The sequence below is a fragment of the Synechocystis sp. PCC 7509 genome, from assembly GCF_000332075.2.
Taxonomy (GTDB): Bacteria; Cyanobacteriota; Cyanobacteriia; order Cyanobacteriales; family Chroococcidiopsidaceae; genus Aliterella.
In genome coordinates, this window is the sequence record NZ_KI966369.1 from 206,016 (window position 1) to 262,382 (window position 56,367).

61 protein-coding genes and 2 pseudogenes (1 of these 63 cut by a window edge) are annotated in these 56,367 nt (G+C 43.3%); 20 read left to right on the forward strand and 43 right to left on the reverse strand.

The genetic code is table 11. The features are described from left to right. Positions 1–79: 79 nt before the first annotated feature. The 6 genes from mobF to SYN7509_RS27980 form a co-directional block, all read right to left on the reverse strand. Positions 80–2,581, reverse strand: a complete 2,502-nt coding sequence (gene mobF, locus SYN7509_RS27240; RefSeq protein WP_051482692.1) for a MobF family relaxase — start codon at positions 2,579–2,581, stop codon at positions 80–82. After that, positions 2,559–2,732 carry a hypothetical protein gene (locus SYN7509_RS30550; protein WP_009631105.1) on the reverse strand — a complete coding sequence of 58 codons (174 nt, stop codon included), beginning with the start codon at positions 2,730–2,732 and terminating at the stop codon, positions 2,559–2,561. Before SYN7509_RS30550 ends, mobF begins: the two co-directional genes overlap by 23 nt. 747 nt (positions 2,733–3,479) lie before the next feature. Continuing rightward, a complete protein-coding gene (locus tag SYN7509_RS0223945) occupies positions 3,480–4,043 on the reverse strand; it encodes an IS630 family transposase (RefSeq protein ID WP_038022430.1) in 564 nt (187 codons plus the stop codon). Next, positions 4,021–4,434 carry a helix-turn-helix domain-containing protein gene (locus tag SYN7509_RS27245; protein ID WP_051482582.1) on the reverse strand — a complete coding sequence of 138 codons (414 nt, stop codon included), beginning with the start codon at positions 4,432–4,434 and terminating at the stop codon, positions 4,021–4,023. Before SYN7509_RS27245 ends, SYN7509_RS0223945 begins: the two co-directional genes overlap by 23 nt. 381 nt (positions 4,435–4,815) lie before the next feature. Further along, a complete protein-coding gene (locus SYN7509_RS0223955; protein WP_009630171.1) occupies positions 4,816–5,163 on the reverse strand; it encodes a hypothetical protein in 348 nt (115 codons plus the stop codon). A gap of 666 nt (positions 5,164–5,829) precedes the next feature. Beyond that, on the reverse strand, positions 5,830–6,738 hold the full coding sequence (locus SYN7509_RS27980) for a DUF3102 domain-containing protein (RefSeq protein WP_009630170.1): 909 nt from the start codon (positions 6,736–6,738) through the stop codon (positions 5,830–5,832). Between the two features lie 421 nt (positions 6,739–7,159). Between SYN7509_RS27980 and SYN7509_RS27985 the strand changes: the two genes are divergently transcribed. Continuing rightward, entirely contained in the window at positions 7,160–8,374 is a 1,215-nt protein-coding gene (locus SYN7509_RS27985; RefSeq protein WP_009630169.1) for a tetratricopeptide repeat protein, read from the forward strand. Next, entirely contained in the window at positions 8,371–8,622 is a 252-nt protein-coding gene (locus SYN7509_RS0223970) for a hypothetical protein (RefSeq protein WP_009630168.1), read from the forward strand. Before SYN7509_RS27985 ends, SYN7509_RS0223970 begins: the two co-directional genes overlap by 4 nt. Here SYN7509_RS0223970 and SYN7509_RS0223975 read toward each other — a convergent pair. Continuing rightward, positions 8,619–9,899 carry an ISNCY family transposase gene (locus tag SYN7509_RS0223975; RefSeq protein WP_084610829.1) on the reverse strand — a complete coding sequence of 427 codons (1,281 nt, stop codon included), beginning with the start codon at positions 9,897–9,899 and terminating at the stop codon, positions 8,619–8,621. The genes SYN7509_RS0223970 and SYN7509_RS0223975 overlap by 4 nt on opposite strands. Positions 9,900–10,078: 179 nt before the next feature. Here SYN7509_RS0223975 and SYN7509_RS27260 point away from each other — a divergent pair, with 179 nt between their 5' ends. Beyond that, positions 10,079–10,846: a tetratricopeptide repeat protein gene (locus SYN7509_RS27260; RefSeq protein WP_051482693.1), complete on the forward strand. Its 768-nt coding sequence runs from the start codon at positions 10,079–10,081 to the stop codon at positions 10,844–10,846. A gap of 3 nt (positions 10,847–10,849) precedes the next feature. On the opposite strand, the gene SYN7509_RS0223985 is transcribed toward SYN7509_RS27260, so the two are convergent. The 3 genes from SYN7509_RS0223985 to SYN7509_RS27990 all read right to left on the reverse strand — a co-directional run bounded on the left by SYN7509_RS0223985 (position 10,850) and on the right by SYN7509_RS27990 (position 16,808). Next, positions 10,850–13,423 carry a CHAT domain-containing protein gene (locus SYN7509_RS0223985; RefSeq protein ID WP_028954582.1) on the reverse strand — a complete coding sequence of 858 codons (2,574 nt, stop codon included), beginning with the start codon at positions 13,421–13,423 and terminating at the stop codon, positions 10,850–10,852. Continuing rightward, positions 13,413–16,013: a two-partner secretion domain-containing protein gene (locus SYN7509_RS0223990; RefSeq protein ID WP_051482694.1), complete on the reverse strand. Its 2,601-nt coding sequence runs from the start codon at positions 16,011–16,013 to the stop codon at positions 13,413–13,415. The genes SYN7509_RS0223985 and SYN7509_RS0223990 overlap by 11 nt, the downstream gene beginning before the upstream one ends. A gap of 87 nt (positions 16,014–16,100) precedes the next feature. Then, positions 16,101–16,808, reverse strand: coding sequence for a class I SAM-dependent methyltransferase (locus SYN7509_RS27990; RefSeq protein WP_009630346.1), 708 nt, complete (start codon positions 16,806–16,808; stop codon positions 16,101–16,103). 387 nt (positions 16,809–17,195) lie between these two features. On the opposite strand from SYN7509_RS27990, the gene tnpC reads away from it, so the two are divergent. Together tnpC and SYN7509_RS0224010 are read left to right on the forward strand one after the other, a co-directional pair. Continuing rightward, on the forward strand, positions 17,196–18,653 hold the full coding sequence (gene tnpC, locus SYN7509_RS0224000; protein ID WP_084610831.1) for an IS66 family transposase: 1,458 nt from the start codon (positions 17,196–17,198) through the stop codon (positions 18,651–18,653). A gap of 351 nt (positions 18,654–19,004) precedes the next feature. Next, positions 19,005–20,456, forward strand: coding sequence for a ShlB/FhaC/HecB family hemolysin secretion/activation protein (locus tag SYN7509_RS0224010; RefSeq protein ID WP_028954585.1), 1,452 nt, complete (start codon positions 19,005–19,007; stop codon positions 20,454–20,456). Here the strand turns inward: SYN7509_RS0224010 and SYN7509_RS0224015 are convergent. The 6 genes from SYN7509_RS0224015 to SYN7509_RS0224035 form a co-directional block, all read right to left on the reverse strand. Then, positions 20,453–21,667 (reverse strand): ParB/RepB/Spo0J family partition protein, encoded by a 1,215-nt coding sequence (locus SYN7509_RS0224015; protein ID WP_009630352.1) that lies wholly within the window; start codon positions 21,665–21,667, stop codon positions 20,453–20,455. The genes SYN7509_RS0224010 and SYN7509_RS0224015 overlap by 4 nt on opposite strands. A 1-nt stretch (position 21,668) precedes the next feature. Then, positions 21,669–22,493: a ParA family protein gene (locus SYN7509_RS0224020; RefSeq protein ID WP_009630351.1), complete on the reverse strand. Its 825-nt coding sequence runs from the start codon at positions 22,491–22,493 to the stop codon at positions 21,669–21,671. Between the two features lie 213 nt (positions 22,494–22,706). Beyond that, complete coding sequence (locus SYN7509_RS31870) at positions 22,707–22,823, reverse strand: excalibur calcium-binding domain-containing protein (protein ID WP_227501592.1); 117 nt, start codon at positions 22,821–22,823, stop codon at positions 22,707–22,709. Between the two features lie 112 nt (positions 22,824–22,935). Further along, positions 22,936–23,058: a thermonuclease family protein gene (locus SYN7509_RS31140; protein ID WP_255327345.1), complete on the reverse strand. Its 123-nt coding sequence runs from the start codon at positions 23,056–23,058 to the stop codon at positions 22,936–22,938. Between the two features lie 251 nt (positions 23,059–23,309). After that, complete coding sequence (locus SYN7509_RS0224030; RefSeq protein ID WP_009630350.1) at positions 23,310–23,630, reverse strand: hypothetical protein; 321 nt, start codon at positions 23,628–23,630, stop codon at positions 23,310–23,312. Between the two features lie 79 nt (positions 23,631–23,709). Then, on the reverse strand, positions 23,710–24,924 hold the full coding sequence (locus SYN7509_RS0224035) for a competence protein CoiA family protein (protein ID WP_009630349.1): 1,215 nt from the start codon (positions 24,922–24,924) through the stop codon (positions 23,710–23,712). A gap of 132 nt (positions 24,925–25,056) precedes the next feature. On the opposite strand from SYN7509_RS0224035, the gene SYN7509_RS0224040 reads away from it, so the two are divergent. Then, the gene (locus SYN7509_RS0224040; RefSeq protein WP_028954586.1) at positions 25,057–25,851 is read left to right on the forward strand and encodes a RecB family exonuclease; all 795 of its coding nucleotides are present in this window, start codon (positions 25,057–25,059) and stop codon (positions 25,849–25,851) included. Positions 25,852–25,901: 50 nt separating this feature from the next. Here the strand turns inward: SYN7509_RS0224040 and SYN7509_RS28920 are convergent, their stop codons facing one another. The 4 genes and pseudogenes from SYN7509_RS28920 to SYN7509_RS0224060 all read right to left on the reverse strand — a co-directional run bounded on the left by SYN7509_RS28920 (position 25,902) and on the right by SYN7509_RS0224060 (position 27,831). Further along, positions 25,902–26,108: a Lar family restriction alleviation protein gene (locus tag SYN7509_RS28920; RefSeq protein WP_009629885.1), complete on the reverse strand. Its 207-nt coding sequence runs from the start codon at positions 26,106–26,108 to the stop codon at positions 25,902–25,904. A 49-nt stretch (positions 26,109–26,157) separates the two neighbouring features. After that, positions 26,158–26,430, reverse strand: a complete 273-nt coding sequence (locus SYN7509_RS0224050) for a hypothetical protein (RefSeq protein ID WP_009629886.1) — start codon at positions 26,428–26,430, stop codon at positions 26,158–26,160. Further along, positions 26,427–26,828, reverse strand: a pseudogene (locus SYN7509_RS0224055) (FAD-binding domain-containing protein); the annotation flags it as partial. The pseudogene SYN7509_RS0224055 and the gene SYN7509_RS0224050, both read right to left, overlap by 4 nt. 448 nt (positions 26,829–27,276) lie before the next feature. Further along, the gene (locus SYN7509_RS0224060) at positions 27,277–27,831 is read right to left on the reverse strand and encodes a hypothetical protein (protein ID WP_009629888.1); all 555 of its coding nucleotides are present in this window, start codon (positions 27,829–27,831) and stop codon (positions 27,277–27,279) included. 167 nt (positions 27,832–27,998) lie between these two features. Here SYN7509_RS0224060 and SYN7509_RS0224065 point away from each other — a divergent pair, with 167 nt between their 5' ends. Beyond that, positions 27,999–29,654: an ISL3 family transposase gene (locus SYN7509_RS0224065; RefSeq protein ID WP_028954587.1), complete on the forward strand. Its 1,656-nt coding sequence runs from the start codon at positions 27,999–28,001 to the stop codon at positions 29,652–29,654. A gap of 25 nt (positions 29,655–29,679) precedes the next feature. Here SYN7509_RS0224065 and SYN7509_RS27275 read toward each other — a convergent pair whose 3' ends face one another. Both SYN7509_RS27275 and SYN7509_RS27280 read right to left on the reverse strand, forming a co-directional pair. Beyond that, complete coding sequence (locus tag SYN7509_RS27275) at positions 29,680–30,540, reverse strand: tyrosine-type recombinase/integrase (protein ID WP_084610819.1); 861 nt, start codon at positions 30,538–30,540, stop codon at positions 29,680–29,682. Positions 30,541–30,604: 64 nt separating this feature from the next. Then, positions 30,605–31,810, reverse strand: coding sequence for an FAD-binding domain-containing protein (locus SYN7509_RS27280; protein ID WP_051482696.1), 1,206 nt, complete (start codon positions 31,808–31,810; stop codon positions 30,605–30,607). Positions 31,811–31,942: 132 nt separating this feature from the next. Here SYN7509_RS27280 and SYN7509_RS0224080 point away from each other — a divergent pair, with 132 nt between their 5' ends. After that, positions 31,943–32,185 carry a hypothetical protein gene (locus tag SYN7509_RS0224080; protein ID WP_009630173.1) on the forward strand — a complete coding sequence of 81 codons (243 nt, stop codon included), beginning with the start codon at positions 31,943–31,945 and terminating at the stop codon, positions 32,183–32,185. 169 nt (positions 32,186–32,354) lie between these two features. Here the strand turns inward: SYN7509_RS0224080 and SYN7509_RS0224085 are convergent, their stop codons facing one another. Beyond that, on the reverse strand, positions 32,355–33,176 hold the full coding sequence (locus SYN7509_RS0224085) for a DNA N-6-adenine-methyltransferase (Dam) (RefSeq protein WP_009630175.1): 822 nt from the start codon (positions 33,174–33,176) through the stop codon (positions 32,355–32,357). Between the two features lie 140 nt (positions 33,177–33,316). Here SYN7509_RS0224085 and SYN7509_RS0224090 point away from each other — a divergent pair, with 140 nt between their 5' ends. Further along, positions 33,317–33,568 carry a DUF7219 family protein gene (locus tag SYN7509_RS0224090; protein ID WP_009630176.1) on the forward strand — a complete coding sequence of 84 codons (252 nt, stop codon included), beginning with the start codon at positions 33,317–33,319 and terminating at the stop codon, positions 33,566–33,568. Continuing rightward, positions 33,565–33,936 carry a hypothetical protein gene (locus tag SYN7509_RS0224095; RefSeq protein WP_148298188.1) on the forward strand — a complete coding sequence of 124 codons (372 nt, stop codon included), beginning with the start codon at positions 33,565–33,567 and terminating at the stop codon, positions 33,934–33,936. Before SYN7509_RS0224090 ends, SYN7509_RS0224095 begins: the two co-directional genes overlap by 4 nt. Positions 33,937–34,227: 291 nt before the next feature. On the opposite strand, the gene SYN7509_RS0224100 is transcribed toward SYN7509_RS0224095, so the two are convergent. From SYN7509_RS0224100 to SYN7509_RS0224160, 12 genes are all read right to left on the reverse strand, one after another. Further along, the gene (locus SYN7509_RS0224100) at positions 34,228–35,265 is read right to left on the reverse strand and encodes an NAD(P)H-dependent flavin oxidoreductase (protein WP_028954588.1); all 1,038 of its coding nucleotides are present in this window, start codon (positions 35,263–35,265) and stop codon (positions 34,228–34,230) included. A gap of 7 nt (positions 35,266–35,272) precedes the next feature. Beyond that, positions 35,273–35,992, reverse strand: coding sequence for an SDR family NAD(P)-dependent oxidoreductase (locus SYN7509_RS0224105; RefSeq protein ID WP_009630179.1), 720 nt, complete (start codon positions 35,990–35,992; stop codon positions 35,273–35,275). A 95-nt stretch (positions 35,993–36,087) separates the two neighbouring features. Then, complete coding sequence (locus tag SYN7509_RS0224110; protein ID WP_009630180.1) at positions 36,088–36,894, reverse strand: glucose 1-dehydrogenase; 807 nt, start codon at positions 36,892–36,894, stop codon at positions 36,088–36,090. Between the two features lie 27 nt (positions 36,895–36,921). After that, positions 36,922–37,443: a nuclear transport factor 2 family protein gene (locus SYN7509_RS27285; RefSeq protein WP_009630181.1), complete on the reverse strand. Its 522-nt coding sequence runs from the start codon at positions 37,441–37,443 to the stop codon at positions 36,922–36,924. 44 nt (positions 37,444–37,487) lie between these two features. Then, complete coding sequence (locus tag SYN7509_RS27290; RefSeq protein WP_009630182.1) at positions 37,488–38,396, reverse strand: alpha/beta fold hydrolase; 909 nt, start codon at positions 38,394–38,396, stop codon at positions 37,488–37,490. A gap of 180 nt (positions 38,397–38,576) precedes the next feature. Further along, entirely contained in the window at positions 38,577–39,197 is a 621-nt protein-coding gene (locus tag SYN7509_RS0224125) for a TMEM175 family protein (protein ID WP_009630183.1), read from the reverse strand. 67 nt (positions 39,198–39,264) lie between these two features. Next, a protein-coding gene (locus tag SYN7509_RS29475; RefSeq protein WP_148297905.1) for an IS630 family transposase occupies positions 39,265–40,148 on the reverse strand; the annotation gives its coding sequence in 2 pieces (ribosomal slippage) (positions 39,265–39,819 and positions 39,822–40,148; 882 coding nt in all). A gap of 57 nt (positions 40,149–40,205) precedes the next feature. After that, positions 40,206–40,835, reverse strand: coding sequence for a hypothetical protein (locus SYN7509_RS0224140; protein ID WP_009629853.1), 630 nt, complete (start codon positions 40,833–40,835; stop codon positions 40,206–40,208). Between the two features lie 254 nt (positions 40,836–41,089). Further along, positions 41,090–41,335 carry a GMC oxidoreductase gene (locus SYN7509_RS0224145; protein ID WP_028954590.1) on the reverse strand — a complete coding sequence of 82 codons (246 nt, stop codon included), beginning with the start codon at positions 41,333–41,335 and terminating at the stop codon, positions 41,090–41,092. A 9-nt stretch (positions 41,336–41,344) separates the two neighbouring features. Continuing rightward, positions 41,345–42,625: a hypothetical protein gene (locus tag SYN7509_RS0224150; RefSeq protein WP_028954569.1), complete on the reverse strand. Its 1,281-nt coding sequence runs from the start codon at positions 42,623–42,625 to the stop codon at positions 41,345–41,347. A gap of 206 nt (positions 42,626–42,831) precedes the next feature. Continuing rightward, a complete protein-coding gene (locus SYN7509_RS0224155) occupies positions 42,832–43,494 on the reverse strand; it encodes an S-layer homology domain-containing protein (protein ID WP_148298189.1) in 663 nt (220 codons plus the stop codon). A gap of 425 nt (positions 43,495–43,919) precedes the next feature. Next, positions 43,920–45,296 (reverse strand): serine hydrolase domain-containing protein, encoded by a 1,377-nt coding sequence (locus SYN7509_RS0224160; protein WP_009630078.1) that lies wholly within the window; start codon positions 45,294–45,296, stop codon positions 43,920–43,922. Positions 45,297–45,788: 492 nt separating this feature from the next. Here SYN7509_RS0224160 and SYN7509_RS0224165 point away from each other — a divergent pair, with 492 nt between their 5' ends. After that, complete coding sequence (locus SYN7509_RS0224165) at positions 45,789–46,013, forward strand: FitA-like ribbon-helix-helix domain-containing protein (RefSeq protein WP_009630077.1); 225 nt, start codon at positions 45,789–45,791, stop codon at positions 46,011–46,013. Next, entirely contained in the window at positions 46,013–46,405 is a 393-nt protein-coding gene (locus tag SYN7509_RS0224170; protein WP_009630076.1) for a type II toxin-antitoxin system VapC family toxin, read from the forward strand. The genes SYN7509_RS0224165 and SYN7509_RS0224170 overlap by 1 nt, the downstream gene beginning before the upstream one ends. 20 nt (positions 46,406–46,425) lie before the next feature. Here SYN7509_RS0224170 and SYN7509_RS0224175 read toward each other — a convergent pair whose 3' ends face one another. Then, on the reverse strand, positions 46,426–46,815 hold the full coding sequence (locus tag SYN7509_RS0224175; RefSeq protein WP_028954592.1) for a hypothetical protein: 390 nt from the start codon (positions 46,813–46,815) through the stop codon (positions 46,426–46,428). 344 nt (positions 46,816–47,159) lie between these two features. On the opposite strand from SYN7509_RS0224175, the gene SYN7509_RS0224180 reads away from it, so the two are divergent. From SYN7509_RS0224180 to SYN7509_RS27300, 3 genes and pseudogenes are all read left to right on the forward strand, one after another. Continuing rightward, positions 47,160–47,555: a thermonuclease family protein gene (locus SYN7509_RS0224180; protein WP_009630074.1), complete on the forward strand. Its 396-nt coding sequence runs from the start codon at positions 47,160–47,162 to the stop codon at positions 47,553–47,555. A 176-nt stretch (positions 47,556–47,731) separates the two neighbouring features. After that, positions 47,732–48,247 carry a hypothetical protein gene (locus SYN7509_RS27295; RefSeq protein WP_009630073.1) on the forward strand — a complete coding sequence of 172 codons (516 nt, stop codon included), beginning with the start codon at positions 47,732–47,734 and terminating at the stop codon, positions 48,245–48,247. A 102-nt stretch (positions 48,248–48,349) separates the two neighbouring features. Then, positions 48,350–49,736, forward strand: a pseudogene (locus SYN7509_RS27300) (IS4 family transposase). On the opposite strand, the gene SYN7509_RS31965 reads toward SYN7509_RS27300, so the two are convergent. After that, positions 49,654–49,929 carry a hypothetical protein gene (locus SYN7509_RS31965; protein WP_432205692.1) on the reverse strand — a complete coding sequence of 92 codons (276 nt, stop codon included), beginning with the start codon at positions 49,927–49,929 and terminating at the stop codon, positions 49,654–49,656. The pseudogene SYN7509_RS27300 and the gene SYN7509_RS31965 overlap by 83 nt on opposite strands. On the opposite strand from SYN7509_RS31965, the gene SYN7509_RS0224200 reads away from it, so the two are divergent. After that, positions 49,928–50,413: a Y-family DNA polymerase gene (locus tag SYN7509_RS0224200; RefSeq protein ID WP_227501593.1), complete on the forward strand. Its 486-nt coding sequence runs from the start codon at positions 49,928–49,930 to the stop codon at positions 50,411–50,413. The genes SYN7509_RS31965 and SYN7509_RS0224200 overlap by 2 nt on opposite strands. On the opposite strand, the gene SYN7509_RS0224205 is transcribed toward SYN7509_RS0224200, so the two are convergent. Together SYN7509_RS0224205 and SYN7509_RS29480 are read right to left on the reverse strand one after the other, a co-directional pair. Next, the gene (locus SYN7509_RS0224205; RefSeq protein WP_028954076.1) at positions 50,377–50,883 is read right to left on the reverse strand and encodes a transposase; all 507 of its coding nucleotides are present in this window, start codon (positions 50,881–50,883) and stop codon (positions 50,377–50,379) included. The genes SYN7509_RS0224200 and SYN7509_RS0224205 overlap by 37 nt on opposite strands. A 20-nt stretch (positions 50,884–50,903) precedes the next feature. Further along, positions 50,904–51,200, reverse strand: a complete 297-nt coding sequence (locus SYN7509_RS29480) for a hypothetical protein (protein ID WP_202807209.1) — start codon at positions 51,198–51,200, stop codon at positions 50,904–50,906. 99 nt (positions 51,201–51,299) lie between these two features. Here SYN7509_RS29480 and SYN7509_RS27310 point away from each other — a divergent pair, with 99 nt between their 5' ends. Continuing rightward, the gene (locus tag SYN7509_RS27310) at positions 51,300–51,905 is read left to right on the forward strand and encodes a DinB/UmuC family translesion DNA polymerase (RefSeq protein ID WP_051482698.1); all 606 of its coding nucleotides are present in this window, start codon (positions 51,300–51,302) and stop codon (positions 51,903–51,905) included. Between the two features lie 18 nt (positions 51,906–51,923). On the opposite strand, the gene SYN7509_RS0224220 is transcribed toward SYN7509_RS27310, so the two are convergent. After that, positions 51,924–52,241 (reverse strand): hypothetical protein, encoded by a 318-nt coding sequence (locus SYN7509_RS0224220; RefSeq protein WP_028954594.1) that lies wholly within the window; start codon positions 52,239–52,241, stop codon positions 51,924–51,926. 223 nt (positions 52,242–52,464) lie between these two features. Between SYN7509_RS0224220 and SYN7509_RS0224225 the strand changes: the two genes are divergently transcribed. Then, on the forward strand, positions 52,465–53,040 hold the full coding sequence (locus SYN7509_RS0224225; protein WP_009629917.1) for a DUF4126 domain-containing protein: 576 nt from the start codon (positions 52,465–52,467) through the stop codon (positions 53,038–53,040). Positions 53,041–53,179: 139 nt separating this feature from the next. Beyond that, positions 53,180–53,527 carry a hypothetical protein gene (locus SYN7509_RS0224230; RefSeq protein WP_009629916.1) on the forward strand — a complete coding sequence of 116 codons (348 nt, stop codon included), beginning with the start codon at positions 53,180–53,182 and terminating at the stop codon, positions 53,525–53,527. A gap of 202 nt (positions 53,528–53,729) precedes the next feature. On the opposite strand, the gene SYN7509_RS0224235 is transcribed toward SYN7509_RS0224230, so the two are convergent. Then, on the reverse strand, positions 53,730–54,704 hold the full coding sequence (locus SYN7509_RS0224235; RefSeq protein ID WP_009629915.1) for an ExeA family protein: 975 nt from the start codon (positions 54,702–54,704) through the stop codon (positions 53,730–53,732). A gap of 203 nt (positions 54,705–54,907) precedes the next feature. Here SYN7509_RS0224235 and SYN7509_RS0224245 point away from each other — a divergent pair, with 203 nt between their 5' ends. Then, a complete protein-coding gene (locus SYN7509_RS0224245) occupies positions 54,908–55,618 on the forward strand; it encodes an IS6 family transposase (protein ID WP_028954596.1) in 711 nt (236 codons plus the stop codon). 2 nt (positions 55,619–55,620) lie between these two features. Here SYN7509_RS0224245 and SYN7509_RS0224250 read toward each other — a convergent pair whose 3' ends face one another. Together SYN7509_RS0224250 and SYN7509_RS0224255 are read right to left on the reverse strand one after the other, a co-directional pair. Continuing rightward, the gene (locus tag SYN7509_RS0224250) at positions 55,621–56,115 is read right to left on the reverse strand and encodes a hypothetical protein (RefSeq protein WP_009629856.1); all 495 of its coding nucleotides are present in this window, start codon (positions 56,113–56,115) and stop codon (positions 55,621–55,623) included. Position 56,116: 1 nt separating this feature from the next. Then, positions 56,117–56,367 carry the end of a hypothetical protein gene (locus SYN7509_RS0224255; RefSeq protein ID WP_148298191.1) on the reverse strand. 283 nt of this gene lie beyond the right edge of the window, so the window shows 251 of its 534 coding nt (coding positions 284–534); its start codon lies beyond the right edge, outside the window; it ends in the stop codon at positions 56,117–56,119.

Genomic DNA, 56,367 nt, shown 5'->3' on the forward strand with positions numbered 1-56,367 from the left:
TATTTTCTGACGCAGGTCTGTAGAGTATGCTTTCATTTGTCTTCCATTCCAGTTTCATCTTTAACTGTATCTTGCTCAATCAAGAACTGCTGTAAACGCTTTCGGAGCTTACTGTCGCATCAACTGTGGAGGAAACTAATACTCTATCGGCAGTTTTGCCTTGGCTGCTATAGGTTGTCGATGCGATCGCATAATCAAGAGGTAGAGGCTCGTCTAAATACAGCGATTCCTCTCTGCCATTAGGGTAGCGAATCGTTGCCGTCCTCCCCTCAATCGCTAGGACTGTAAATTCATCTCGATTGCTACGTCTACTTTGTTTGTCCTCTCTTGTCCATCTCAGTTGTTCTCCAACACAGACCTCAATGTTTTGTTGGGTGTAGACAGTTTTGCGAAACTTCATTGGGTCAACAGCCACTTGGTTGCCTGACCAATCACTCAAAACTAGCTTGTCAGACTCGTAACCACATACAGCATAAGCTCGGTCTTTATGTAGTCCTGCTCGTTTGTACTCCCGTAAAGGTATGACTACATCACCGATGTTGTAGTGATGGCGATATCGAGCTTGCACGGTCGTCAGGTCTTTTTGTTTAAGCCTGGTTACAACAGCATCCTCGCCTACAAGTGTTCCCTCCTGCTTTAGCCCGATCCGAAGATCCTGCATAATCTGGGCTTTTTCTTTATGAGTTCCAGCTAAAACTAAAGTAGTTCGCCGTTGCTCTGGGCTTAGTTGTAAGTAGTCTTGAGCAATCAGCGTACTCCTTTGCTCAAGCTCGGAGATTTCTTGTACCCTACCTACCTCTAAAAGGTGTTGCACGGCATCAAAATGATTTCCCGCCGCCGCTAAGGAGGCTGCCTGTTGCAAATCCGGGACTTTTTGCCGTAGTGATTGGTTAAGGTGTGCTGTACTAATTCCAGCTTGTTGCAGGCTTTTAAAGGGATTTCCAGCTTCAACGGCACTTAATTGTCGCGTATCGCCTACGAGTATGACTCTTGCTCCTACTGCTGTTGCTCTTTGCAGCAAGGCATAGCCGTCTTTGGCACTGAGCATCCCAGCTTCATCTACAATCCAAAGTTGGTTGGGTTGAGGTTCTTCTGGCTGCTTGGAGAGCAGTAAACTTGCAACAGTATTAGTTTCAATTCCTACCTCCTTTCCCAGTACCTTAGTTGCTTCCTTACTTGGGGCATATCCAGCTAGTAGAGTTATTTCGCCTGATTCGGTAACTTCTTGCAGCACTTGGATTAGCTGTTTTAACTCATTTAAAACGTAAGTCTTACCTGCCCCTGCTACTCCTTGCCATGCAATAAATTGGTCAGTGCTTGTTGCTGTAAGGGCGATCGCTTCTCTTTGCCCTGAAGTTAAGCTTTTATCTGCCAAGTAACTATCTATAGTTTCTGAAGTAGCGATCGCACTGCATAGCCCTTTACCCTGCTGCATCAGCTTGATGGTAGCGAGTTCTCTAGCTAAAGCTGTTTGGGTTGTGTACCGTCGTCGTCCGTCGTAAGTTTTAATTAGTTCGGGATGCGTGGCGATCGCACCCTCTAACTGATGGATGCTAAATGGCTTGACTTCGGCGATGACAAACTTTTCAATATCCTCACCTGTAAATGCAACTTGACGTTCGCTGCAATGCTCAATTGCTACATCTACTGCTAACTTGATTTCCGCCGCGATTTGTTCATCTTGCTCCTTTGAGGTAGGTTCAACAACCTGCGCTTTATCAGGGTGAATGATGCCATATAAATCAGCTTCCTCGTGCCAGTAAGGTAGTTTCTCCTCTCGCCTAATCTCGTGATTCTTTTTGGCTCTAGTCTTGCGCCACGCCCACGCTTTGTTTTCTGTGGTTAACTCTGCCCCCATCTCTATCAGCTTGCCAATGATCTGCTCGTGCCGTTTGGAGAATCCCTCGATTTGCTCCCTGGTATAACCTTTAATCTCAAATAGCTCTTTGGGATGGGGTTCAATCTCATACCCCAACTTACGACACTCTAGTGCCAGTTCGTTCCGGTAGATTTGCCCTAAAAGGATTTTATTTTGGTAAAAAGGTTTATTGTTCAAACTGCGCCATTTGCCATCTGGTCCTTGGGTGCAGTTCATAATCAAGCAATGAGTATGCAGGTGTGGGTCTAGTTCCCTACTTGTGTCGTGATGCCATTTCGCCACTATCAAATTATCTGTTTTAACTACTTGCCCATTTATCCGCGTCTGGGCGTACCGCGACTCAATCAGGTCAATGGTTTGACTTACTGCTATGCGGTGCGCTTCCTCTAATCGTGTATCTCCACCAACCAAACAAGCTATACTTACGCTCTTAGGAGCCGAGAACGTTAAATCGATGCCAGCACGTTCTTTCTTGCCCTTATGGTTTTGTTTTTGTCTTAGCTGCGTCTTACCATCAGGACTTAAACCATTAACGATGTTGTCGTAGGCTTCTAAATCGGTAATTGCCCCTGATAATTGATATCCCGATGCCCCCTGTCCTTGCCACTGCGAGTTAACTTCAGCCTCCTCTTGGCTGTAGTAGTTCTCTTTTTTGTAGTAGGTCTTAGCTTGAGTTGTATTACTGTTGGCGAGAGTCAACATCTCTAATTGCCTCAAGAGTTTTATTAACTAGGCGGCGATATGCTTGTTCTATTTGGCTGTTTTGTGCCATTAAAATTTTTGCACCCGTATTCCCGGCACTGATAAATTTTAAATCCGCCCTGCAATTTTTATTGAGCTTGTTTGTTGCCATTTAAAAATTTCCCTCAACTTGAATAAGCAAGTTGCTGGTTCTCAAAAAAATCAAAAGGTAATTTTACTGCGAATTTTCCCGCTTTCCAAAAGCAGGAGAAATTAATTATTTTTGGTCACCCAAAGTTGCTACTAAAAATATAGCTTATAATCTGTTTATTGCAACTATTTGAATTGTATTTTTGCACAAAAAGGTGCGTCAGGTGCGGTCGCTTTGCGACTACCTTTTTTCTGGGGAGTCCAGAGGGGCGACCCCTCTGGGAATGTTGGCATATATCGGAAGATGTTGGGGAGTATTGGGAATAAATGGGAAATAATGGTTTATTGTTGGCACTTCACAAGCTTAATGAGAACTGTATCAATAGAGTGAATCAATGATGATTCAAGTAGGGATTTATTGGGTACTGTTGGTTTATTTAGGGATTAGTTGGGAAATATTAGAATGTTTCGGATTATATTGGTAAAAAAGTAGAAATTAACAATTTTTTAGTGTAGAGTAAAGTAGTTTGATGAAGTGAGATAGCTAGAAGCCTTGCATTTCCGTCATCAAAGCTTTGTTAGGAATTATTAGTAATTAGCTAGAGCAAAACGAAGTTTGGCAAAAGAGAAAACTTGCTGCCAACTAGCTTCCGTATCGTGGAGGTAAGTTACACCTCTATAACCAATTTGTTTAGAGAGCATTGTGAGTGTACAAGGTTCTTGTTTAAAGTGTTAGCCATCGCTGGCTGACATTTATCTACAGCAGTTCTCAGTTGGGTGAAACATAGCAACAGCAATGGGTGAACCAGCCAATAATGTCTTGGAGTGTCACCGCAGCGAGAGCATCGGTAATTGCTTGGTCTAACTGAGCATAGGTTCGTGCCGCTCTGGCACGCAGAAACTCTTTGACTTTTGACCAACAGTTTTCAATTGGTGAAAAATCTGGCGAATAGGGGGATAAATAAATGACTGTTGCGCCTACCGATTCAATTGCCTCACGGATACCATTAACTTTGTGGGCGGGCAAATTATCCATAACTACACACGCGCCTGTCCAGAGATTAGGCACTAATACCTGAGTCACATAGGTCTTGAATGCTAGAGCATCAGTTGCACCGGGAAAAGTAATTTCACCTACCAGCCCCCGTAGCGCCATTGCACCAATCAATGTTACATTTTGTCCGCGCCCGTAAGGAGCGTGGTTATAGGCGCGGCTGCCTCGGACAGAACGGGCATAACGCCGTGTCATTGCTAAGTTGGAGCCTGTCTCATCTACAAACACCAAATCCTCCAAGTTGACTGCTCCAATTTCATGCCAATATTCTACCCGCAACTGTTGTACTCGTTCGCTGTCTCGCTCCGTTGCGCGCAGAGTTTTTTTTTCTGGTAAGTTTGAGCTTTTGGACGTATCGTCCCATCGTAGCTCGACTGATCCTTACTCCAACACGTTGCTCCAGTTGGTCGCATAACTCTACCAAAATGGCATCATTATTTTCGTCTACTAAATCAGCTACTACCGCCTCTTGTTCGGGGCTAAGTTTAGCTACTTGACCTCCTCCATGCGCTCTGGGTTCAACGGTTCCATCGGTGCGATAACGCTTTAATAAATTCTCAATAAATGTCAAACTGACCCGAAACCTTCTTGCCAACTGCCTCTGGGAACTCTCTTTTTGGTTATACGCATCAACTATTTTCTGACGCAGGTCTGTAGAGTATGCTTTCATTTGTCTTCCATTCCAGTTTCATCTTTAACTGTATCTTGCTCAATCAAGAACTGCTGTAAGTTAGCCATGCAGCATCTCTGGGTGTTGCTTTTGGTCAGCACAAAATTTTTGCGTCTTGAAATAGATAATTCGGTGCAGAGATTCAAAGACTGAAATCACAGTATGTGAGAAAAATGTTTATTCTCTGCTGTTTACTCAGTTAAGAACGGGTGTATTGTTGGAGATACGCCCTCTCCATTGCTGAGAGTTTAACAAGTTGATTTTTCTTGCTCGTGCAATATGTTAGATGCAGAAAGTTGCAGATTCTGACCTATTGCTTGAAATTTATTACCAACAACGTGAGCACTAGAAAAATCAGCGATTATTTCTCCTGTTGCGTCGTTAGTAGTCTGTTTGCCTTCCCAACCCTTGCAAAAACGAGATGGCTACCATCTCATCGCCCCTAACTACAGCTTCTTCAACTACATCCAGAGCGCGTGACATCAAGCTTTTAAGTCTAACTACTGAACCCTCCCACGCGGCGGCACGTAGAGCATTTATTGCGACTACAAACTCAGAATCTTGACTTTTCCACTGACCAACAATATCACTATCTACACCTATTAATGCCGCTACTTCTGCATCGGTTTTCCCTACTAGTAAAAGCTCCATAGCGTAGTGTTGCTGAAGGCTAATGATTGCAGAAGTTGCCTGCGGACAATCTGTAGTAAACTGTGTTGAGTTATTCATCAAAGTATTCACTGAATCAAATTATCTTGGGTAATTTACAGCAAACTAATTATTTCTTTAGAAAAACAATAATTAGTTTGCTGTTTAATCAATAAGTAAGTAAGTAAAGCTACTAGAATTAATCTAGTTTCTAAAATTGTGAAGCTCCTAAATATGCTTAATTTCAATTTTCTCGCAGTATAAAAAGTTTTAGCACTAACTTTTTATACTTTTAGTTATTACTTATTTAATCAACAAGTAATAAGGTTAAAAAATTAGCAAATTGGTTACTAATCAGTGACCTACACTAAATAATAGCGGAAACAAAACATCTGTCAATCATTATGAATATAAATTTTATTAAGAATTATTGCACACTTTCACTATGACTTTAATATCTGAATTTAATTAAATAATTAGTGATAAACCTATGGCAAAAAAGCAGGTTACTTCATCTAAAGCTACCTATTTGAACATAATAATTTTAATTTATAAGCATCTTACAAATATTTTCTTTGTTCCTAATAACACTTACGCTTCAGTAGTTGTAGGCATTTCAAATAACTAGCTTTTTGCTATTGCAAGCATAAAAATTTGACACAAGTAATCTTTAAGCTAAAAATAGTAATAAATTACTAGCTACTTAGAAAAAACCTTCTTTTTTCTAAGTAGCTAGTTTAAATTCCTCTACCGTTTAGTATTTAATGCAATCTCGGCTCTTTTGATTAAAAGATTCGAGATATCGATTAGAGAATGCAATTTTGATTCTTCTATTAAATTGAGAGCTTCAATATTCATGGCTTTTGCGCTATCAATCAACTTTATGTAAATTTCATTAACATCCGTTGAAACTGATATTAATGATGGCTGAGATATCTCCTCTAAATTATTCAATTTAGGCTTATCCCTAAGTGAATTTTCTTGTTCTACTCCTTGATCTTTCTGAGCCTCATGTTTAATCAACTGATTATCAAATGTATCTATATTATCAAAAACTTGAGATTCTAGTAGTGGATTTAGACATTCCATTACTTCTGGAAGACTTGGAGTAGTTGATGGATTATCCAAAGCTTCAGCATTAATGTCAATTGTTACTATTGATTCGCTAAGTGGCGGATCATTTACTTGTTCACTTTGTCTAGCGATCAATTCAGCCTTAAGCGCTTTAGCTAAGGAGTGAGTAATCGTTTCCCCCTGACTAGCGCGTTCTATAGCTTCAAAACGTACAAAGTCGGGAGTGGAAGGAGCAGCTAATTCATACAAAGCCGAGGGCGCAATGTCCAAATGTGAGAATTTTACACATTTGAATTTATCAGCCACTTGCATAAATTTGGTTGCTGTCCAAATACTCCAATCAAATTCAGCATTGAGCCAAGTCCGGAAATGTCCGTGTCCTAGTTGGGCTTTAACTTCTTTTAATTTCTGTCCGATACGAATAATGTCATTAGCAGTACGACGCATCAAGCTTTTGATTTCGTAAGTATGTTGCTGGACAACAATTCGAGTTTCACTTTCAAGAACTGTATAGTTAAAGTCTGTCGCAGGATTTGAGGGCTGTTTTGAAAATTGATAAGGCGCTTCGTTATTTGAAATCATAATGAAACTGCTCCACATACTACTCAAATTTGACTAACTAAGATATGCTCCTAAGTGAAAATTAAACGTAGAAGCTTACTGTAGTTAGCCTTCACTTGTCCAATAAGACTAAAAGTAATACGATGCCGTGTCAATCCAAGAGGTAACTGGATTGACAAAGCACTGATAATCGTGTACAGCGGTTTCAGCATATTTTTGAGTTTAAGGCAAAAACTACAATTAGTCACTTACTAAGAAAGGAAATTTTGTTAATTCATAGTTTAATTTTCTGGACATTCTGGATTGACAAAAAACTAATTTTATATTAAGGAAAATCATTGCAACTCGAAGTTTTTGTTTAAAAAATAAATTTAGCTTTTTATGCTGCTGATAAATTTCCGTAGCCAGGTATATTTAAAGGTAAGCTTTGGGGTAGGGAAAGATGGATGCTGAATATATTGCAAGGCTCGTAAAGATAGCTGATAACTTGTTTTATGAAAAAACAAGCTTGCACCTAAATGATGTGGAAAAAAATATACTTGAGCAGATTTTAATTGGAAAGAAATTTGATGACATTCAAGTGGGTACATTCACTAATGAAACTCTCAAGAAGTATTGGATTCCTAAGTTGTGGAAACATTTATCAGTAGCCTTTGAGAAAAAGATCCTTAAAACTAATGTTTTAGGAGAGTTACAAGACTTAGATAAAAAGCAGCGAAAAATAATTCCTTGTAAGCTAAGTATTAATAGGTGGAGACTGACTAAAAATACTCATGTCAAAGATTTAAATCGGTTTCAAGATAAGGAAATCTCCTGCATCAAATCTAATAACAGTAAGCCTACTCCTAATCATCAAAACACTTGTACTGATGCTGGAGAACAAAAAGTTGAGGATGAAGCTACAGCACAAACACGCGATTGGTCTCCTTCAGTTTACCAAGTAGCTGTAACTAAAAGCCTTATAGGAACTAATAGCACCTCTGGTGGGCATACCTACATAAAGTATATAAAGCCTGGCATACCATTGCTACTAGCACTTGGAGTTTTTGGTGTTTGGTTCAGCTTATCTTGGTTAGCCAATTGGTATGGAGCAAAAAGTTATTTGGCAGGAAAATTGCCACAAGCCGAGTTAGGCTATAAAATTGCCCTTAAACTTAATCCTCGGTCAGGAGCAACCTTCTACAACCAGGGTGTAGTTTACGAAGATCGACAAAACTATCAACAAGCGCACACTCAATATCAGAAAGCAATGGAGCTAGGTTTAGTTGCTGCCTATAACAATCAAGCCCGTTTATACCTTTCAGAAAAGAAGTATGACAAGGCAGTTGCTTTGTTGCAGATTAGTTTACCGTTAGCTAAACATGAAGACAATCGCGTCAAGTATAGTATGCTCAAAAATCTTGGCTGGGGGCGGTTAGGGCAAGGTCGTCTTGCAGAAGCCGACCTTGCCCTAACCCAAGCAATTGAATTGCAAGACAATTTTTCTTCTGCTTACTGTCTATTAGCACAAGTTTTAGAACAGCAAGGTGACAACAAAAAAGCGCTCAAAGAGTGGGAAAACTGTCTGAGATATGCACATCAACCTCAAACCCCAGAAGAAGATAAATGGATGAATCAAGCACGACAACAGTTAAACATAGCAGGAGGTATTGAGTGAGACGCAGCGTATCTATACCAATAATTTTTATATTGTTGTTATTCACACTTACTCAACAGGAGGTGACAGCAACGCCTAGTGAGAACAAGCAAAACAATACTTGTGTTCGTGTTGGACAACTAATCTCTGTTCAAGGGCGAGTAGAAATCAAGCGCAAAAAATGGTTAAATTATCATCCAGTCACTATCGGTACAACACTTTGTCAAGGCGATCTAATCCGACCCAGCAATTCTCATTATGGAATTTAACTAGAGTTAGGAGGGATTTGCAACTCTAGTCCCTCAATCATAAAGGTGAGCAAATGATCCCAACTCTCGAAAACCAAGTAACGAGTTAAGGCACGCAGATCGTCAAAAAAGGTCTTGCGCGTTGGCAAGTGTTGACGCAGTAGACGGTACTTATCATCGAGTAACTCTAACAAGGTGTGAAAGAGCAATGACAGGAGGTTGAAGGTCGCTAGGAGGGAAGAGAGATGCTGCTTGCCATGACCAAAATTATGTTCGAGATTGTAGCCTTTGGTCTTAAGGGTATTATTGTGTTCGTTTTCCACTTTCCAACGAGTGCGACCGGATTGGACAATGGCTCTAACGGTTTGACCAGAAATGAGATGGTTCGTGGCAAAGGCATTTTTATAGAGTTGCTTGCCATCCGAGCGGGTCACGGTCAGTTCACACCAGTTCACCAGCAGGGCATCATCACTATCGCGCAGGGGAACATGGTTAAGGTAGCGGTAAGTATAGGTTTCCTCGGTTTTGCCCGTCCAGCGTTTATAGAAGACAGTAGGTAAGGAGATGCGGTCAAGATGCTCATAGAGCGTCTTGTGGGAGTCCGGACGACAGGTCAAAATAAAGTTGAATGAGTGAGAATGCAAGGCTTCGCAGAACGGTTGGTGACAATACAAGTCATCTCCCAGCACCGTAATTGCCATTGAGCGATAGGTCTGAGCGTGAGTCGCCAACCAGCGTTTCGCGGCAGCAATCTCACAGTCTTGCTTGTCCGTCCCATCTTGCGGCACGATGAACTCTGGCACCATCGGCACCACTGTCGAGCGTCCTGGACTAACGATCACAGGGGTCACTGCCCCATGGAAATACCGCACTGTGCCATCCTTATCCGTCTGTGTCGAACACTTAGGACAATGAATTGAGTAAGAACTGAAGTATTCCACCCCATCCATTGCAACTAATAGCGTTTCTCCAAACGACCGCAACGCCTCCAACTCTCCACTTTGCTTCAGCAAGAGCAGGATTTCCGCAAATACGGGAAACACACATTGCGGTTTCACCCCATCCAGTAGGTCGCGGATCTGGTTGTCGCACGGTATCTGATGCACCCCAAACAAGCTCTGGGCATTGCTGCTTCCTTTGGTAGCTGCCATCGTCCGTTGATACGACAGAAACGATGGCGTTTGGGTGAAAAACACGCTAAACGCACTCAAAGCTGCGTCTTCCATTCCATAGCGTGTGTTCTTGCCTGTTCGCTTGTCTGGTAGCGTTTGCAGCATATTACGAAAGAACCCTATCACACCATCGAACTTGCACTTCGGGGTCAACCTCACTGGCTTCCTTGGCTGGTTTGAGACTCTTTCACCTTACCCCCTTTTCATCTGCTTGAACAGTCAAAAATCATAATGAGAATTGCTAAATCCGACCGATCAAAGACGCAAAAGCTGTAGTACAGTGTGCCGATCCAGACCAGAATCTTTTGGTTGTCCCAAAGTTTTTGTTATCAGGAGTAAATATTGGCTGTCGCCCAGCCGATGAGCCAATATTTACAATTGACGGACCAATTACTCCTACTCGTGACCCCTTAGCTAATCGTATTCCTTATATTATTACTCCTAATAATACGTGGATTCTTAATGCTAAACCAAAATTACGCTGGGTTGCCGTCCCTGGTGCAACTAGTTATGTCGTGCGCGTCATCGGTCCAGGAGTCAAGTGGGCGAAGGAAGTCAACAATCTTGAAGTCATCTATTCTGGTGAACAACCCCTACAACCAGTGGAAGAAGGTTATTTAATTACAGTTGAAGCTGATCGCGGCACAACACCAGCCAAAGCAACTTTCGGCTTACTTGACCAAAAAAAGGCTACTCGTGTTCAGGCTGCTGCCGAACGCATTGCAAAAGAAAATTTGACCGAGGAGGAAAAAACTTTAGCTATTACTACTCTCTTTATTGGACAAGGCTTAATTGCTCCAGCAATTGAACGACTAGAATTTGCCATCGCCAATGGTAGCCAAACCCCAATAATCTACTACACACTAGGTAGTCTCTATGCACAACTTGAATTATTCCATCAGGCTGAGGAAAACTACCTAAAAGCTGTTCAAAGGTCAACGAACACCCATGATATAGAAGGGCAGGTAGCCTCTGCTACAAAGCTTGGAGAAGTATATCAAGTAATTGGTGAACCCGAAAAAGCTACCTATTGGTTAAAGCAGGCACAAGCAGAATATAAAAAGTTGATCTAAACTTTAAAGCCAGTTACCTACCAAGACGTAAGATGCCCAGTAAAACGGAGATTTGTACTTGTGTAAAAGATTTATTTGGGCATTTTGGAGAGCTTTGACTTTAGTGATTTCACTATCACTCGGATACAAGAACATTTTGTAAAAGTCTTTCATTAATAAAGCTGTAGAATTATCATTTACTTGCCATAAAGAAGCTAGGGTACTTCTCGCTCCTGCCCGAACAGCTACACCAGCTAATCCTAAAGCAGAGCGCCGATCTCCACTAGCGGTATCGCACGCACTCAGCACCAGTAATTCAATAGCTTTTGTTTGCTTAGTCTCTCTGGTTTGAAGCAAATTCCTCAACTGATTAATATTAATACTGTCATCCCAAGCACGAATATACGTTTGATCGGGACTGGAACTAAACTGACCATGAGTTGCTAAATGCACTACTGAAAAAGGAATTTCATTAATTTCGCTTGCCAAGGCATTGCGAGTAAATTCTTTATTACGCAATACAACACTTGTAGGTATTTGGGAGATTTGCTCTAATTCTTCTTTTACTTCAGGTAATGCAGGCGCATTATAACCAGGAATTTTTTGAGAAATCCCGGCGGCTAACACTTTCAATTGACGATCTGGCAAAAGCTTAGGTTGTAATAACTGGAGACTAGGGCTGAGAGCTACAGCATACTTTTCTATTAAATATTGTCGCCCATCGTGCAGCGCTGCCATTGGGATTTGGCGCAAAGCACCATCTAGTACAAACACTAATGTCTCTATTTTATTTTTTTCTAGCTCTGCCTCCACTGGCTTGATTATCCAGTCATACGTCTGTTGTAATAACTTCAAAAATCCCGGTCCAAAACTGTTCGGTGATTGCAGATTCTGTCGTAGCGTCGCTAGTCGATCTTCAATATTTTGCTCTTGAGATAGGGAGCTTGAGTAGTGTTGTAATGGCTGGTTTGCTAGTGAGACTATCACCTCTATCCGGTCAGCTAGAATAATTGGGTAAATAATGGCTGCTGTTGGATCTATATGGTCAATTGCTAGTGAGGCTTCACTTTGCAGACGGCATCGCAGCAGATTTTCCAGTTGGGCTAATTGGAGCGCTTCGATTACATGACGGGCTTGGGTTAATTTTTTTTGCTCACTAGATTGCAACAATAAATCAACTAACTGGCGGTACACGGGTTCGACACTTTCCTGAAATGAGAACTGGAGGTTGGCACTACTAGCCGTCAGATCACTGCGGAGGGATTGGAGAGTATCGATTGCTTGGCTATAAGCAGCGATCGCTCCTTTAATATCTCCTTGTGTCTTGAGTAAATATCCTAATTGCCACTGCCACTTGTAGGCAATGTCTGTAGCATTGGCTGCCTGAGCAACTACCAACGCTTGACGAGTTAATTCTGTGGCATAGTTCAAGTTTTGGGACGATGGTGTTTGAGCCTGTGCGTATAGCCCACCAAGGTAGCCGAGGGTATAAGCTTGGCTACGGCTTTCACCAAGGCTTTGAGCTTGTTTTTGGGCTGTAGCTAACGTTTGGGCAATTTCCAACCATGAGGGAGCGTCTGTAGTTGTAACTTCTTTCAAGCAGCTTAAGCTTATAGCTAAATTTAGTCGAGCATAGATTGCTGCTTGACTAGCAGGCAATTGTTCTAGTCGCGGCTGAAGTTGGAGCCATAATTTTTTTGCATCTAATGAAGCATCAGTTTCTAACATTACACCTAGGTGATTAACTTGAGCCTGCACCCACATATCTGATGAAACTGATTTATTTGCCGAGAGTTGATAAAAGGAAGCTGCTTGTTGATAGAATTTCTTTGGAACGCCTAGACTAGGACTGTATGGGCAGTGCCAAGGAGTTGAGTCAATTTCGCTTGCTGTGTCTTGGTTAGCTCTTGCTCGGTTACCCCAAGCTTGAAAGGTGTTGCCTAAACTGAGCAAGGCAGCACTCTCATTTTGAGGCGAACGTAATGCTCTCGCTGTTTCTAAACTTAGCTGCAATACTTTTGCGGACATATCTAGATTGTCGAGCTTTTGCAGAACATCGCCCAGGCTACGCAAGCCAATTGTTTTAGTTTGCGAGTTTGGTATTTGGTCAAGAGTTTTTAGTACCAAGCCATGCCTCTGCTGGTAGTCTTCGTTCGACTGAGTTAACTTTTGACAGTCTGTATTAGTAATGTTGAAAGCTTGTAGTAAAGTATTGCAGGCTCTTGGGTAGAAACCTAAAGCTTGTAAAGCTTGGCTGATATTAATTCGGCTTTGAGTTATGCCATCAGGGTTTCCTACTTGAGCATAGGCATCTATCGCCTTTTGCCAAGCTTCAATTGCCTCAGAGAACTGTCCAGATTCGTAAAGTTTTTGCCCCTCAATATTTGGCTGTACTGCTCGATCTGCTTGAGCAGTTAGTGACGAGGAGCGAGAGGGTAGTGGTTCTATCCCTGGCACTTGCTTAACGGACAGAGCTAGAACACTTGTCACTATCAGCAAAGCTAACAGAACCAGTGTAATTCCTTTAGCGAGTTTTACTCCAATCCGATTGTGCGATCGCCAATTTAATCTGTTTGCTATTAGTCTTTTAGGGCCCATAGCAAGTTACTTGAGTGGAAAGGGAACTGGTAAGTGTAGCGCTAACAGGTTGAGCGGTCAAAATCACCTGACCTCGCTCGTTAATTACCCACCCCTGGGCTTCTACTATTTGAGTCGGGGTAGAGCTAATTGGACGTGTAACCGTTACGTTAGCCGAGCGGTTTTCCTCTCCAGATTCTGCGATTGCAATAGCTTCTGCCCGCAGTGGTTCACTTGGTTGGGGTGGTAAACCGCCGCGTCCGGAAATGATGAATTTACTCCTTCCTCTTGCCAAACTATCTTCCCTAGCTGAACAGTCTTGTACAATTAACCTTGAGCTATCAACGACTGTCGGTGGCAAACCCACTAATCCGTTAATAGGATTAGTATCTAGCGTATTGATTTGCACTGTACCACTTATTCCCAATTCTGAACTAGCAGTAATATCGCTTAAGGGAGTCAATCTTGCGCGCGATTCAATACCAAATATGCCTTGGGCTGCTATTTTTATATTGCCACCACGTCCATTTAAAGCATTGGCGGTAATATCGCTATTTTCTAAAGCAACTAATGTGTCAGTGTTAATAATAATGTTACCACCATTACCTGCTTCACCAGCAGTCGCGGTTATGCTGCTGCCATTTCGCAATTGTGAATTTCGGACTATTAATGAAATGTTACCTCCTTCTCCAGAGGCAGTAGAGGTTGTAACCCTACCTTTATTATTTAAATTAACAGAATTAGCATCAATTTGAATGCTCCCACCATTGTTAGTTCCGTCATTTCTAGCGCTGATTTGCGCTCCATTTAAAACATTTAATTGATTTGTGTTAACGGTTACAGATCCTGATTCCCCTTCAGGTATCGTTGGTAAATCTAAAAATTCTCTGAAAAATGGATTGCTAACGTTGGCAGATGAAATTATTAGTGAAGGGGTAGTAAAATTGGCGGCTGTACCATCAACTAATATAGAGTTGCTGGCATTAATGACGAGACTTCCAGATAAACCGGAGGCTACCGTAGAAGACTCTATTCTAGCACCTCCCATAATAGATAGATTTTTTGTATTAATCAAAACGTCTCCTGCTTTGCCGAATAAAGCATTGCTGCCTATAGAGCTAGATAAGAAACTATTATTAATGAACTCAAGATCGAAAGTAGTTAGCGCACCTCCTAATACGTCTATATTGTTGGTAACACTCAATTCTACATTTCCAGCGTTAGCATTTCCTAAAGTTGTTGACGAGATGGTACTTCCATCTCTAACAGACAAATTTTCAGCATATAGTTTTATATTTCCTGCTTTCCCTGTATTATAAGAACTCGTTGCTATAGTGCCTGTTAATAGCCCTGTAGTTGGAAGATCAGTACCATATAGCTCAGTTATTCCTTTAGAGACTACAAAAATATCTCCACCCGACCCACTTCCAAAACTTGCACTTCCTACCCCTCCAGAATCTCGAATAAAAATGTTATCAGCAAAAACTTCTATATTTGCTGCTTTTCCGCTTAATAAATTTTGTGTAAATATTCCTCTAGCTGGACCAATATCTTGAGCATTGGGGTTCGTTGGATTTCTAATTCCAATTAATTCTATATTTCCAGAAGCATTAACACTTACTTTGCCTGAGTCCAACACACCAAAATTTGAGATTATTACTAAAGAAGGGTCTACTACAGCAATATCTCTACCTCGTAAAAATATATTTCCGTTTGTTACACCACTAGCGTCTAATAAAGCTAGTTTTTCTAATTTAATGTCTCGAAAATTTTGTACATTATCATAATTTAGAGTCCACCCTTCATTATTAACTGACTCAATTTTTACTAAACCAGAATCAACACTACCTATCTCAATTTGACCAGAAGGGGCTGTTATGATACCACCCTCGATATTAACGTCACCGCCAACTAAAATAATAGCTTGTTCAGGATTTGTTTTTAATCCTACTGTACTTTGACCTGCTCCAATTACAGGATTACCTACAGTTCCAACGTTGGTAAGTAAGTTGTGACCATTTCCTTCAACTCTTATGCTTCCAGGTAATGAAGTAAATCCTAAACCAATAGGTACACTTACTGTTAATAGCGTAGATTGCGAATTAGAACTACTAAATTGTACGCCGTCAGCAAAGTTAATGGTATTAGCCGTACTTGCTAAAAATGAACCGCCAATATTTAGAGAAGCATTTGAGCCAAGAATAATCCCGTTGGGATTAAGCAAAAATAAATTAGCATTACTGTTAGCTTGAAGCGAACCATTAATAATAGATACAGAGTTCCCTGTTACTCGGCTAATAATATTTTGAATATCATTAACATTATTAAAGTAGGCAGTACCACTTGTAGGGATAGAAAATTGCTCGAAGCTGTGAAACAAGTTTCCTCCTCTTGTTGCTCCTCCATCAACTTTCTGTATAAAAGGGTTCCCTGGATCAGGAGAAATCCTAGAGTTCTCGCTACCTAAACTATTATCAGGTATGATTTGCGCTACAGTTGGCTTTGAGTTTAATAAAATTGTAATCGTTATGATAAAAGCCTGCCAGAAAAGAGTTAGTGTATTGTAACTAAAACAAAATGTAGACCTTTTTTGCTTAATTATATATTTCATATTAATATTGTTAGATCCTTTTTAAATATTAAACTGAATAAAGCTTGTAAAGAAAATAACATTATTATAGAGATAATACCTCTTTATTCATTTATTAGTTTCTCCGACGATAATGTACGCTTCCCAGAAATAGGTATACACTCTTTCATACTGACAGTGGAAGCCTTGTTCTGCAAAAGGTATTTGCTCTCCAAATCTTACGTTATAGTCTACAAAAATTTCATCTGTAGGAGCGTTTCGTTCATTTTTTTTTATGCTTTCTAGACCTTTGACAAATGTATCGTGACCGTAGACTAACGTTGGAATTAATAATAAAGTTAACTGAACAGGATTAACAGGTAAAAGTTTAGCCGCAAAAACAATAATTAAACGACCGTTTGGACGAAGCACTCTTTTAATTTCAGAAATTGTCTTGGAATCATATATATATTCGTTCGGGAAAGTGCTGATAACATTATCAAAAGAACAATTGGGAAAAGGTAAGTTTTGAGAAAGACCTTGAATTATGCAATCGGGTTTACCTAAGTGACGTTGTTGAAGATTGTGACGAGCGGCATCTACCATTTCTTCTGACTGTTCTATTGCAAAACATTTATAACCTGCTTCTATTGCATCTGCTAGTAGATCACCTAAACCACAACCTATTTCAAGAGCAGAGTTTCCTTTCATTCTGGATAAAACAAGTCTTTGCCAAATACGCCATTGCCCTGCAAAGGGAATTGTACTGGCGAACCAATAAAGGTAACGGTTATTGTAGAGTAGCTGAAATAACTGCTGTCGCCAAAAATCTATCATAGTTCTTATAAAATAACGTTAGATATTACTATTGATTACGCAAATAGACTATTGATACTGTTAATAATTATTAGTGTAATGTTACTGTAATGAATGTTTGTAATTGAAAGCTCATATCCAAATATGTATATAAAATTGAGTTACAACATCATATTAATTTATCATCATTACTTGTTATTATTTCAGTTAAATGAAGTCCAGTTCCTTATTAAGTAAATTAGCAGAGATTGCCTTTTATTTGCCCCGCAAAGTAATGTGGTGAGTAATTATAGATTAAGATTTTGTAACTACTCAGGCTGAAATTTTAGTATGTGTAAACGAAGGGAGGAAAAATGAGGTAGTGTTTGAGTAATTGGTTGCTGATCTGAGGCAGAGTCATTGAGCAAGTTGCCTAAAAAGCCGAGTGTTAGCCGAGAAGATGTCCGTGTGGTTTATGCCCAGGGAGAGGAGGCGGTGATTGCCTTGGTGGAAGGATTATGGCAACGCATAACTAGCTTAGAAACGCGCCTCGAAGCATTAGAGGATCGACAGCACAAAGATAGTCACAACAGTAGTAAACCGCCATCGAGTGATGGATTTAAGCGACGCACCAAAAGTTTAAGAACCAAAAGTGAACGAGCCAGTGGCGGGCAAAGCGGACATCCTGGTAGCACCTTAGAGTGGGTAGAACAGGTCGATGGGGTGGAACAGCACCGCGTTTGTCAATGTGTTGGTTGTGGAGCCTCGTTGCAGGAGGTTGCTGTAGCAGAGTGGGAACTGCGGCAAGTGCATGACTTAGAGCCGCCCAGATTAAAGGTGATGGAACACCAAGCCGAAGTCAAGTGTTGCCCACACTGTCAGAGGCTGAACCGAGGCACATTTCCGGCAGATGTCAACAGCATCGTGCAATATGGGGCAGGAGTCAAAGGCTTAATGGTGTACTTGTTAGAGTACCAATTGTTGCCTTTTGAACGGGTCACTCAAATGTTAGCAGATGTGTTTAACTGTAAGATTTCTGAAGGTACGCTTTATAACAGCCGTGAACGGTGCTTTGAGCAATTGGCTGGAGTCGAGTCACAAATTAAGGAGGGAATGCAACACGCGGCTGTGGGGAATTTTGATGAAACCGGAATGCAAATCAATGGTAAACTCTGGTGGTTACATGTTGCTAGTAACGATGGTTTAACCTACTACTTTGTCCATGCTAAACGAGGTTCATTGGCAATGGACGAGATGAATATTTTGCCGCAGTTTAAAGGCATCAGTGTACATGATGGGTGGAGTAGCTATGCCCAATATAAGTGTGACCATGCGTTGTGTAATGCCCATCATTTGCGGGAATTGTGCTTCATCTCAGAACGTTATCAACAGGTATGGGCAGAACAGATGATCGCCTTGCTCATTGAACTCAAGGCTCAAGTGGAACAATCTCACGTCCAAGGCAACACTGCTTTACCCGCTCAGACAATACAACAGTTTGAGTCTCGCTACCAAATTCTCATAGCTACGGGACTGGCAGCCAATCCACCCCAATCATACCCAGAGTCTCCTAAGTCGCGTGGTCGTCCCAAACAGAGTCCCGCCAAAAACTTGCTCGACCGATTGCAACGGCATCAAGCCGAAGTCTTGGCATTCATGTATGACTTTCGAGTCCCCTTTGACAATAATCAAGCTGAGCGGGACTTACGGATGATGAAACTCAAACAGAAGATTTCTGGGGGTTTCCGTTCCTTGGCAGGAGCGCAGATATTCTGTCGCATTCGTGGCTATATTTCCACACTCAAAAAGCAGGGTCGCAATGTCCTCGATGCGCTTCGCCAAGTCTTCATGGAAGTTCCTTTTCTGCCTACACTTCAACCTGAGTAGTTACAAGATTTTAACATTATACGCAACCATAATAAATTGAATAAAACTCATTATGATGGATTGTAAATCTAAAAATTGCAAATCTAAAAGTAGCCTATTTCAGACTTGGTTATGCCTGATTGCACTCACCACTATAATTAGCACTCTGGAAAATACCCCTCTAGAAGCACAAACTCCACCGCTACAAGTTCCTCTACCCCAGTTCAGCCTTTTCCTACACCAACCCCCTCTCCGGTAGTACCACAACCCTTACCGCCTCCCGAAGAATTATTAGAGCCAACTTTACCCATCCCCACACCGCCAGAAAATATTCCTGGCGGACTACAAACAATTGATGTAGAACGTTTTGAAGTGGTGGGTAGTACAGTATTTTCTCCTGCACAAATAGCAAAAGTTCTAGAACCTTTTACCAATCGCCCAATCTCTTTTGCCGAACTATTTCAAGCGCGATCGGCGATCACTCAACTTTACTTTGACAACGGCTATATTAGTTCTAACGCATATATTCCTCCCCAAACCCTGCAAGGCAGAGTAGTGACAATTAATGTGGTGGAAGGCGGATTAGAAAATATCCAAGTTACTGGGACAAAATATTTAAACCCCAACTATGTCCGCCGTCGTCTAGAAATCGCCACAAAAGCTCCGCTAAACCGCGAACGCCTTTTTCAAGCGCTGCAACTACTGCAACTCAATCCTTTAATCAGAAATATATCAGCTAACCTATCGGCGGGAACTCGCCCTGGTCAAAGTTTATTAGAAGTGCAAGTAGCTGAAGCACGAAGTACAACTATTCAAGCGACAGTTGATAACGGACGATCGCCAGCAGTGGGCAGTTTCCGCCGCAATATTCAACTAAATGAAGGCAACTTACTCGGAATAGGCGATCGCATTATTGTTGGTTATAGCAATACAGATGGTAGTAACGCAATCGATACAAGTTACTCATTACCCCTAAATCCTCGCAATGGTACACTCAACCTTAGCTATGGCACTACCTCAAGCAACGTTATTGAGCCACCTTTTGATTTGCTAAATATTAAATCTGAATCTCGCTATTATGACATAACTCTCCGCCAGCCAATTATTCAAACGCCAAGCCAGGAGCTTGCTTTGGGTATAAGTGCTAGTCGCCTAGAGAGCGAAACTTCCTTACTAGATATCCCTTTTGCCTTGTCTCAAGGCGCAGATGAGCAAGGACGAACTCGGATTTCGGCACTGAGATTTTTTCAAGAATGGACTGGACGCGATGCTCGTCAAGTAATTGCCGCGCGATCTCAATTTAACTTAGGAGTGGGGGCAATTGATGCCACCGTCAACGAAGAAAGACCAGATAGCCGCTTTTTTTCCTGGCAAGGACAAGCTCAGTGGGTGCGACTGCTAGCTCCAGAAATTTTACTTTTAGTTCGTGGTAATGTTCAGCTATCAACTACGTCGCTTGCGCCGCTAGAACAGTTTAGTTTGGGCGGTTTGCAAAGTGTTCGCGGCTATCGTCAAGACCTACTGTTAACGGATAATGGGGCTTTTGCTTCGGCGGAGGTGAGACTGCCAGTTTTGCGCGTACCCGACTGGAATGCAGGTTTGCAAATAGCTCCCTTTGTAGATATTGGCAGCACTTGGAATGCTGGTAGGGAGGCTCCAGACACTAAGTCTTTAGCTTCAGTAGGTTTAGGTTTAGTTTGGCAACAGAGCGATCGCCTTACGGCTCGGCTTGACTACGGTATTCCTTTAGTCTCTGTATCTTCCACCAACAGAACATGGCAAGAAAATGGTTTATATTTTTCTGTATTTTACAACCCTTTTTAACCTTCTGAAGCAACGTCTAATTTCTCTTCAATTTTTGAAAGCAGAGATTTAAGGCTCTTATGTAAGACCATTAAACTTTCTCGGTCAGTTTCAATCACTGGAAACTTCTCCAATGATTGATTAAGTTTTATAACATAACTAGAAGCTTTGCTTGTCTGCTGAGGAGAGTAGTTATTGATTATTTGATTAACTAAAGTGCGTGTATCCCGCACTGATAAGTTCCTACTGACAACTTCTTGTGTTGCTTCAACGCGAATTTTTTGTGCTTTCTTTTTGTCAAATCCTAATCGTTCACTGTGGAGTTTTGCAAGTTCTCGCACCTTGCCATCTTCTAAGCCAGCAGCACGAATAGCCTCTTTAAGATCATCTGGATAGCTTAGGACTGGAAAAATATTAGTATTAACAGATGCGGGATTTAATTTGAACTTTAACAACACTTTCAAAACACTTTCTTGTTCCTTAGATCTCCACTCAATTGATTCAATCCATGCTGTTTGTGCTTGTTTTTCAGCAGACCTAATGTCTGAAAATTCATCTGCTCTCCGCGCTGCTTTCAGCTTGTTCACTAAAGAGTTAAGATGCTCAGGTATCTGTTTTTGGGGATCGTTACAGGACAACTCTTGGGCAATAAGGTCAATTAAGTTCTCAGCTAAATCAAGGGCGCATAATTTTTCTGCATGAAGACTTGTGACAATTGCACGTTCAAGAATCTGAGGATCTTCAGGAGAGGAGCCTCCTGTTAAATAAACAGCATCTAAAGCCTGCCAATCGCTACGGTTTTTAGAATTCAGCAATTTAGTTCCCCGCCATCGCAACTCCCCGTCAAATATTAGGGATATCCCATCATCATTGGGTGGAAACAAGATTATAGGAGCTTGCTGCCCATGTTCTTCTAAACTGGCGGCTCGTTCCTTTACCATTGCTTCAGTAATCATTCGTCTAGGCTGCTTGGGGTTGCGCTGAAGTTGATTAATAGAAACCTTTTGAACTCCACCAGCTTGCGCTAATTGAGCAGTAAGTGCTTGAATTTGTTGCTCCAACTCAGCTTTTTGAGCAGTATTAAGCTTTCCTAATTTAATAGTCGCAATCTCTGCTTGCAATTCTTGGAGTTCTTCGTCTTTCTGTTTGACTTGCCTTTTCAGATCGAATGCTTGCTTGGCGATCGCACTACCTTGATAGGACTCAGTTAGGTCAACGGGTTGTTTTGCCATATTACAAACGATCTTCAATTGCTTGGATAACTGGACTGAAACCTTTTAGGGCTGGAGTTCTAGGGCGATGGAGATAAACAGGTAATCCTATATTAGGATCTGACGCATTTACAAACTCTGCTGAAAATTTGATTTGCGGAAAGCATTGAGTTTCATACTCTTTCAAAATTGAAGGTAACGCAGTTGGATTGCTACTATCTAAAATTTTAGAATGAGCAGCAATTTCAGGTTGTCGAGTATTTGGGATAAATCCTAAAAGCTCAGGAGGCGGTTCTAAGTCAAGTTCCAGAGCATTTGAATAAAACCATTCTAGGAATAATCCACCACTGGTCGCTGCTTTGAAGTCAGGTTCAACAACAACAATGAGATGAGTGACGGCTGGAAGAAGAATACTTCCAAATGGCTCAAGCCCACCGGGAGTATCAATGAGAATAAGGTCGAAGTCTAGTGGAAATTTTTTTAGGCGATCTTTGAGAATGTAATATCGTCGCTTGTAGCTTTCGATTTGTCTTGGTGTATCGCGTAGAGCAGCCCCGCCCTGAATTATAAAAGCATTTTTCGTGTGTTCCTGCCAGATTGGAGTAATTGGATACTCTCCTTTAAAATTAGGCTGGAAGATTTTTGCTGAGGAATGCTCAGGATCGGCAATCCCTAAGCCTGTCCATAGGCGAAGCGAGTCTTGCTGATCTAACTCAATCAATAGAGTTTTATACCCCTTCTTAGCAAGAGGATAAGCAAGATGCGCGGCAATCGTAGTCTTACCTACTCCACCAGAATTACTCATAATACCCAATATCATTTGGCTTTGGGCTTTGCGCTTTGACATGGTGAAAACAGTATATAGCGATCTTTGGACAATTGTACTCCTGAATTTGTTATTATATAACGTTATGCAGTAACAAATTTTTATAAAACTTTCACTGCATAACGTTATGCAGTAGATACTATTATGCTGTTTTACTAAGTTAGGTAAAGCAAAATCTAATATACCAACCTAGATTATTCGTCTTGTTGTTATAGGCTAAAATACCTAACAAAGTTATAGCAAACTTTCGCAAGCTATCCCATCCGCATCTCTATCTAAATTTGTCTCCAGGAAAAGCAGTAAAAAATTATTGCGCCTGAACTTGAGTCTTGAAATCGCTACAATTGCCATTAGTGCAACTTGGTAGTTTTTAAGTTGCTACATTTGGAGGTATTTTAGTTACTTACTGAGAATTACCCCTTCGCTTTCCTTGTTTATAGTCCCAAAGCATAACAGGTGATTTCTAGTTCCGATAGCCCAATCGCCATTGATTGGATTGTGCTTCTGCTTGCAAATACTGGTCTTTGGTGGCGGTACATCCATTGAGGTACTGGCGATAAACTGCTGCTTGCCCATCTTTTACCATTCGCACATTAATTGATTGCCCACTTACATATAGTTCCGCGACAGTTTACCCATAGCGATTCCCTACGGCAGTGCTGGAAGCAATCATGCGTTATTTCTCTAACTTGTACTGCTTTATCTTGCGGTAGCAATTGCTTGAGGCGTGAGGTCGATTGTTGACCCCAAGGCTTATGAGCGCTCTCTAGGGCATCAACGCAAGATAACCTGTTGTCACTTGACCTGACTGACGGATACGCAAGGTGTCGCCATCGCCTATGCTGACGACTGTGGCGAATTACTATTCCTTACCCGTTTATCCTTAGCTTTTAGCATAGCTGAAGCGGCGGTGTTTCTATTTTTTTTCTTTCGCTTTGCCTTTTTCTTCGGAGCAAAAAACTGTTTCTCAAATTCCCATAATTCAAGGTAAGGACGCTCTAATGCCTCTAGTTCTTCCACACGCCCCTCACCTTTTAGTTTACTTCTCAGCCCCACTAATTTGTTCCATTCCCGGCAAGCTTTTCTGGCTTTTTCTCCAGGGACAGCTTTACAGTTAACGCCTCTGAAAGACTTGGGTTCACGAAAGTAATGGGTCATTTCCTTATACTTATACGAAAAACTTTAGTAGGCATTTAAGGTTTCATTTACAATTTTATCAGCTTTGTTAGGTTTTTCTTTAGTCAGATAACCCTGTTGTACACTCACAAATTGAATGTACAACTGCTATTACCTTATGCGCTACTTCAACCGCAACTGATGCCTTAGCCGCATCGCGCAGGCGATCGCCCTGGTGTAACGCGGCAATTATCTTCTGTGATGAGGGCTGGGCAAGGAATCGCTGTCTTAAGTTTGCTTCAATGCGAAGCCCTGCGTGCGCGCTTGCGCTATCGCTCACCCGCCTATTATCTGCTTTTGTTTGTTCGTCCGCTAAAAGTGCTACTAAAAAATCATCCTGCTTTCCCGCTAAAATATCTTGCTCTGCGGGTGATAATACTTTAGCTGGCATCTGGTGCAGGTCGCGCTCCACTGGTTGAGTTTCGTTAGGGGTGGCAAACTTAAAGTATTCCGTCAAGCTACCGATTGGATAGTTGCCACTGGAGTAGCGATACTTAAAATACCGCTCTATATTTCCCCGATTTGCCCAAGTTCTTACAACTTCGATATCTACGTTTTGGAAATGTGATCGCACGTCTCGATATATTTCTACTAGCCTACTATCAATAGAACGAGTTGTTATACCGATTTTATGAAACACTTGCCCATCAGCCTGCACTTTCAGGTAGTACAAACTAGCAAGCAAAATTTTCCGTATCTGATCGCTGTAGATTCGTAAGTCAGTCAAGCGAACCCATAGCTCCTCACGCGGTAGCACTGAGCCAGAGTTATCGAAAATAGCAGATTCCAAGAGTGCCAGCTTTTGCTCAATCAGTGGCTCCTGTACACAATTGAATGCGGATAGAGGCAATGCGCCAACTGGGATTTGTCCTAGTTTAGTAAATTGGTAAGCTTTTCGCTCTGTCGCGGCGTTAATGTTTTGTGAAATCTCAACGAAGCTTTCTCTGGTAAAAGCTGGCAATATTTCTAGGCGGTCAATACCATTTTCGTGCGACTTATGCCTATGCCAAAGCTTATTTAGTTGCTCTAATTCCTTACCTGTTAAGAAAATGTTGAAGGCATCGTATAGGGGTAAGCGCGGGATGTCGCACGGTTCTCTCTTGATAACTAAGTTACAGGTGGCTCCATCGTGAGCGAAGTGATGCTCTTTTACCTTGCCCTTCTTAGCTATTAACGCACTTGCACAGTAAGGGCATCTCAGGTAGGTTCTACCGCTTGGGACATTTTCAACCTCAACAAGCTTATTCTCTGCATCAACGCCATACCGCAGCCACATACCAATCTCGCTTCTTACTTAACAGATTCTTATAAAACAATTACTGGATGATACGATCGCATCTTCCGTGCCAACACTGGGGCGCGATCACTGTAAAATTAGCCAAAGCACTGACTTCGCGTCCTCTCCCTAATGGCTTACCAAATTTCCGCCACAAAACTTCAAACCTATCACCGTTGCCCCCAAGCCTATTATTTCCGTTACGAGTTAGGTTTGAAAGCTCCCGGATTCTTTGGTAACGCCAAGCTTGGCACAGCCCTACATCAAGCACTTGCCCAAGCTTACCGCGATTGGCATTACCTTGACCCAGTACCACCCCTTGATTGGATTTCTTTGTGCTGGGAGCGATGTTCTAATAATCTCAGTCCCAACCAAGCTGAGGAAGGACAAGAAATTTTAGAAAATTACTATTATCAGTTCATTGCTGGTGAAACTGCGATCGCAAAACCCTTAGCAGTCGAAGGTTTAATTAAAGGACGCTTATTAGTTAACAACTTAGAATTTAAAGTTTCTGGGCGCTACGACCGCCTTGATTTTCTGGCAGACGGGTTAGAACTAATTGACTATAAATCAACCAAAGAAGTAAAGTTGCCAAAGCCCGATGAAATTGACTTGCAAATTGGTCTGTATTACATTGCCCTAGAGCAAAAATATCAATCCTGCTTGCAGCAGTTGAGCTTATTGTATCTGCGAACAGGTGAAAAGATTGTTTTTGAGGCTAGTAGCGAACATAAACAGCAGGTAGAAACTGTTATTAATGAACTAGCTTGGCGATTGCGTACCGATGAACAATGGGAACCAAAGATTGGAGAGCAGTGTGAAGTCTGTAGCTTTAATCGCTACTGCGCGGCGGTACAAGACCAGCCTGAACCGTTACCGCCAAATGCTAAATCTCCTCTACAAATCCAACTTGCTCTGAACCTTTAAAGAATTTCATTATCTTAGTCGCCAACGTACTTGTTCTCCTAACCTACTTCTTAGCTTTTAACCCGACTATTCCACTTCAATGTCGCTTCATCCTCAGTTTTTGCCGCCGGACCTTGTGCGCCACACGCGCAATAAACCACAAGTTCATAACAATCATTGCTGTCCTCAAATAGTGATTCAACGATTTCCATATCTGAGTCACCACAAAATGGACAGGGTAAAAAGTAATCTTTAACTTCTATTTTCTTACTAGCCACATTACAGGTAATTTAAACTGACTAAGCAAGTATACAAGGAGAAGTAGTATTACTGAGTAAATAATCTTGCCACTCCACTACCGAGCAAGTAAAAGACGCACACTAAAACTGTTTGAATCAGATAAGTCACAAGTAGAGACTGATATAATTTGCGATTCTGTTGCTGAAATAACCTGTTCCACAAGTACCATTTGCCCTGAATATAGGCGGCGGTGAAGAATAAAGATAATGCTGGAACGCTCCACAAGGGGAAATTAGCAAAGCCCATATAAATAGCGCTTGCCAGCAATCCAACTCCTAACAACCCTTTAATAAAATTCATGTCATTTTTGTCTGGTACTCTTGGTATTGCTTATCTTTGCTTTCCCAATACTTCTCTACTGTCTCACGCGCGATCGCCGCCTGCTCTAGCTCCACCCCTTGCTCGGCTAATAATCGCACTTTCACCCGCTTCCGCAAGTCTGAGATAATTTTGCCGTTAGTTTTTCGAGTCTGCGCCCAGTCTAGTATTGGCTCAGGGTAAGGGCTTTCATTTAGGTATGCTCCATTGAGGATTTCTAGCAAATTATAGCCGCGCAGTTCTTCAACCCAGTGGTAAATAAACTTTAAATCGCCATCTTTCTCCTCTAGATTTTTATTGGGATTGTAAATGCGGAATGTATCAGATAAAGGATTTGTTACCCCTGCTTGCATCTGCCACTGCCAATTATCAATAGCTAGATTATGTCTTACACAACGTCTACAGCAGCTATATTACCGTGCTTTTATTGTTGTGTATGTATTCCACAACAATAAAATTTGAAACCCTTACAACCTGGTGGTCTTCGGTAGGGGCTGGGATACCGTCCTAACTAACCACCTCAAGCAGCCTAGCGACCAAGCTCACCAGACATAGACAACCTTTGCAATTCAGCCTATTGGGGTGTTCTAGTGAAGCGCCTCGTTAAGTGGCGAATATTGTCTATGGAATACGCTGCCAGTATTTTTCACAATTCATTCACAACTCTACTGAACTGGTTACTTTTTAATTCTTTGCTCTTGAGATGGACGAGACACGGGATACTTAAATAAACCTAACTGAAAGAAAATATATACTGCCAATCCTGAAAAGCAATCACGATAACTCCTACAACTTTACTTACAGATCTAGGTTCATAACTTTTGGATGTTATGCTTGGAGATCCTCGTCCTGTTGGTTTTGAAGCTCCGCCCCTTCAGGCATACCTTTGTCAAAGTTGGTAGATTCAGTAACCGTACCACTAGCCCTAAAGCCATCTGCCATTAATGCTGAACCAATTGGTTTAAAATCTCCACCGACATCCCCTACTTTAAGATTGCGGCTTTGATCTGTATAATCTCCTTGAACATAATTACCTTCAATTTTTTCGTTGTGGTTTACATTGCTTATATTTACAGGCTCAATAGAAACAAAAATATTATCACCTTTTAAAATATATTTCTTGCTATCGTTCTCCTCCTTGTTGGCATATTTTTCTAGAAAATCTACTATTTCACTAAAATTAAGTTTTAGATAATCAAAGACTTGAGAACTTGCTTCTGTTTGTCTCAGTTTTTCAGAGCTAACGTTCTTTACTAACTTTTCAAGAGCTGAGAATAATTTACGGAAGTAGCCTGGCGATACTTCTCCAATCGGTAATACTAATTTTTCTGACAGGTTTGCTGGAGAAATCAGAACAAGGCATGGAAGATTGCTTGACTCCACATCCAACTGTCTAGCAATATCATATGCTTCAGACTTGTCATAGGGTTTACTTCTAAACCAGCTCCCCTGTCAAATGTCAACTATCCTGGGTTCTTCCGAGCTTTTGGTGATCTAGGAATAAAGCTGGATAATCCTAGGAGGATATGAAATTTTCAAAGCTTATGACTGTGCAATTCCTCCAATGCCTACTTCCTGATTGCAACCTGCTCCGTTTAGAAAACTGTGAAATCGACACGGATAACTATCAGATCGCTTTGAGCGTATCCTCAACCCAGATATCAGCCCAATGCCCACTATGCTTTACTTCCACTCGACGCATCCATAGCCGTTATGAACGAACGCTAGCAGACATTCCCTGTGTGAACTTCAGTTTGACCTTAGCACTCCAAGTCTGTAAGTTCTTTTGCGATAATTGCGCTTGTGTCCGTCGTATTTTCACCGAGCGGATTGGGGGAGTCGTTGCTCCTTGGGCAAGAAAGACTGTTCGCTTGGTGCATTGGTTACAGAGCATTGGTTTAGCTTTAGGGGGTGCCGCAGGGACACGTCTGGTTCACAAACTCGGCATTCAGGCTTGTGGAAGTACCCTGTTGAGCCACCTCAAAACGTTACCCTTACCACAATTTGAGGTGCCGAAAGTGCTGGGAGTGGATGATTTTGCTTTTCGTAAAGGACGGCAATACGGCACTATCTTGGTCGATTTAGAGCAGCATCAACCAATAGCTCTACTGGCAGATCGCAAAGCTGAAACGTTAGCAGAATGGTTACGGCACCATCCTGGGGTGGAAGTTGTGTCGCGCGACCGCTCTAAAGTTTATCGAAGTGGGATCAACCAAGGCGCACCGGATGCCTTGCAAGTGGCTGACCGATTTCATCTAGTGCAAAACTTAGCTGAAACCTTGGAAAAAGTGTTTAGCAGCTACAGTGCTGAACTCAAAGCCATTGAGCAACGGCAGCGCCCTAATCTTACTGCACCGGAGGCAGCGATTGTGAAGGCTAAACCAACGGCAACTGTAAAGGCTCAAGCCCAGACCCAGAATGCTTATCAGCGAAGGGTTGAGCAACAGCAGCAAGTGAGGAAACTGCACCAACAACAATGGTCTCAAATCGCTATTGCCAAAGCCCTTGGGGTCAGTGTTCGGACGATACATCGTTACCTGACGCGACCAAACTTACCAGCAACATTACCGCGACGCAAATCCTTTGGCAGGAGTGTACTTGACTCTCACAAACAGGTTCTTTTAGAGTGGTGGAATAGGGGCATCCGGCAGCCCAAACTGCTGGTGAGCTTACTGCAACAGCAGGGATACAGTGGTAGCGAGCGGACTGTGACTCGTTACCTTAGTCAACTGCGTCAGGCTCAGGGTCTGCTTGCAAAACCTGGGCATTCTGCTCAAAGCCTAATCAAAGTGATTGACGAGCAGTCTCCGCCTTTGACGGCTCGTCGAGCCAGCTATTTAGTTGTGAAGCGCCAGGAGAATCGAGCGTGCGAAGACATCGAACTGTTGGAGCAGCTAGTAGCACAGCACCCAGCCTTAGCAATTGCAGTAGAGTTAGCAGAGGAGTTTTTACGACTGCTACGCCAGCGACAAGGTGAGGCGTTTGCAGCTTGGTTGACTAAGGCTCTCAAAAGTTCATTGCAGCCCTTTCAATCATTTGCATCAGGTCTTTTTGATGACTTTGAAGCTGTTAAGGCAAGCATGATGTTAAGCGTGAGTAATGGTCCAGTGGAAGGACTGAATAATCGATTAAAGATGTTGAAACGGCAGATGTATGGACGCGCTGGATTAGCTTTACTCAGCAAACGCTTCATTCTGTCTCAGTAAGCCATATCCAAGCATCATTAGTTCCTCACATTATGACTAGATCACCAAAAGCTCGGAAGAACCCACCCTCCCAAATGTTGACAAATACATAGTCCGACTCAACTGCTGGGTATTCGTAGATGAGGTAATCGTTGTACATCTGGAGTAGTTCTGGAGTAACTGGTATGACTCGCTGTTGTCCCTTAATTCTTGCGCCGTTGGGGTTATTTCTTTGCACTACTCGAATAAAGTGGTCGTCAAAGTCCCCTATGTCTTCATGGCATAGTCCCAGTAGCTCCCCTTTCCTTATTCCTGTTCCATTGAGCATGAGAAGGATTAGTTTGTCTCTAAGACGGCGTGTGGCATTAACTAATGTTTCTATCTGCTCGTTGGTTAGACAGCCAGGAAACTTCTTTGGCTCTTTGAGCTTGACTAGCTTTTGCCGAACTGGTTTGCTTTTAGCAAGGCCCGTTAGTAAACCTTTCCCCGCTAACCCATAAGGCATATGGAATCTATCAAACTGTTTAAAATCAACAGTCTGGTTAGCAATGTGGTATTCGTAAAAGCTAGTGATAGTTGTGATTGCTCGATTAATACTCCGCTCTGATTTTTTGGCTATTACAGGTTGCATAGACACCACAGAAGTATCTCCAACCCTTGACCAATAAGCGAAATCTTCTAAATCAGAAAGTCGCACGTTGCGCCAATCTAGGCACTTATGGTCGATAAACTGCCACCAGGCTTTCAGGTCATAACCGTAACTTTCAACCGTATTGGGCGATTTAGAGCCACACAGATAAGTTAGATATCGTTGAATCGGCTCTACTATTTGGTATTCCTCATCCAGCATTAGCCAGATTATTTCTTGCGAGAGCGGGTCAATACCTTTTTGGAGTGTTAGTTTCATGTACCCAACAATACATAACTTAGATCGTTGTGTAAGATAAATTTTGTAACCATCTATCTTTACACTACGCAAAAAAATATGTTCGTTGTTGTTGTTGTTTATTATTAATATTTAGTAGAGCATAAGCTAAATCCCCGTCTACTAAGTGCCTCATGTAATGCTCTGCGCCATGATGCCACGAGATGCCGCAGTTAATGCACAGGAAAGTAGCGCACATCGCCCTCATCCGAAAGTTCATCCAGCCCATTGTCTTGAGTTGCCGCATCGACGCATCTACTAAAGGAAAGCCTGTTTGCCCTTCTTTCCAGGCAGCAAATAACTCCTGCTTCTCCTCACTTAATTCGGCAGGTGAGTAATACTCATCGAACTCTGGGTAACGGTTGGTATCTACTAACTCTGGGTGGAAGTACAATCTTTGAGTAAAACTATCGTGCCAGCGCAGGCGATCTCGGAAGGCTTTGAGGGAAAACTGTACTTTGGGATTGCTGGCTAATTCGGCGGCTTTAGCTTTGGTACTTTGGTAGACTTGGCGAACAGAAATAGTGCCAAAAGTCAGATGAGGTGATAGGTGGGACGTAGCACCTTGCTGAGTCAACCAAGGGCGCGAGATTTTCCAGTGATACCCATGAAAGCGGGAATCTAAAAACGAGTTTAAGGTAGCGATCGCCTGTGTCTCTCCGCCACTAAAATAAGTATTCTCTGTTTCCCAGAATTGGCTGTACTTTTGCTTCAAATCGCTGAAGGTAATCTGAGGAATGTCAAGCTGAAGCTGGGGCGTATTGATGTGTTCTGGGGTTAAATGTAGTGGTTGTCGTAAATAGGTATAGTATTCCTCCATCCAGTCATCGCGGCGTTCACCATCAGTTTGCAGGAAGTTGTTTAGCCCTTGGTGGTAGCTGAGGTTATGTTGTTTGTAGTAGTTGATGATTTGGAGATCGCGTTCTATCCCATACTGCACCTGCACATCTTGGTTGAAGAACAGTTTAGGGCGATCGCCTTTTTGGAGTAGTTGGCGTGTAAGCCCTTGAATTACACTGAGGCTATTACCTTCAAGTAAATAGAGTTGACTTCCCCGCGATTTAAGGTTCCTATCTAAGTCTTCCAAAGCCTCAAACAGAAATCTAACTCTGGCTTTGCCGACTTCTGCCTGCTGGTAAAACCAGGGATCGATAATGAAGCATGGTAAAACTTCCGCGTTATCGGCGGTAGATAAAGCGACAATCTCATTATCACTTAAGCGCAAGTCTCGACGGAACCAGAGGATGTGCATTTACACAGTGTACTATTTTTGTACTACTATTCTAATTCTTTGCAGGCGATCGTATTTGAGGTAATCTAGAATTGGCTCAAATATGCCACAACGCTTAGAGCATAATCTTCTTAAGTTGATTCAGAAACAGCCATGAAATCACATACCTTCGTCAAGGTCAAGCGCCCAATCAAACCTCCAACCTCACAATATTTATCCTCTAACCTCACACCAGAAGAATTAATAAAACCTACTCCAAAAGTTGAGATTGAGCCGCAGGAACAGCTAGAGCCAGTGCTGATAGTAGATGCAATGCTTGAGATTTCAAGAGACGAATCTGTTTACGGCTGTGGATGGAGCTTGACCGAGTTGTTAAATGAATTCAGTGGAAGATAGGACGGCTTATGGTAGAGTGCGCGAACGCCGAGTTTTGTCAAGTATTAGTTGGTAGAAAGTCGAAAGAAGTTGCTCAGGCAAATAACACTTTTGCAAAAGTACGGAAAACTCCTTCATGACACTACCTCTAATTGCTCAATAATCTGAACCCGATTTAAACCGACTGATTCTAAACAGGACTACTAACACTACCAATCGTTCCAAACACCTGCCCAAACTGCTGGCGATTCTGACCAAGATAGAAGATAGCGTTACCATTCTTTGGTTGTGTCTGAGGTATTTCTTGGTCATCAAGGAACTTGAGTCGCTCGTCAGGAAAACAAACTGGAAATAATCTTGTTAGCTTTTGAAACCATTTACTACCTGCTGATGGTCTAACCAGCAATACTGCTTCTGTTACCCGCCCTGAAGAGTATTCATTTAGTAGCTTGCTTGTCCACTTGGCAGTCTTACCATCAGCAGGTGGATGTAACCAGACTCTACCAAACCAGGGATGAAATAGTCCATCCAGCGCCAGGGTATAGTAATTTCTCGCTTGCACCCATTGTTGTGCAATATCGTCACTAGCTGGGTCTAGGTCAATCTCTCCCATGACCACACGAACTAAATCAATGATTTCTGGCGGCGTGTACAACTGTGGAGCTTTTTTACGGGTGGGAGTCTTTGAACTTTTAGAAAATTTGTCCTGAAGTCGGTTAACCCGCTCACTCAATCCTTGTATGCGCTTGTCCAGTTTCTTAACAGCTTTACCACGCGCCAGTGCTGCCTCTGCTTCTGCCACTGCTGAAGAGTGAATACTCAGGTACTCGGTTTTCTTACCATCAAACATTGGCTTTCTCGATTTAAGCCGGGGATACTTCTTCTTTTTGCTGCCTCCTGGTTTAGCTTTCGCAATCCAGCAGTCAGTTAAGACTCTCCCCTCACTTTTAATCCTTCCTATTTCTGCTTGTAGAGATAACAACTGAGTTTTTAATTCCTCTAGCTTCAGCATATTCGTATAGCAAACTTAAAAATGCCATTATAATAGAATTTGCTATACGAACAAGTGAAAGTAGTTCTTTGTTTCTCTTAGTACAAGTAATCTCTGTCATTTCTTCACTGCTAGCATTTTCAGGTTTTTAGGAGTCAGCTATGAACGATTTGCAAGCCTTTCTCTGTCCTCTCGCCCGCTACTACGGTCAGGTTAAGCCTCAGAATTTGGTTTTCAATGCCAATTTGCAGGAGTTCTCCCAGCGCGTCAGCTTGATTGCCAACTTAGAAACCAATGGCAAACTTTCTCCAGAGGCATCCTATACACAAGTTGAGGCGCTCTGGCAACAGCTTCAGACCAGCAAAAACCAATTAGGCATTGGGCAATCCTTTGGAGAGCAGCCTGGAGTTTGAGCGCTATCATCATGCAGTTAAACAAGATAAATACACAGATGGAAAATTCAGCAATCAAGTCGGGTGATATTGTTCGTCTCTTACAACCTTTTCGAGCGGAGCGCTACAGTTTTCAAGCGTACACTTTCGGTATTGTTGCTGGAGTAGTCACAGATCACCTCACCAGCAGCAAGATTCCCGTAGCGATTGAGGAATCCCTTCCAGCAGTACAAACGCATCAGCCAGAATTTGAGCAGTTAGTCGTCTATTTATATGAGCCGGATACTTCAACAACGTACATGGATCAATTTGGTGACAGGCCATTATTCAGCTTTGACTGGGATGAAGTGGAACTATACAAAGCGATTTCGACCCCAGCTTACAAGTAAAGGGATGTGGAACGCAATTTTACTGCCTGGTTTTAGGGGTAGATATAGCGTAGCTGGTACTAGGGGCAAGATAGGCTGAGAGTATTGCTGCATTAGCTTTTTATCCATCACTTTTAGATAAATCATCTAAGCCTTGTTAGACAAGGCTGTAACGAAAGAATAAGGGTTTTAGTCCTGTCATTGGCATACTACAAACCTCTTTTTTAGGTAAATTTGTACTATTTTGCCCCTCATGACACGTTCGCTAGCTTTACCCCGACTACCCAAAATAAAAGACGGACAGTTTAGCTACTACAGATCGGCGACCAATGCTCGCGTGAGATTGGCAGCCGAGATTTCCTGGCATCCACTGGCATTCTGACCAGCCCATAGCGGCGAGAAATCTCCAGATCCTTGGCTTTCAGCTTTGGCACGCAAGGGAGCCATCGCTGCACTAGCCATAGGAAAGATGGGAGCAACATCGCTCATCGGTCCCAGCTCCATAACGATCTGATTCGCAATTGCTCGCGCCGGACGACCTGTAAATATATTGGTCAATGCGGTATGGCGGGCAGTCTTACTTCGGAGCGCAGCCCGGTGAACTGTGCTGGTGGTGGCTTCAGGGCAAAGCAGATAAGTCGTCCCCACCTGCACTCCGGCTGCACCTAATGAGATCGCCGCCGCAACGCCCTGGGCATCGGCAATACCGCCCGCAGCAATGACCGGAATCCTCACCGCCCGCACAATTTGTGGCAACAGGGCAAACGTGCCGACTTGCGTATCAATCTCCTCAGACAAGAACATCCCCCGATGTCCGCCCGCCTCCAAACCTTGAGCAATGACGGCATCCACACCCTGAGCTGCGAGCCATTGCGCTTCGGCAACAGTTGTTGCTGAAGAGAGAATCTTTGCGCCCCAAGCTCTGACTCTCTGTAGCAATTCCGCTGATGGCAAGCCAAAATGAAAGCTCACTACCGCAGGCTGGAATTGGGCTAATAGCTCGACAAACTCAGCATTAAAGGGCACAAGCCCCGAACTGGGCTGAACGCTTTCGATCTCAATCTCAAGTTTGTGATAGTAAGGCGCAAGCATAGCTCGCCAAGCCATTTCGCGCTCGGCATTAGGTGTGGGCATTGCGTGACAAAAGAAATTCACATTAATAGGCCGGTCGGTTTGGGCTGTAATGGCTGCTAGCTCATCTCGCATGACTTCCAGACTAAGTGTGGCACAGGGCAGCGAACCTAGCCCACCCGCATTGGATACGGCTAATGCGAGAACACTGCCTTGCGATCCTGCCATTGGGGCTTGGATAATCGGGAGTTCGATGCCGAAAAGTTGTTGTAAAGTCATAGGTTCGTTACCATTTGCCTGCATGTGCGCCGCCATCAATATGCAAAATTTCGCCCGTGACAAATTCGGCGGAGTCCAGGTATAAAAGTGCTGCGACGATCTCATCTACCCTACCGAGCCTCGCGATCGGATGTAAATTCTTGAGGAATTCATGGTTGGCTGGTTGGTTCATAGGTGTATCGATGCTGCCTGGTGCGATGGCATTGAACCGAATACCTGTAGTGGCGTACTCGATCGCGAGGCTGGTAGTCGCGGCGTTGAGTGCGCCTTTACTAAAGTACATACCAAACGCATTGAGTCCAGCGATGGGCTGGTCAACGAAGGCGGCGGTAATTGTAACCACATGGCCGCGTCCTTGCGTTTTCATGTGTCTGACGGCAGGTTGAGTAACATAGAAAAACCCATCGGCGTTGGTTATCATAGTCGATCTATATTGCTCTTCGGTATATTCGTCAAAATTTCCAGGCATGAAAATACCTGCATTATTGACCACCAGATCGAGTCTCCCAGTTTTCTGAAGTGCCATCTCAGTCAGTGATGCACCCGTCGCTCTGAGTCCGACATCCCCATCCACCAAGAAGCAGCAATCGGAGCTTTCGATTACTTCAGATGTGGATATCTTTCGGGCATTGGCAATAACGCTATAGCCTTCTGCTAGTAAGGCTTTGGCAATGCCCAAGCCTATGCCGCTGGATGCACCCGTGACGATCGCGGTTTTAGTTGACATAAAATCCTCATTTTTTCTAGTTTGATACTCTCGAAGTTTGCGCGCTGTCTGTGGCGACTCCAATCGATCGCGACGAGACTTTAGTTGTTGATGGATCAGCTTGCTGTAGCGCCACCATCGACAACTAAAGGTTGTCCTGTGATGTAGCTGGCAGCATCAGAACACAGAAAAACCACTGCTTGAGCAATTTCCGCTGCCTGACCCATGCGACCCATTGGAATCGTAGCGGCAAAATTATCGATCGTGATCCCCAGTGGCTCAAATGAGCGATCGACCATCTCAGTAGCGATCCAACCAGGATTGACGGCATTAATCCGAATCCCCTGCTTGGCATAGTCGAGAGCCGCCGATCGCGTCAAACCCATCACCGCGTGTTTGCTAGCAACATAGGGAGATAAACCTGGGAACGCAAATAAACCATCCGTTGACGAATTATTGACGATGCACGTAGTGCCGCCAGAGGCAAACGCCCCCGATTCTTGGCTCAACATCTGCTGAATTTCATATTTCATGCACAAGAACAGCCCCCGCACATTAATCGACATCACCTTGTCAAAATCTTCAATGGATTGTTCGTGCAGCGGTTTGGCAGGAGACGCGATCCCAGCGTTGTTAAAGGCACAATCGAGTCTGCCGTAGGTCGTGATCGTTTTCTCTACTAAGGCTTGAATCTCTGCTTCAATGGATACGTCCGATTGCACAAATAAACATTCTGCTCCCGCATCGCGAATTAGCGCCGCAGTTGCTTCGCCTTCTGCTTCACGCCTCCCGGAGAACACCACTTTTGCGCCAGCAGCACCGAACGCGATAGCGAAGCGCAGCCGCCAAGGGCGGATCGCAGTTGCTCTACCAATGCCCGATGTTCCTCCAGTTATTAAAGCAACCTTATTCTTAAGCATCATGATAGTTACCTCTTATTGTGAAATTAGTTAGATTGTCCGATCGTGAACCGGCTCCATGTATAGCCTTGCCCAGGCGATGATTCCGTTACGCAAGCCAGCAACGACAACACCACGCAAATTCACTGCCGATCCCGACGTGCGCGTACCTTGCCAGTGCCATTCAGCCCAGGAGAGGTCATCATGGATCGTCGAAGCGACCAACGTTGCACGTAAATCTGGAACCTGGGCAAACAAGCCAGTCCAGTTCTCCCTGACTTGGGCTAGTCCGGTGAAGGGACTCTCAGGATGCAGCGGTTGTTCACCCTTGAAATCATTAGTGAAGCAGCTCACGAACGCATCAATGTCGTGGGCGTTGATGGCATCAGACATTCGTTGCAGCACTGTTGACATCTCATGTTGGGTTGGTGCGCTCATCTTTTCTGTTGTGTTAGGCATATTTCGATCCTTGATTGTAGAAGTGTTCACAATCATCGTCGATTTTTCTGGCAGCACTTGGAGCGCTTTGCCTCCGCCAGATGGAACGGCAATGCTCTTCAAAATGGTTTCCATGAATCATCCTCCTGAGATGGATTAGTTGTGTTGCAAAAACTTTTTCAGTCTCGAACTTTGTCTCGTGTTTGCCTCAGAAGTAGGGTGTCCAACCTTGCTGTATGCCTTTCCTGGTTCGCTCCAAGAAACTGCAAAATTCGTCGGTTGAACTTTTCTGGATTCTCGATGAACATGAAATGTCCGCCGCCCTCAGCCTCTTCAAAGATTTCCAACTCAGAGTCAGGAATGCTTTGGTTAATCCAGACCTGCGATCGCCACGGAATTATACTTTTTCTGCCGCCAATAATCAGAGTTGGATTACGAATCCTGACAATTAGATCGCGCCAGTCTGTATGAAGATGGTTGTACAGCAAGGCTGCTCCGATCGATCGCGGCAAGCGAAGGTTACACTCGACAATCCACTCAAACTGTTCTTTGGACATTGCTGTCGTGACCATTGAAGCCAGAAAGTTTCGGGTAAATTCCTCAGCTTGACTATTCTCTAGAGCGTCTACTGCCCCGTTCAGTTGTTCAGCAGTAAACACTGCCCCGGATTCTGCTATTCCTTGAGCGTTCCAATGCGATAGCGAAGCGCTGCTGCAAGCAGATCGCAATATTCCCAATGGAGACTGATCGACCAACACTAACCGATCTATTTCATCCAACCCAAATAAATCTAGATAGCTCCAGATGATAGCACACCCCATCGAGTGACCTAGCAGATGTGGCTTTTCGAGTTGCAGAGTACCGATCAATTCCTGGAGGTCTTTGGATAAGCGAGCAATGCGATACCCAAAAGAGACTTTCTCCGACTCACCATGTCCTCGAAAATCAACAGCGATTACCTGATAGTGTTCGGCAAAAGCGGGAATTTGATATTTGAATTGTTCTGCCGACTGCGACCAACCGTGAAGCATCACGATCGGTTTTCCTTCACCTGCACTGATGTAGCTCATTTCAGCACCATCAGACATTTTAAATGTCTTTCTTTGCATATTTTCCTTTTTAATGTCTTCCAAGCGCGGAGACGAGACTTTACGAAGATTGATGGGCGATTACCTACGGTAGGCTTCTGCTGAGGCAAACGCTTTTGCTGAGGCAAACGCTTCGCGAACGCGAACGCCAACGCCAACGGTAATGTGGAATGTGCAGCTTTAGCCAATGCTTCTAGCGGTTTGTTGATTTTGGCTTTGCACAAGTTGTATTACGGGAATCAATAGAAATGTGGCAAACCATCCCCAAGGGTGAATCAAAGCACCCGCGATCGCAAGCAAAGAGATCGACGGATCGACATAACTTTCCTGACGAATTTGGCGAATGGTTTGAGCGTCTGGATCGGGAGTGACAAGTCGTCGGTCTTGAGTAGCATATATCCAAGCTGCTGTTGAAAATAAGCCAATGCTAGCTGCCGTTAGACTATAAAATACTTGAACTGCAAAAACAGAGTCAAAATAGTTGGACAAAGCATTGGCATAAGGCATTAACACCACAAAAAGCAAGGAAAAAAGCGTTAACCAGAGATGAATTGTATCGGTACTTTTGTAGTACTTAAACTGATTAAGATGAGTAGTCCAATTGAATCCGATAATGATAAAAGTCAGCGCATAAACACCAATATCTGGAAGTTGTGCTTGCAGATATTGAGTCACTTCCTGTGGTGTCATTTTCGTGGAAGGAAATGAGTCGAATGTTAGTGCCATTAGGGTCATCGCAACAGCAAAAATCAGATCGCTAAGACGAGTAAGTCGATGAATCGGTATCGGGAAGGTATCCATAGTATTCTTGTTGGTGTGCAGATTTTAAATGTTGTACCCGTAACTTTGAAATATTGCTACTATAGCGCTACGGGAACACGTTAGGACAGTGTTTAAAGGCGGCATCTACACAATCATGAAAGTTGTCAAATTCGTTCCACCGCTGCCGCATCCAGTTCTTGAGTACAAACCACCAATGTTCGATCTTGTTCAAGTCTGGAGAATAGGGGGGAAGATACCATAACTCACATCCCGCCTCTGCTACAATCTCGTCAATTGCCTGGGAGTGATGAAAACTTGCATTGTCAATGACGATAACATCACCTGGTCGCAATTGAGGGATAAGACACTGCTCTAACCACATCTCGAATAAGTTACGGTTACAGGAACCCACAAATGTCATTGGTGCAAACACTTTCCCTTGGCGTAGTGCTGCGATCCAACTGACACGCTCAGTACGCTTACCAGGTTTGAGAGCATAGAAGCGTTGTCCAACCTCACAATAACCATAGGGATAGTCATCTCGGTTGTCAATCCCTGCTTCATCAACATAGATGATTTGAGCAGCAGATAAGGTCTGTAGTTGCTCCTGAAATCCTTGACGTTTTAACTCATCCCGCTCTCGGTATCCATAGGTTTTTTTTTTCGACTTGAGCCAAGCTTACGCAAGGCATCACTGATGTTCTGCTGACTCACCCCTTCGCCCCACAACACAGCCATTTGCCCTTGAGTCTTGCCTCCATGTTGCTTCGCAAATTCACGAAACCTCTGCCAATCACTGATTTTATGTCGATTTCCCTGTTGATAGTGAGTAATCGCTTGACAGTTGCCAGTTTGTTCCTTGCGCTTCAGCCATAGGTCGAGTGTGTTGCGACTAATGTGCAACATCCGGCTCACATCACTTTTGCGTTCTCCTCTCTCAACTGCTGCAATCGCCTTTTGGCGCAGGTCTTCACTGTAAGGGGCGGGCATAGGTATTGTTTGATACTCTCGTTTTTCTATTATATGTCTTAATATGAATTTGTAGGGCTATAAATCTCTTTTTGATTTTTTAATATTGTCGATTGTTACGTTTCCGGACACAGATTCAATTGAATTTAAACCTTTTGCCAGTCTAAGCGTATAGAAAATATGAAATTCATCAACAAATTCTTTCAGTAATTCTTCGGTCAGTCCGCCTATTCCTGCAATCTCTTTTTGAATTATTAAGAGGACAGCATAAATCGTATCAGCAACGTTTTCATTGTCGGTGGCAGCCTTTAAACTAAATCGATGAACTAATTCGACAAACTTTTCAAAGGCTTGCATCCCGCGATATGTTTTATGGTCACCCACAGGATTCTCTAATATTAGGTCTGATATTTCGGACCTCAAAATGTTAAGTGTGGAACGAATATTGTTCCGCTTTGATTCTTGCTTAAGCGCTTCCATTTGAATTTTGTTCGCCCGGATCTGCTGTTGGAACGATAGGTAGACCAAAATTGCCGAAACTAAACCAATAAATGGTGAAGCTACTCCACCAAGGAAATCGCCAGTTAAGCCTCTGGTCGAGGCATTTTGACTAGCACCAATTATGATCCAGAGGAGAAGAACCACCAATGGGCCAATGGTCATGTAGGTTCTGGCAGTCATAGCCATTTTTTCTTCTCGGTTTTTCATGTTGAACCTTGTTTTCATATTTTCATTGTTCAGGGTTCATGCCACGCAGAGCACTCAAGTTCCCTGATTTAAGCGGCGATTTAACTTCCTGCTTCTAAAGGCAGATTTTGGGATGCAATTGTGATTTTTCTTTCTAGTTTTTTCGTGGAAAGTACCTATGATCGAGTCGTACTTTCATTCGGTGGTGGTAGGAGCGCAAGCTCAGGGCAAAGCTAGCGAATGAAGTCGCTGGTATAGTATCTCCAGCAAAGAGGCTATGCAAACGCCAATCGTCTTTGCTGTAAGTATTGTGCAGCTTTAATAAAATCGGCGGCTTTTTCAGCGATCGCAATGGTGGGTGCGTTAGTATTTCCTGTAATGATCTTTGGCATGATGGAAGCATCGACGACGCGCAATCCTTCAATCCCATGTACCCGTAGTTCGGGGTCTACTACTGCCATTGGGTCAGTACCCATTTTACAAGTGCCGACCGGATGCCACACCGTGCCAGCAATTCTCATTATGGAAAATCAACTGGAGTTGGGAGGGACTGCCAACTCTAGTCCTTCAATCATGAAGGTGAGCAAATGATCCCAATTCTCGAACAATAAATAGCGCGTCAAGGCACGCAGATCGTCAAAGAACGTCTTGCGGGTGGGCAAATGTTGACGCAACAAGCGGTACTTGTGATCGAGTAATTCCAGCAGCGTATGAAATAGGAGCGACAGGAGGTTGAAGGTTGCCAGCAGCGAAGCGAGGTGCTGTTTGCCATGTCCGAAATTGTGTTCCAGGTTGTAGCCCTTGGTTTTCAGCGTGTTGTTGTTTTCGTTTTCCACCTTCCACCGGGTGCGCCCCGATTGCACAATCGCTGCCACGGTTTGGTCGGTGATCCAGTGGTCTGTAGCAAAGGCATTTTTATAGAGTTGCTTGCCATCGGCACGGGTGACGGTGATTTCACACCAATTAACCAGCAGTGCATCGTCATCGTCGCGCAAGGCCACTTGATTGAGGTAGCGGTAAGTATAAATTTCCTCAGTTTTGCCCGTCCACCGTTTGCAGACGACTGTGGGTAAGACGATGCCGTCCAAATGCTCATACAGGGTTTGGTGCGAGTTAGGACGGCAGACCAAAATGAAGTGGAACGATTCGCGCCGCAAGGCTTCACAGAACGGCTCGTGACAATAGAGGTCATCGCCTAAGACCGTGATTCGCTGCGCCCGATACTTCTGGGCGTGAGTCGTCAACCAGCGTTTTGCCGCTGCGATCTCACAATCCTGCTTGTCGTGTCCATCTTGCGGCACGATGAACTCCGGCGCTAAGGGCAACACCGTCGAGCGTCCTGGACTAACGATGACCGGAGTAACGGCAGCATGAAAGTATCGCACTGTCCCATCTTTGGCAGTCTGCGTTGAACAATGGGGACACGCAATCGTGTGGGAACTGAAGTACTCCACCCCATCCATTGCCACTAGCAGCGTGTCATCAAACGCCCGCATCTCGCTCAAGCGTCCTGCTTCGTCCAACAAGAGCAAAATTTCCTCAAACACCGGAAACACGCACTGCGGTTCGACCCCATCAAGCAGATCCCGAATTTGGTTGTCGCACGGGATTTGATGCACCCCAAACAAGCTCTGGGCGTTGCTTCTTCCTTTCGTGTCTGTCATCGTCCGTTGATACGATAAGAACGAGGGACTTTGCGTAAAAAACACACCCAAAGCGCTCAATGCCGCATCTTCCATGCCATAGCGCCTGTTTTTCCCCGTGCGCTTGTCTGGTAACGTTTGCAGCACCTCGTGAAAGAACCTGATGATACCGTCGAACTTGCTCTTGGGGGTCAACGTCTTCGACTCGGTGAGCTTTTGACTCTCTTACCTTACCCCGTTCTCACCGCCCTGAATAGTCAAAAGTCATAATGAGAATTGCTGAAGGATTGTGGAGTAAGTGATGGTATTGTACCAAGTCTAAGGTTTTAGAAATTGCTGAGATTTAGCGACAATTGGTTAAAACGAGCTTGTTGTTACTTGGCAGGAAATTGAGTATTGGTTCTGTTATTACTTGCTAGATATTGACTTAGGGCATAAGCCATATCAAATCGAGTCATAGGCTGCAATGGATTTATATTATTTTGTGCGTCTACATTCACAAAACCTGCATTCAATGATGTAGCTAGAGACTTTCTCGCCCAAGCAGGAATTGAAGCAGCATTTGGATATTGGGATAACGTATCTTCTACTGTATTATCGGGAAACTGAAAAACACCATAAGCTTGAGCAAAAATAGCGAATGCTTCTGCTCTTGTTACCTTCTGGTTGGGGAAGAACATATTGCCCCGATACCCCTTCATAATCCCAGTTTTAAGCACTGTCTGAATGTCTTTAAAAGCCCAGTAAGAGGGAGGTACATCTTGAACTTCAACTGTGCTTGCTTGACTTGCGGCGGCTCTTTGAGCTAGTCCAAACGATCTAACTAAAATTGATGCTAGTTCGGCACGACTAATAAATAATTCTGGGTGAAATTGTCCATCAGTAAGATAACTCATTAACCCCGCAGCAACTACTTTTGAAACCACATCATCCGGTGCTGGCAAAGCAGGCTGAATTTGGGGTGCAGGAGAATTTTGCGGCAGTGGAGCAGAGGATGGTGACAATGCAGGTAATGCGCTCTGGGCTTGAGCTTGCATAGATCCTAGGATAATTGTACTTACTTTGCTAGTGACACTACAAGCTAATAAAAAAATAAGTACAAATAAAGTATTTCTAACACTTCCCATCTTAATTATTCTTCTTACTACTGCTGGCAATTAAATTATTACAATTTTTCGGAGTATATTCTATGTAAGTAGACAAGTCTTAAAGTCTTGCAGTTCTAAAATTGACAAAAGCTGTTATAAAAAAAGCGGTAATGATGTGCAAGTTTCCATTGAAAAATTGGCAGACTATCTTCATGACAACGCCGATAAAATTGAGACTCGTCCCTAAAAAGTAATAAGAAAAATCTTCATGGACATCACCATTGAAATTAAAGCTCATTAATAGCTAATAATAAATAAAATTGTAATTGCCCAACACCTAGTCTTACTCAATACTAGATTTCGACCTGCCCAAATTAATTAGCAAAAGCCGCTAAGACTTGAGGAATAAATTGCTGACTCGTGGCGTTTTTATTTTTCCCCAGATGGACGATAACGAGTTGGTGCGAAGGAATAATCGCAATGTATTGATCCTGAAATCCTTGAGCCGTGAGAATTTGGTTTTGCCCCGATTGTGTACCAATGTTCATCAACCAAAAATGAGCGCCATAATTTTTCTTGGGTGCTAGCTCTGTTAGCATACGGCTGTACTGTATCCAGCCTTCTGGTAAGATGCGTTGTCCCTCCCATACCCCGTCTTGTAAATAAAGTAAACCAAATCGCGCCCAATCTCTTGCCGTAGCATACATAAAAGACGAGCAAACCAAAGTTCCCGACGCATCCGGTTCAATAACAGCACTAGACATTCCTAGGCGATCGAATAAAGCGTGACGGGGAAAAGCTAGATAATCAGTATCGCTACCAATTGCGTTGCGGATAATACCAGAGACAATATTAGTTGTCCCACTGGAGTATTGCCACTTAGTATTTGGAGCAGCTTCTAAGGGATGATTTGCCGCATATACAGCCGCGTTTGCCTGACCGAATAGCATTTGAATCAGATCGCCAAGGGGATTTCCTTCGGATTCGTTAAACTTCAGCCCACTACTCATATGAAGCATCCCATCAAGAGTAATTTGGCTACGGCGATCACCCTGATTGTTCCATTGTGGCATCAGGTTTTTATCCAAGAGCGATAGTTTGCCCTCCTTAATAAGAATCCCCACAAGCGCATTAGTTACACTCTTGGTCATTGACCATCCAGGTAAAGGCATCTTAGAGTCAAAGCCAGGTGCGTAACGTTCGGCAACAATTTGACCTCTATAAACCACTACTACAGCCCTAGTGTGTTGCTGTGGGCGGAAAACTGAGCCTAGAGCTTCTTTGAGTTGCTTTTGGTTAATTTCAGGTACTTTCCGCTCTTTTTGCTCTATAAACTGCCATTCATTTAGTTTTTGGGGATCGAAATGCATTGATTTAACCTGCGATCGCAACTCGGTTTCCGAGGTATCAATGACTAAAGTACAACCAAGCCCAGAACGAAAGATGGATTGATGTTTTACTAAACCAAAAATACTTGCTGTTACAGATTGCTGTGGGCGATCAACATTAACTTGAATTGACTTGACAACTGACTGTTCCAGTGACGATAAACCGTCGATCTCAGCTAAAATATCTTGGTTAAAAATAGATTCTGGAGTGCGCCCAGAGACAAATACGCCTGAACAAAATTGTTTAGCTTGATAAGCCGTGCCAATACTTAAGACTCGCCATAAGGTATAACCAGAATAGCCCACAATACCTAGGCTAATTAACCCCAAACTCAAAAATATATACTTGAGGCTTATTTTCATCTAATAACTACCAGTTCCTAGCAAAATAACTTCAACCCTCTCTAAAGCTAAATTAAAATTTTGTGCCGTTAATTCAGTCTGTAGATAAAAGTACCACTTATCTTTAACAGGTGGTACTAGCTACGAATAGCTACCTAAGACAATACGGAAGACAGACCAGCATGAGTAATTGTTACCTTGTAATCTTTACTTCCAAGTAGCTGCTTGGAAAAAAAGATAAGGTTAAAATTAAAGTCGATGCCGAAATCGACCTTAGTAGCGCTGAGAAAACAATAAATAACTTAGATACATTAATGGCTACAGTTTATGTAAAGGGCAGTAAAAATGTGCAAGTTTCCATTTAAGAATTAGCCGATTATCTTCATGATAATGCCGAGAAAATCGAGACTCATCACCAACAGACGGCGTGGTCTACGCAGGAGAATAAAAGATAGCAGTGACAGCAATTTGCCAGCATAATTATAAGTATATCTTTCGAGACTAAAAAGCAAAATGGCAACACTTACAATTCGCAATGTGCCGGAAGAACTGGTTGATCGCATTAAACGGCTTGCAGAACAGAAGGGAATTTCAATGGAACAGGAAGTCCGTGATTTGCTACAAAGCCGTTATGTACAACGCAGTGCAGCGATTGAACGTATTCGCCAACGCTCTGAGACTTTACCCGTCCAAGCAGCTAGCCAACTGCAAGAGTGGAAAGAGCAAGGGCGACCCTAATGGTGATTGATACGATGGTATTTGCCTACGCGCTATTAAGGGTAGAAGGTCAGTACAACCAGGCAATTACGGCTTTAGAAACAGCAGAGCAAATAATAGTGCCAGATTCGTTATTTGCCGAATTAGGCAACGTAGTATGGCAGTGGATTCAGTTTCGGCAATTACCGATTGAAACGGGGCTAGAGGTGCTAAAAGATTCCGAGGCTTTGATAGATAAGGTTATCCCTAGCGCTTATATTCGAGAGGTTGCTTTAGAGTTAGCAGTCCGGGCAAGCCATCCATTTTATGATGCGCTATTTATAGCAGCCGCAATTAGGGAGCAGGTTCAAGTTATAACGTTCGACCGTAAACTGGCAGAGAAGTTTCCAGATTTAGTCCATCTCCTGGAATAATTGGTGGGAATCTTCCTACTTCAAATTGATAATCCAGCCTGCCGAGTGCTAGAAGCTTGACCACGCGCTAACTCTTGTCGTTCTACCTTGGCAATGCTACTTAGCCGCTCTTGCAATTGAGGCGACTGTAAGCCCTTGGCAAGATTCCGCATCTCAACTGTTTGAGGTGATTTATCCCACAAAGAGTAAGCCCTTTCTTGCTTATTCCATTGCCCGAATTGATTTTCTCTTTGCTGCAAATGGGCGATCGCATTCTCTAACTTATTTGCCGTCTGTTCAACCTGGGCAACAGCTAAATCGTACTTGCCATTCCAACTGCGGAAAGGACTTTTCTGCATAGCTTCAACAGTAGCTAACTGTTCGGCTTGCTGATGACCCAAAGCGTTGATATGTTCGGTAAGGCGGCTCACTTCAAGTTCAACTTTTTGTCTGTCAGCTAGGGCTGGAGGGGTCGGAGCGATTATAATATCGGGTCGCTACAGTTAGTGAGACTCCCGAAACCACCGTTGCAAAATCCCCTAGAACTACAGAGCCATCCCCTAGAACTGAGAAAATTGTCCCGAACTCTACAGATTTATCCCCTAGAACTGTACCTGTAGAAGCGATCGCCCAAGTAACTCAAAACTCTAAACCATCCCCTAGAACTAAAGAACCATCCCCACTAAAATCACCGCTAAAGCCGCCGGACAAAGTAGTTCAGAATACCACCAATAGTCCTGGAAAGGGATTTGTACCTACATGGGAAGTCTTAAGCGTGCATGATGGCGATACAATCCGCGTGAGACAAGGACAACTGGTAGAGCGGGTTCGTTTTGCTTGCATCGATGCGCCGGAGTTGGCGCAGCCGTTGGGGAAGGAATCACGCGATTATCTTAAGAGTCTGATAGCTCAAAATGGAAATCGCGTCACACTGAAAATTGTAGATACCGACCGCTACCGTAGAAAGATTGCTGAGGTTTTTTCTGGTGGTAAGTTCTTACAGGCTGAACAGGTCAAAGGCGGAATGGCGTGTGTTTACGAGCAATACCTAAGCAACTGCCCGGATGCTGCGGCAGTGAAACAGGCGCAAAACTTCGCCCAATCTAGCAGAGTAGGGGTTTGGAGCGGGAACTATACTAAGCCTTGGGATTATAGAAAGATGAATCGATAGTATTTCTACCAATTTATATTAATAACTTTCCCTGCTCGAAGCAGTTTTACAACAAGCACTAAATTAACAATTATTTTGTTTGTTGAAGTTTGAATTAGAGAGAGTTTTTAGTCTCTATATAAGGAGCAAATCGGGCGTAGGATAAGATATCAGGATTTGGTCTGAGGAAGTCTAAAGTGAAAACAATTTTTGTAAGTTTAGCCTTATTTACTGGCAGCATAGGTACTTTTGCTATCTTAGGTGGATTGGCATCTAAAAATTTTTCTCCTGCGATCGCCCAACCTACAGTAGTAAACTGCCAAAACAAAAGCAAACTCTTTGTCATTGGAGGACGCACTGTGTATAAATGGCTAGGATATCCTGCTGTCTTTTACCAATCAGGGATGACTATAGATGCTGATGGAGCGCCTACCGCTTACCATCGTGACAACAATAAAGGTCTAGACTTTTTAGGTAATGCTGGAAACCCAGGAAACTGGTGGGCGCTAGTCACCGATACTGGGAAATCAAACGGTACACCTATCGTCCAAGGGTCTAGCGATCCTGCTCCTGGGTATTATGTATCTGGTACAGCGCTTGAAGATTCGACAAAGAAAAGAACCGATCCGCGTAGGTATGTTGATTCTAGTAATATCCCCTACATAGTTCTCCCTGGAAATTCATTGATCAAAGGTACAGGTGCTAAATTCTGACTTTTCCCGTTAAGTCTTGAAAGGTTTACTGGCAAGGGATTTAAGAAACAAGACAGCAAATACGGTACAGTAATTGAAATCGGGTGCTAAAGGTAACAAGCAATGCTGGACTGGTGGGAGAAAAATTTTGCAACCTTAGAACTGGGTGATCGCCGATTGAATGAGCGTGCAATGTCAATCGGGTATGTTCTAAGTCTTGGATTCGGCAAAGCACTGTCAGAAGTTTTCTGTAATGGAAAAGCACTCAAGAGAGCCTATGAGTTTTTGCCAACCCAAAAGTGGAATTTTCAAGTGTAGTTGAGCCGCACTGTCAAATGACGGCGGAAACTGTTGCAGAACACGATGTGGTGCTGTGCGTTGGAGATACGACTTTTCAAAGGTTATGGCAGTATTAAGGCGAAAACCGAAGGTTACGGGCCAATAGGTAAGGGAGGGAACGGTCTAATATTGCACAGTGCTTTGGCTATAGAACCGCAGAATGGCGAATCCTTGGGCTTGTTGTGGCAAAAACTTTGGAATCGGGAATCAAAGCCGATTCTACCAGTCCATGAAACCCCAACACAGAAGAAACAACGGCAAGCGCAAGCACGCATTGAAGCCCGAAACCGTCCGTTTGAACAAAAAGAATCTTACAAATGGGTGGAAGCTCTCAGCACTGTCGAAAGCCTTGTGAGCCATCACACACGAGTAATTCATGTGTTTGACCGCGAAGGCGACATTACAGAAGTTTTTGATAAAATTCGTCAACTTCAGCACACAGGAATTCTTGTTCGTGCGGCTCATAACCGCAGAATAGATTCTGATAGTGAACGCCTGTGGTCAAAGCTACAATCACAACCTAGCAGTTTTGAACAAGAAATTGAATTACCTCAGACTGGACAGCGTTCTGCCCGTAAAACCAAATTAGCTGTACGATTTTGTCCGCTAAATCTCCGTACTCCCTATCGTTTTGATAACCGTGACCCTCTACCCGTATATGCTGTTTATGCCACAGAAATTGATTGCCCAGAAGGTGAAACACTTATAGAATGGATGTTGCTTACTACAGAAGTCGTTGCAGATATCCAAACAGCTTCTACAATTTTACGCTGGTATACGTATCGTTGGCGTGTGGAAGAATACCATAAAATTTTTAAGTCAGGATGTCAGGTAGAAAAATATAGACTTGCTGCTGCTGGGATGAAAACTTTAATCGGTTTTTTGAGCGTAATTGCTGTTGAGCTTTTACGGTTGACTTACCTCCACCGCACTCAGCCCTTAGCCCTTGCAATGGAAATTCGCGCATCCCCTTGAACTCAAGATTTTAAAAGCTAAGTCTCCCAAACCACCCAAAGTTCTCACAGTTAGTTGGGCTGTTGAGGCTGTTGCACGTCTTGGTGGTTACTTAGAACATCGAAGCAAAACACCTATTGGTATTCAGGTATTGTGGCGAGGTTGGTTAAAATTACACGACCTTTGTGACGGTTGGCAGCTTGCAAAAGATACTTAACGGGAAAAGTCAGAACTATCAATAACTGAGGACTATTGCGACTCAATAACTTTTTGCAACACGACCAGCCCGCTCCTGGGCGTAACCCCAAAACAGGTGAAGCAATGACAATTTCAGCTACGCGCGTTCCGGACTTTTCTGCTCTTAAGTCTTTCAAGGACAAGGTTGCTCCAAGCGAGTAATTTTTAGGCATGAGCATGAATAGAGATAGAAAGATTGTTCACGTCGATCTCGATGCTTTTTATGCCTCGGTCGAGCAACGAGACAACCCTTGTTACCAAGGTAAACCCCTTGTGGTAGGTGGATTGCCCCAGGAGCGCGGCGTAGTAGTTGCTGCCAGCTACGGGGCTAGGAAGTTCGGTATCCATTCCGCCATGCCCTCTTATCTTGCCCTGCAAAAATGTCCTACTCTGGTCTTCGCCCCACCTCGCTTTGAGGTCTACCGCAGCATTAGTACCCAAATTCACGCTATCTTCAAGCGCTACACCGACTTAGTAGAACCTGTAGCCCTCGATGAAGCTTATCTTGATGTCACCCAAAATAAGCTGGGACTGCCTTACGCTACGAACATTGCCAAACAAATCAAAGCAGCTATCCTATCAGAAACTAACCTAACGGCAAGTGCCGGAGTTTCTGGAACCTATCCCAGTAATAAAATTCTGTTAATCCAAATGTGAATTGTTGCAAGGGAAATAAAAGCATTAAAGCAGGCAGAAATTCTTTCCCATCGAACAACAAGTCTACGGTATTTCCGTTGAAACCATGCAAAGCAGCGCTCTTGTTGAAAACGAGGGACTGACATTTTTATGGGTCTACCTCGATTTCTTTTAGTTTTCCAGGCTCGCTTCGGCAACTGCGGTCTAATACCACGTTTGCGTAAAGCCGCACGCAAATCTTTGGAGTCATAGCCTTTGTCCCCAGCCAGCACTTTGACCCGTTTACGGGGTCTGCCAGGAGAATTAGTTTTGACAGTAACGCTATTCAATAGCGGCATCACTTGTTCTCTTTCACTACCATTAGCTGCGGTCGTGCAATTAGCCAGAGGCATACCATTACCGTCGGTCAAAGTATGAATTAAAATTCCTTTGCCCTTATAGCCATAAGCAACGTCCTCACCTCCTCCTTTCCCAGGGGGAAAAAGAGCCATCGACCGCACCATGACTCCAGTTAATTAATCCTTTTTCCGAGGCGATGCCTAATATCCTTGCTTGTAGTCGCTCTAGCGTTCCATCTGCTTGCCAGCTTTTTAGCCATCGGTGGGCTGAACTTTTTGATGCCCAAACTTCTCCCTTCGGTACATCGCACCAACGGCAGCCCGTAATCAATTGCCTTCATTAAGGTGTTGATTACATGACGGAAAGGCGCATGGGGCATTCCCCGTCCCCGTTTTTCTCCTTTCTCGCCGATCACATCCTCAAACAACTTCCATTCTAGATCGCTTAATCCCTCAAATCTTCCCGCCATATTCTGTAGGACTTAATCACTCTGACAATTAGATTATCACCTTTTGACCTTAGTGGGATAGATTCTGTAAACAAGTTCTTAGCAAAAATGGCATCGGGTATGAATAAGCCCAATGGACTAACGGTGATTCTACCCGAACACGCCGCAGATTTTGTCGCCGCTTTACCAATAGAGAAGTTTCACGGCATTGGACAAGTCACCGCTACCAAGATGCACAATTTGGGCATCTATACTGGGGCAGACCTAAAGCAATACGCTGAAGCTGATTTAGTCCGCATCTTCGGTAAGGTAGGACATTTCTATTACCTCATTGCCAGAGCCGAGGATAACCGGATAGTCGAGCCTAACCGCCTTCGCAAATCAATTGGTGCAGAAACTTCATTTACTAAAGACTTAGACGACCCACAAGTAATACTGCTCGAACTAGAAACTATTGCTGTAACTATCCAGCATCGCTTAGAGAGTTACCAAGTTCTGGGACGTACTATTACATTAAAAGTTAAGTTTGCCCACTATGAGCGAATCACGCGCAGTAAAACTGTAACTGCTGCTGTTGGTAAGGCAGAAGCAATTAGCCAAGTAGCTAAGGAACTGTTAGTAGCGGTTTCTCTAGAGGGACGCAGCGTTCGGCTATTAGGTATTTCCCTATCCAATCTCGACTGCGCCACTGAATCAAAACCAGTTCAATTGTGTTTATTTGAATAAACTGCTAAGGCTTCTAGCTCAACTAACAGCACTGACAACAGGTGTCGCTTCCTTTGATTCCTTTGGCTTTTTCTCGAAGGTCTGCACATTCGGCTCCTTGAGTACAAAACCCGAATCTGTCTTGTCCCCCATTTGTCCAGCGATCTCACTTGCCCACATTGGATAGTTTTCTTGTGCTTGTTCAAGCTTTTTGAATACTTTGGGCTTGAGGCTGACACTAACTATCTGTTCGCCTGTATCGATATCAAACTGCTTGAGGCCATTTTCTCCCGTCTGGACATCTGTGGGAAACTCATTAATTTTGATCGTTAACTCTAGCTTTCCTGATGTAGGCATTGCGAATAGTGGGTTTGTTATGGCTAGGAACCAAGGTATATTTTCTTCCCCGCCTTAGTAGAGATAGGACTGTGTATACGCCACTAAAGTTAGGGTAGTTGTAGTTGCTAATTATCACTAGAATTTTACCTCTCTATTGCTAGATGTTCTTTCTATGCTCAAGCAATAAATTAGTTAAGGTGAACCCAAGTATGAACTCCTGACTATCACCTATTGTGATGCAATGGCTATATCTATGAATACTTTAGAAAGCATCATTATTGGTCTGACTTTAAGTAGTGCCTGTGGCTTCCGCATTTTTGTCCCGCCATTGGTTATCAGCCTTGCCGTAATTTTTGGGCATTTACCAATTACATCGGGGTTTGAGTGGGTCGGTACTTACTCGGCGCTGTGGGCATTTGCGATCGCTACCATTGTAGAAATTGGCGCTTACTACGTTCCTGTGCTAGATAACTTACTTGACACGCTTGCTACACCGACAGCATTGGCTGTCGGCACTTTCGTCGCTGCTGCTGTATTTCCCGATAGCGACCCCCTGTTGCAATGGACTACGGCAGCAATTGCTGGTGGGGGTACTGCCGGAATACTCCAAGCCGTAACCGGAATTACTCGTTTATCTTCCACAGCTTTGACTATCGGACTAGGAAATGCTTTTGTGGCAACTGTTGAATCCATTGGTGCAATTACTTTATCAGTATTAGCCCTGGTAGCGCCTCTAATAGCAGTCAGCTTGGTGGCAATCTTGTTGTTATTTAGCTTAAATAAGGTTGTCCAAAGTAGAGTTACGCGCAAGCATTGATGACTAAAAATATTTTCTCCTCGGCGCTGGAGTTAATTAGGGCAATTGAATAATTAAAGGCAATTTGCACGATCATTAGTTGTTAGTAAGTTTTAGAAATGCTAATAGTTAATCAGTTACTTCTTCAAGGGAACCATATATGGACGCTGTTCAAATGTTTGCTTTAGAAACCTTCTTAGAACGCAATTACTTTAGTCCTGATGAGGAAGGCATAATTGCCAGCATCGGGTGTGCATCTTTTTCAACTTATCTAACTAACTCTGATGAGGAAACCTACTGCTTCTCTTTATACTTGGGCGATTTAATTGGTTATGAATTTTCTCTGATAGACGAAGACTATACTTGGACTGAAGATGGTTTGGAAGATAGAATCACCAAGGTTAATTCTCTTAAGCAGCTTTTTGAGGATTTTGCGGGGCTAACTGTAGATATGACCCTTGATGAAAGAGAAAGCACTGAAGAAGAATCCGAGGATGCGGACGAGTAATTAGTTGTAGCGACCCACAATACTAAACGCTCCAGACCACAATAATCACTGTTTTGAGACCAGATTAACTGCAACTATAACTGCACTTGAGACCGAATTAAATCCAACTAAGACCAAATTATTTGCAACCAGACCACAATACTAAATTTGAAACCAGATTAACTGCAACTATAAATTTAGTGGCGGAAATTAATACCCCGCCTCAAATCGGCAAACCAGCCATCAGCATTTGGTCGGTTAGCTCCTTGGTTCGTGTGGGGTCGAGTTGACCCCGAAACAGCAGCTTAATTTCTGCTGGTTTCGCATGAAACTGGTCAGCCAAATCCCGCAGAGCATAACCATGCCTGGTCAGCCTTGGCTCCAATTCATCAATTTGCTTCGATAGCACTGACTCCACAATCGCTTCAGTAACGGGCTTTTCTCCAGCTTGATAAGCAGCTTCCATTGCTAGGATCAAATGCTGTTGAATTTGTAATGGAGTGCGTAATCTAGAGCTTAGTAATTCAATGGCTTCCACCGTTAATACATCAGAATGCTGAGTTTCTTCCTTTACACACTGAGCAATTAACCAAGTGATATATTCTCGTTGACTGCCCACCATTCCTTCTAAAGTAAAAACCAAGGAGCGATAGCCAATTTCCTCCATAGTAGGGCGACGCAGATCGTTCTTTAATTTGGGATGTCCTGCAAGGATTACGGTCAGTGTTCCATCCCCATCGGAAATCACTTCAATTAAACGCTTCAATCCCGTTAGTGTTGAGGGGTGTAAGTCATGAGCCTCATCCACAAATAGCACCACAGGCTTTTTGCCTTTTTTAATCAAATCGCGCAAATCCCGTTCGCGCTTTTCTCCTAGAGCAGGAATTTTAATTTCCTTGTCATCTGCACTTAGATCGTAAAACAACGCCGCAATTAAAGTGGCTAAGGTAGCACGGTTCTTATCGACCGATAGCGACTTAGAGACTAAAATCTTATTCTCTTTGGCTAGCAAAGCAAATAGACGGCGTAAAGTTGTAGTTTTACCACAGCCAACTATCCCCGTTAAAGCTACTAATGAGCCAGAAGCCGCTGCAGCTTTGAGATCGATAAATAGCTGTTTTTGCCCGACGGTTTCATAGTAACCCGCCTGTCGGAACTCTTTGGTTAAACCAAAATGTGTCATGACTTCAGTCAGCATTCGCTTCACCTCGGCTTTGTAACTGAAAATACGCTCGCACTCGCTCCAGCAGCACCTTTTTAGTCAACGTTTCTTCAACCAAGGCTGATAAAAATTCTCGTTGCTCCACCGAGAGTTTTGCTAATGGTTGACCTAAGGGTTGTGTTGCAAAAAATGGTAGGCTGAAATAATTCCGCTAGAGAAAATCATTGTACCGGCCTCTAATGAATTCTAAATCCCCCTTCAAGTGGCGGCATTATCAGTCAGAAATCATCCTACGTTGTGTTCGGTGGTATCTAAGCTATCCGCTTTCCTATCGCCAAGTAACAGAGATGGTGAACGAGCGGGGATTAGATATACATCACAGCACCGTCTTCCGTTGGGTGCAAGAATATAGTCCAGAAATGGACAAACGAGTCAGACCGTATCTAAAGCTTACTAATGACTCATGGCGGGTAGATGAAACCTATATTTTGGTCAAAGGCAAGCAGAAGTATTTATACCGAGCAGTCGATTCGGCAGGGAACACCTTAGACTTCCTCCTCACAGCGAAGCGGGATGCGAAAGCGGCGAAACGGTTTTTGCGTAAGACATTGAAAGCAATTCACACTTNCGTACCAAGAGTCATCACTGTGGATAAGAACCCTGCTTATCCAAAAGCGATTAACGTACTCAAAGCTGCCAATAAGTTACCCGAAGTAGTGAAATTACGACAGATTAAATATCTCAATAATATTGTGGAGCAAGACCATCGGGGGATAAAACGATTAGTCAAACCAGGAATGGGATTTGGCTCCTTCAACACTGCAAGAAGAACCATTCGGGGATATGAAACTCTGAACATGGTTAGAAAAGGACAAGTTATTGGTGTTCCCAGGGGAGCCATCAAAGAGCGACTTGTCTTTATCTATCAAATCTTTGGGGTAGTTGCATAATTTCAACTCCTGCCACAGGGGTTTTCTGTCTTCACTAAGTTTTTGCAACACAACCCGATTGCCCTACTCAACCCACAATAATTCAACTTCAAACTACTCCCAACCACCTCAGCCGTAACCATCTGATTCGGTTCAATAGGAATCAAGACATTTCTTTGTGCGAAGCTCTGCGAACGCGCTGGCGCTATCTCAACCCTAATCTCGATAGCTGGAGCGTTGTACGGGCGAGTATTTACCTTATTTTCTGTGCTTTCGGTTTTTGCTTTTGGCGGATGTTTTTGAGCAATTACTTTTTGAGGCGGCTTTTTCTCTAAAGTTGGCGGATGAGGAGCATTAGCTTTTGGAGCGACTGTAGTTGTTTGCGGCAGCAGGGTGAGTGGTGGCAGAGGTTTTCGGGAAGTGTCAACTGTTGTGGTAGAAGATGGTTGCCCAGAAAATAGTCGTAGACACATTATGGGGATAGCTATTGCAGGCAAAAACCAAAATGGACTCCGCATTTTAAAACCTGGGGGATTTTTCTAGCATCGCCGCGTACTCGGTATCGAGCATATCAATATGGTGAATATAAACTTCACCAGTCTCAATAGGGAATGGATCGTCATCTGACACCTCCAAATCCTCACCGTAAACACTTCGGTAGTCAAGTGGTAGCTTAATTGCATTAGCATAACCTGTGGCTAAGTCCTCGTTGTCTATTGTTAAACACACGATTAAAGTACCTTGAGGATAATCATGAGCGACACCCGCAA

Bases quoted from the DNA above. Each gene is read 5' to 3' on its own strand.
- mobF (WP_051482692.1), bottom strand. From the start codon at position 2,581: ATGTTGACTCTCGCCAACAGTAATACAACTCAAGCTAAGACCTACTAC.
- SYN7509_RS30550 (WP_009631105.1), bottom strand. From the start codon at position 2,732: ATGGCAACAAACAAGCTCAATAAAAATTGCAGGGCGGATTTAAAATTT.
- SYN7509_RS27245 (WP_051482582.1), bottom strand. From the start codon at position 4,434: ATGAAAGCATACTCTACAGACCTGCGTCAGAAAATAGTTGATGCGTAT.
- SYN7509_RS0223955 (WP_009630171.1), bottom strand. From the start codon at position 5,163: ATGAATAACTCAACACAGTTTACTACAGATTGTCCGCAGGCAACTTCT.
- SYN7509_RS27980 (WP_009630170.1), bottom strand. From the start codon at position 6,738: ATGATTTCAAATAACGAAGCGCCTTATCAATTTTCAAAACAGCCCTCA.
- SYN7509_RS27985 (WP_009630169.1), top strand. From the start codon at position 7,160: ATGGATGCTGAATATATTGCAAGGCTCGTAAAGATAGCTGATAACTTG.
- SYN7509_RS0223985 (WP_028954582.1), bottom strand. From the start codon at position 13,423: ATGGGCCCTAAAAGACTAATAGCAAACAGATTAAATTGGCGATCGCAC.
- SYN7509_RS0223990 (WP_051482694.1), bottom strand. From the start codon at position 16,013: ATGAAATATATAATTAAGCAAAAAAGGTCTACATTTTGTTTTAGTTAC.
- SYN7509_RS27990 (WP_009630346.1), bottom strand. From the start codon at position 16,808: ATGATAGATTTTTGGCGACAGCAGTTATTTCAGCTACTCTACAATAAC.
- SYN7509_RS0224015 (WP_009630352.1), bottom strand. From the start codon at position 21,667: ATGGCAAAACAACCCGTTGACCTAACTGAGTCCTATCAAGGTAGTGCG.
- SYN7509_RS0224020 (WP_009630351.1), bottom strand. From the start codon at position 22,493: ATGTCAAAGCGCAAAGCCCAAAGCCAAATGATATTGGGTATTATGAGT.
- SYN7509_RS31870 (WP_227501592.1), bottom strand. From the start codon at position 22,823: ATGGCAATTGTAGCGATTTCAAGACTCAAGTTCAGGCGCAATAATTTT.
- SYN7509_RS31140 (WP_255327345.1), bottom strand. From the start codon at position 23,058: ATGGTAAAAGATGGGCAAGCAGCAGTTTATCGCCAGTACCTCAATGGA.
- SYN7509_RS0224030 (WP_009630350.1), bottom strand. From the start codon at position 23,630: ATGACCCATTACTTTCGTGAACCCAAGTCTTTCAGAGGCGTTAACTGT.
- SYN7509_RS0224035 (WP_009630349.1), bottom strand. From the start codon at position 24,924: ATGTGGCTGCGGTATGGCGTTGATGCAGAGAATAAGCTTGTTGAGGTT.
- SYN7509_RS0224040 (WP_028954586.1), top strand. From the start codon at position 25,057: ATGGCTTACCAAATTTCCGCCACAAAACTTCAAACCTATCACCGTTGC.
- SYN7509_RS0224050 (WP_009629886.1), bottom strand. From the start codon at position 26,430: ATGAATTTTATTAAAGGGTTGTTAGGAGTTGGATTGCTGGCAAGCGCT.
- SYN7509_RS27275 (WP_084610819.1), bottom strand. From the start codon at position 30,540: ATGAAACTAACACTCCAAAAAGGTATTGACCCGCTCTCGCAAGAAATA.
- SYN7509_RS27280 (WP_051482696.1), bottom strand. From the start codon at position 31,810: ATGCACATCCTCTGGTTCCGTCGAGACTTGCGCTTAAGTGATAATGAG.
- SYN7509_RS0224080 (WP_009630173.1), top strand. From the start codon at position 31,943: ATGAAATCACATACCTTCGTCAAGGTCAAGCGCCCAATCAAACCTCCA.
- SYN7509_RS0224085 (WP_009630175.1), bottom strand. From the start codon at position 33,176: ATGCTGAAGCTAGAGGAATTAAAAACTCAGTTGTTATCTCTACAAGCA.
- SYN7509_RS0224090 (WP_009630176.1), top strand. From the start codon at position 33,317: ATGAACGATTTGCAAGCCTTTCTCTGTCCTCTCGCCCGCTACTACGGT.
- SYN7509_RS0224100 (WP_028954588.1), bottom strand. From the start codon at position 35,265: ATGACTTTACAACAACTTTTCGGCATCGAACTCCCGATTATCCAAGCC.
- SYN7509_RS0224105 (WP_009630179.1), bottom strand. From the start codon at position 35,992: ATGTCAACTAAAACCGCGATCGTCACGGGTGCATCCAGCGGCATAGGC.
- SYN7509_RS0224110 (WP_009630180.1), bottom strand. From the start codon at position 36,894: ATGATGCTTAAGAATAAGGTTGCTTTAATAACTGGAGGAACATCGGGC.
- SYN7509_RS27285 (WP_009630181.1), bottom strand. From the start codon at position 37,443: ATGGAAACCATTTTGAAGAGCATTGCCGTTCCATCTGGCGGAGGCAAA.
- SYN7509_RS27290 (WP_009630182.1), bottom strand. From the start codon at position 38,396: ATGTCTGATGGTGCTGAAATGAGCTACATCAGTGCAGGTGAAGGAAAA.
- SYN7509_RS0224125 (WP_009630183.1), bottom strand. From the start codon at position 39,197: ATGGATACCTTCCCGATACCGATTCATCGACTTACTCGTCTTAGCGAT.
- SYN7509_RS0224140 (WP_009629853.1), bottom strand. From the start codon at position 40,835: ATGAAAAACCGAGAAGAAAAAATGGCTATGACTGCCAGAACCTACATG.
- SYN7509_RS0224145 (WP_028954590.1), bottom strand. From the start codon at position 41,335: ATGAGAATTGCTGGCACGGTGTGGCATCCGGTCGGCACTTGTAAAATG.
- SYN7509_RS0224155 (WP_148298189.1), bottom strand. From the start codon at position 43,494: ATGCAAGCTCAAGCCCAGAGCGCATTACCTGCATTGTCACCATCCTCT.
- SYN7509_RS0224160 (WP_009630078.1), bottom strand. From the start codon at position 45,296: ATGAAAATAAGCCTCAAGTATATATTTTTGAGTTTGGGGTTAATTAGC.
- SYN7509_RS0224165 (WP_009630077.1), top strand. From the start codon at position 45,789: ATGGCAACACTTACAATTCGCAATGTGCCGGAAGAACTGGTTGATCGC.
- SYN7509_RS0224170 (WP_009630076.1), top strand. From the start codon at position 46,013: ATGGTGATTGATACGATGGTATTTGCCTACGCGCTATTAAGGGTAGAA.
- SYN7509_RS0224200 (WP_227501593.1), top strand. From the start codon at position 49,928: ATGAGCATGAATAGAGATAGAAAGATTGTTCACGTCGATCTCGATGCT.
- SYN7509_RS31965 (WP_432205692.1), bottom strand. From the start codon at position 49,929: ATGCCTAAAAATTACTCGCTTGGAGCAACCTTGTCCTTGAAAGACTTA.
- SYN7509_RS0224205 (WP_028954076.1), bottom strand. From the start codon at position 50,883: ATGGCTCTTTTTCCCCCTGGGAAAGGAGGAGGTGAGGACGTTGCTTAT.
- SYN7509_RS29480 (WP_202807209.1), bottom strand. From the start codon at position 51,200: ATGGCGGGAAGATTTGAGGGATTAAGCGATCTAGAATGGAAGTTGTTT.
- SYN7509_RS27310 (WP_051482698.1), top strand. From the start codon at position 51,300: ATGAATAAGCCCAATGGACTAACGGTGATTCTACCCGAACACGCCGCA.
- SYN7509_RS0224220 (WP_028954594.1), bottom strand. From the start codon at position 52,241: ATGCCTACATCAGGAAAGCTAGAGTTAACGATCAAAATTAATGAGTTT.
- SYN7509_RS0224225 (WP_009629917.1), top strand. From the start codon at position 52,465: ATGGCTATATCTATGAATACTTTAGAAAGCATCATTATTGGTCTGACT.
- SYN7509_RS0224230 (WP_009629916.1), top strand. From the start codon at position 53,180: ATGGACGCTGTTCAAATGTTTGCTTTAGAAACCTTCTTAGAACGCAAT.
- SYN7509_RS0224235 (WP_009629915.1), bottom strand. From the start codon at position 54,704: ATGCTGACTGAAGTCATGACACATTTTGGTTTAACCAAAGAGTTCCGA.
- SYN7509_RS0224250 (WP_009629856.1), bottom strand. From the start codon at position 56,115: ATGCGGAGTCCATTTTGGTTTTTGCCTGCAATAGCTATCCCCATAATG.